Origin of the sequence: Pedobacter foliorum (assembly GCF_013266735.1) — a bacterium.
GTDB classification, from domain to species: Bacteria; Bacteroidota; Bacteroidia; order Sphingobacteriales; family Sphingobacteriaceae; genus Pedobacter; species Pedobacter foliorum.
In genome coordinates this window covers 1-45,045 of sequence record NZ_JABSNU010000024.1, presented here as the reverse complement: position 1 = coordinate 45,045, position 45,045 = coordinate 1, and the positions used below count along the sequence as shown (strand labels likewise).

Genomic DNA, 45,045 nt, shown 5'->3' with positions numbered 1-45,045 from the left:
GTTTAGTTCCATATTCATTGATAAATTCACCCATGGCTTTGGCCGCAAAATATTTTGGTCCTGTTGCACCGCTTTCTCTGATGGCCGCATTGTAGTCATAACTTGTGGTCATACCGCGTGCGCCCCAACCTTCAAAATGAGTACCCCCAAAAAACATATAGTAGTTGATTCCGGTACCTCCACCAAGCATGCTCATTAAACCAATTGCCTTAAAATGACGCGCATCAGAATAGTGTTCTTCACTCAGTGCTCCGGTTACCAAAGAAAACCAACCTCCCTGTAATTCCGTTACGAAGCCAGGAGCATCAATTTGTTTTTTGCGAAGATCATACATCCGGCGGGCACAACTTGGTGCATCACTTAAATTGGCCACGTAATAATTATCGCAATCGAATACCTGCGACAATTCAGGGTCTTTGCTGGCCCTGGTCTCGCTGGTAAGACAGGTAAACAAGGGTACATCAATGCCATTATTTTTATAAGAATGATACAAAGCTTTTAGGAAAATTTCTTTGTCTTTGGTACCATGTGCATCGTATTCATTTTCAATTTGAAACATAATGATGCCCTTTTGTCCCTTCTTCTTCCGGCTAATCTGTTCCGGGGCTAATACTTTAGAAACCGCATTGTACCAATGAACAGACCATTTGATATGTTCAGGATCGGCACTGCGTAACCACAAATCGCCTTTACCGGGACCAAACTTGGCCAGCCAGCGGGGATAACCTCCGCCCGACCACTCAGCACAAAGAAATGGTCCTGGACGTACAATGGTGTAAAACCCAAATTCATCCTGAGCCATCTTTAACCAGGCTTTCAGGTCTTTAAAATCGAATTTGGAATTATCGTTCAGTCCTGAGGGCATACTGCGTTCATGCCAGTTCCAGGGAATGTAAGTTTCTACGGTATTAAATCCCGCTTCCTTGATCTTTCTGAAACGATCACGCCATAGCTCCTGCGGACATCGAAAATAATGGAACGCGGCACTGTAGATAAAAACATCTTTGCCCTCGATGCTCATGCATGAGCCATCATACCGGATGCGATCTGGATGAGCAAATTGTTTTACCGGTAATGATGATGTTGTTAATTGCCGCGATTGAGCGTTTGTGTCGCTTACAAATAAAAACAGGAGTAAGCAGGCGTTTCGGAACATTTGTGTGTGTAAAGATTTTTTCAAGATTCTTTTATTTAGACTTCAATGTGTGGAAAAGTAAAAAGGGGGCTCTAACCAGCCCCCAAATTCAATTATTGTAATGGGTCAAAAGTTCCACCCCATTCTTTATTTTGCAGTAAAACATTTTTTGACTGAGAAATTTGAGATGGTGGGAGTGCATAAAACCAGTGATTCAAATCGAGGTTAAATTTATAGGTTCCATCGCCATCAAGATTATCAATATAGTTTGCGGTAAGCTTGGCACGTGCATCAGCACTAGTGATTTTTTCATACGGCAAAGGCAAGTTGTTCATGTCTTTTACTGTAATATACAAACCATGCCTTCCCATTTGGTTATTCAGGATATCATAACGTTTCCAGCGACGAAGGTCATTGAAGCGCTTATCTTCAAAAGCAAACTCAACAAAACGTTCATTAATGTAAGCTTCCCTTATATCAGTGATGGTTAATGCGGTAAGACCATAATTCCCTCCCACACCTGCAGTAATACCTGCTCGCTTTCTGATTCTTTTTAATACATCTAAAGCCTCTGATGATTTACCCAATTCATTGGCACATTCGCCATAATTCATCAGCAATTCGGCATAACGCATTTCTACCCAATCTGTTTGAGCCTTGAAACGATCCACTGTATTAACTGTGGTATCAATACCCTTACGTTGAAAGAATCCTGTACAGCCCATATTACCGCCGTAACCCGGATGAATAGTTTGAGCAATATTGGTATATTTATCTACTCCATCCTGACGCCAAACGCTCCAAAAACTCATCCCTTTAATATAACCTGGAGCTTGTTCCTCAGGTGTTGGCTGTGGTGTTCCACCGCAATAAATGGTAGAAAAAAAACGATCATCACGATTGGTATAAAAATCAGTCATGAATTGACTGTTGTAGGCTGGATTGTTCAGTTGATTCTTATCAAACTCCATAGGAGATCCATCTTTTTTAGGAAAAGCTAATAAGAGTGATAGCAAAGGCTGATTGGTGTTGTCGGCACCGGGACGAAGGAAACCAAAGTTATTAGAGTGTCCCGGATAAAAGAACTGATTTACCATGATCACTTCTTTATTTCGCTCATCAGTCCAGATGGTATGAAACCTTGGATGCAGGTCATGCCCCTGAGTTGCACCAAAATCAACTGCTGCTTTACAGGCATCATAGGCTGCCTGCCAGCGTGCAGGGTCATTAGTAGGATTAAACAATGGACTTGCGTAGTTAAGCAATACTCGTCCTTTCATGGCCATGGCTGCAACTTTGGTAATACGACCATAGTCTGCTGCGGCATTAGAATAAACACCCGGCAGTAACAAAATGGCACTATCTAAATCTTTAACAATCTGGGCAACACATTCTGAAGTTTTATTTCGGGGTTTGAATAAACCCGGTACATCATTAAAATCCTGTTTGTGTAAAATAATAGGAACTCCTCCCACCTGGTTTACCATACGCCAATAAGACCAGGCTCTCCAGAATTTCGCCTCACCAGTGTATTGTTTGTTTAGTTCATCTGGTAAAACAGTGGTAGGAACGGTTACCAATTCATCCAGAAAAAAGTTGGCTCTATCTATGATGTTGTAGTCAAGACCTGAATTGGTACCTGCTTCTGAAATAATACCACGCAAGTAATTCCCGAAATCTTTAGGAGCATTGATCGCTTCATCTGAACTGGCGCCGTTAAATGGCCATTCCGGCATTGATTTCCCATAGATACCATTAAGGTAAGCTTTGATCATATTGGCATCACCCCATACCATTTCCGGTCCTATTACCCCATTATTTGGGTAATCCAATCCTTTTTTGCAACCCCACATCAGCAATACTGCAGATAGGCCACTAAGGAAGAATTTTACATATTTATTATTGAGTTTCATGTTTCTTAAAGTTTTTTATGAATAATTTAAAGCGACAGATTAACACCGAAATTGAAAGACTTCATTAAAGGGTAGCTAAAGCCCCCACCTATTTCCGGGTCGTAATATTTCTTATTGAATCCACTAATGATAAACAAATTGGATCCGCTGCAATAAAACTTCAAGCCGCCAATCCCCATTTTATTGGTAATACTGGCAGGAAGAGAATACCCAACGTTCAACATGCGTAACCTTAAAAAGTCAGCTCTTTTTAACCAAAAAGTACTGGGAGTATTGGTTACCCAGCTGGTTCCATCATTTGCAGAATAACGTCTGGGTAATGAAGCGTTTGGATTTTCAGGTGTCCATGCATCATAAGCCCATGGTCTCCACATACGGTTCCATTCCACATTCCCATCTACCAGGCCATTCACCATTCTGTACGTGTTCAGGTTACCTGCAAAACTTGCATCAAGACTAATTCCTTTCCATTCAATCCCCAGGTTTAAACCTAGTGAAACAGGATTGGTATTTGTCTTAACAACGGTTTGATCCCAGTCATCAACAATACCGTCCGGTCTACCCTCTTTACCGCTCAAATCAGCATAGGTTAGCTGACCTAACTCTGGAGCCCTGCCCTGAAATTTATAATTCGGATTGGCAGCAACAAAAGCATCCAGATCAGCTTGTGTACGAAGCATGCCTGTATTGATAAAGGTAACTACCCTTGAACTTGATTGATTCAATTCATTTTGATATGGATAGGTAATGTTTTGGTCTTTAAAAATTGGAACTGCATTTGCATAACTGGCATTTACATTTGCATAGTAATTCAAATTACTGCTTTTGTTGCGATAACCAACGGTGAGTTCAACACCATTGGACCTATATTCACCATAGTTTGATGAAGGCAGTGATCGGCTAAAAGTTGGAGGTACCTGAGCAACTCTACCAATAAGAATGTCATAGGTCTTTGTTTTGAAATATTCTGCAGTGGCATTAAAATGGCGCAAGAAATTTACGTCAACACCAACATTATAAGTCCGCGTTTTTTCCCAGGTAATATCAGGATTAACCATTCCTCCATAACCAATACCAACATTATTGCTTGGTGTAGTTCCAAAATATGCAGAATTGTAGTTTTCGTACTTCTGTTGATATTGCCATGCATCAACATTATCCGCACTGGTTGTACCGACAGAAGCTCTTATTTTTAGCATATCAATTCCTTTTACGTTCTCGAAAAAGTTTTCACGAGAGACCACCCAACCCACTGAGCCTGATGGGAAGAATCCCCATCTGTTTTCGGGAGCGAATTTATAGGACCCATCATAGCGGAAAGTAAAACTGGCCAGGTATTTGGCACTGTAATCGTAGAATAGCTGGCCAACGTATGATTTTCGTCCGGTAGTCTGTTCTGTTTTCCCCCCAACAAAAGAATCCACACGGTCGCCACTGGTGGCCCACCATTGATCCGTATAGATTGTGGGAAACCTTTCACGGGTTCCATTTAAACCACCTCCTTTATTTTCTGCCTTTTCATAGGTAAGCCATCCCTGCACATGGTGCTTTTCTGCAAAAGTATGGTCATAGTTCAACTGAAAATTCAGCTGAGCCGCATCACCCCAGGTATATTCTTCGGAAAGATATTCTGAATTATGCCCCGACAGCTTGGTTGTTAGCATATCAGATTCTTTGGTACTGATCTGTTTTGGTGTGTCGAAGGTTTTCATCACCCACATATTATAGCGCTTAAAATAAGTCTTGCTACGATAATTATCGAATGCCCTGATGTACTGAGCAGAAGCGCTAAGGCCATCGATCAAAGGAATTTTATACGTCCCTTTTAAATTAATGACCGGTTTTAACGAGTTCTCCTTGGCATATCCTCCATCACCCCTCATTTCTGCTCCCTCATTGTTCCAGTCCCAGGCAATAGGATTGCCTGCATCTGTCCATACCGGATTATATGGCTGCCTTAATAATTCGGCACGGTATTCATCGTGTTCAGCTTTTCCAGGAGGTCTTTTGGTAACATTATTATTTGCGGAAACCCCGGCAAACAAGGTTAAATTTTTAGTGATATCGGCCGTAAGGTTAACGCGAAAATTGTATTTATCGAAAGATGTATTTTTCTGGAAAGCATTCTGTTTTACATAAGAACCACCTACAAAATAACTGAGTTTGTCTGTCCCCCCTGAGGCACTGAGGTTATGTGTAGTCGTAGAAGGATCCTGCCAGATATCTTCTATAACGTCATATCCCCAACCATTGTTGATATTTTTGAAATAATCAAAATCTGATTGGGTCCAACGATCAGCTGCAGTTGGATTAATGCGGTTATAGATTTCTCCGGTTTCAATTGCACTGGTTCTTTCTGCATTTTTCCCTCTTTTATCAAAGCCGGTATTAAATGAATAATTGATTTTAGCTTTCTGATTTCTTTCTCCTCGTCTGGTTGTAACCACGATTACACCTCCAGAAGCACGTGCACCATATGCAGCTGTAGCAGCAGCATCTTTTAAGGTCGTGATGTTGTCGACATCATTGGGACTCAAATTATTAAAATCAGCTGCATTATCGGTAACCAAACCATCAATAACAAACAAAACTTTTTGATCGTTAAAGGAAGACTTTTCTCGAATTTTAATTTCAGGAGCAGTTCCGGCACGACCTGCTGGGGTGTTTACCCTAACCCCTGCCATTTGTCCTGCCAGTAAGTTCCCCAAGGTTGTGGTTGGAATGGATCTTTTGGCTTCATCCATTTTCATAGTTACAACAGAGCTGGTAACTAAATCCTTTTGCTGTTTTCCGTAACCAATCACAACTTCTTCAAGTTCCTTGACCATTTGGTCCATTTCAATGTTAAGACGAGCTTTTGCCTCGACCACTATATCCTGAAATCCGATCATTTTAAACAACAACTTGCTGTTGGCAGGCACTTTAATTTCAAAATTACCATTGGCATCGGTAGTTGTTCCAAGCTTATTGTCTTCGACTGAGACCACATTAACACCAATTAGAGGTAATTTATTTGATTTTTCTGTTACCGTTCCTGTAACTGTAATTACTTCCTGTATGGTCTCAATCATCTTGGCCATAGGCTTAATAATAATGGTTTTCTCATCAATGGTGTAAGTCAGGTTCTTTCCATAAAGGATTTCCTCCATCACCTTATCTAAGGAAGCGTTGCTAAAGTTGGCTTGTATTGTATTATTGGCATTCAGTTTATCCGGCTTCCATAAAACATTATAACCTGTTTGTTTCCTGATTTCTTTAAATACAGTATTCAGGGTTACACTTCCCTTGTTAAGGGTTAACCGCTGCGCAAAGCCATTTGCGCTTACCTGCATTATTGCCGCTATTAGTATAACTGTAGCTAGTTTCATAACTAGTAAGATTTTATTTATGTACGGCCGGGGCCTGCATATAAATTTTGTAGAATTTTTATACATTTGAATGTTTAAGATTAAGCTTTAAGATGTTGTTTCTTGACAATTTTGGGCTACCTGAACAGTATTACCAGTATTCCGATTGCAGTCGGGTGCTGGTTTTTTTCTATTCCGGCTTTTTTGCCACTAAGGCTCTGTTTTTTCTTTCAGATTGTTCATAATTTTGTTGGTTTAATACTTGGTTATATTATATCATTTGTGTGTGTGGTTCACATTTAATTTTAAGCTTTTGTAAGCTTATTTTTTGCTAACCTTAATTATTCGATTCTCAATTGTAAATTGAACTCCTCCCATCAATTCCAATTTTTTCAATACATGCGAAACATTGACAAACTTTGATACTGAACCACTATACAATTCAGTTTTAAGGCTTTCATCGTTAAAAACAGCTTCAACATTGTACCACCTGGCAATCATGCGCATAATATGATCCAGGTTATCCTCATTGAACATAAACAAATCCTCTTTCCAGGCAATGGCCTGTTCTGCATCAACATTAGTTACATTGATGGTATTGGTTACTATTGCCTGTTGGCCGGGCTTTAACAGTTTGGACACCTTAGATTGAATTTGAGAGACTTTAACACTTCCTTCCAATAAGGTAGTTTTAATATTTTCATCGTCCTGATAGGAAGAAATATTGAAATGGGTGCCCAGTACTTCTACTTCCTGAGTATTGGTTTTAACCTTAAATGGCGTTGCGGCATTATGGGCTACTTCAAAATAAGCTTCACCTGTAAGCTCTACCTTACGCTCTTTTTTGTTAAACCCCAGCGGGTAGCGCAGCGATGATGCTGCATTTAACCATACGTTACTTCCATCCGGTAAACTGATCTGATACTGGCCACCTTTGGGCGTTGTGATAGTATTTAAGGGATTTGGAGCATCAGGGTCTTCATTTACCTTGGCAACCTCATAGACCAACTGACCATCTTTTGTTTTAGTAATTGTTACACCTGCCTGTTTGGCAATATCACCATTTGCGGCATTTTCCAGGACAACTTTACGTCCATCGGCAAGCGTAAGTACAGCCTTGTTTCCTCCAGGTTTAATGTCATTAACATATTGATGCTGCGCAACCTCTTGCATAGGAAGTTTATAACGATAAAAATAAAGAGCTGAGCCAAGGGCAATTAAAGCTACTGCCGCGGCAGCAATGCCTGGCCACAAGGAAATACGACGCGCGTGATTGTGATGGATAGGCAATGAACTAAAAATTTCATCCAATTGCTTTTCCTTATCCTCCTCAGCTATTTGAGAAAGATCTTTTATTTCATGTTGCAGGTACCAGGTTTCCAGTAAACCTTTTTCTTGTTCGGTACAGTTCCCTGCTATATATCTCTTTAATAAGTCCTTAGCGTCTTGTTCTTTCATAAATTCGAGGGCGGTTTATATCCAATTCAATACTAAGACAATTAAAGAGGGGGGTAACAGGTAGATGAATTGAAAAAAAAATAAAAATTTTTTTTTCCCTTAAAACCGCTTAAAACAGTAAAAAAAATAAGATAAACAGTATGCTCAATCTCACCTTAAGCGTTTTTATTGCATTGGTGATTTGTTTGGATACAGTTTGTTCTGAGATCTCCAGTTGATTGGCAATCTCTTTATGGGATAAGCCAGATTTCCTGCTCAACTCAAAAACTTCTCTCATCCTGGGTGGTAAGGCATCCATTTCCTTCTGTATCAGCAAGGCGAACTCTTTTTCCCGGATCAAATGATCCGCGATACAATGATCTTCGTTTATAAAGGTTTGGAGGGACTCTACATACTTTGATGCTACCTGTTTGTGCGCAGCTATATTGAAAATTCTATTTCTGAGTGCAGTATAAAGGTATCCTGACAAGTTGATGATTGTAGGTATTTCGGCCCTTTTCGTCCAAAGGTTTGCAAAAAGCTCCTGCAGCACATCTTTTACTTCTTCTAAATCACCCATTTTTTTATAGGCATGATTTTGCAGGAGCCTTTTGTATCTGTTGTAAATTTCTGTGTACGCAAGTTCATCACCCTCCTTAAGCAGGGAAATTAATTCTTGATCATTCAGATTGCAATACCTCAGCATGTTGGAAAATCCCTAACTGTTCTATCAAACAAAGCATATATTACGCGAAACCACATAGGGAGATGGACCTGATAATATGTGGTAGGCAATTTAAATTTGTTGTAAAAGAAATTATAAGCAGGCAAATTACTTATAACCATATTTTTAAACTATTCCAATATTGATCAATATTGATGTTTTTTTGACCACACAGGTTTAAACTGATAATTTTGCATCATTTAGAACACAGTTATAAATTTGTAAGGAATACCATGAGAAAATATCAAATGTTATTGTGAATGATCTAATTTTTACTGATTTTGACGGTCAATCTTCTGACTGAAATAAGGGTAAATAAAATTTTGGTTTCCCCGTTCACAGACATCCCTTAATGGTTCATTTAATATAAGGAGTAAAACCTCTGTTTTTTTTGCAGATTCTACTGTTTTCTTTGCCATTTGCTATGAATTCCTAGAGTAATGAGATTTTACTCTTTAGTGTAGACTCCGAAATTGCTGAATACCTCATTTCGAAATGCCTTGACTAGCTATTCTGCGAAAAACTAACCATTCAAAAAGGGCCTATAAAGCGTCAAAAAATCAGCCTTTCCAATAATTATAATAAATTCCAAAAGTGATCAAACCAGCACAAATCAAAGGGTCTGGAGTAACGGATTCTCCAGCACATCAGCACAACCCATGTTAATTCCTGTGCTATTTATGTAACAGTTACATAAAGCAAAGAGGATAGGCGGTTCGAATTTAATGCGGCTGCTATTAACAACTTATCTTAACCGGAGGTCGAACTAAAAAAACACAATTTACAAGCTTTAAAAGATGATTTAAACCAAAAATCCCTCTCTACTTTCGTAAAGAAGGATCTGTACCCTATGCCATATTGAGGACGAAACAATTTAAAGACGATTTAATCAAAATAGCCAAATTACCAATTCGTAAAGAAGTCATAGAACGTATTCAATCTAATAAGGCAGCTGCACTAACAATTTAAGCAGTCAATTATCGATTTCTTAAGAGTAAAAAAGGGCAAAATGAAAATAAATTCATTTTGCCCTCTCAATTCGGGCTGGCAGTATTGCATTCTCAACTTACAATACTTATTGATTATCAACTATAACCATCCTGAAATATAAGGGTATAAATTTGGGTCTGTATTATTTCAAATCAAAATGCATCAACTCATTTATTTTCTATTTTTCAATCGCAAAAAATGTAAAATAACTGCTCATTAATTACTACAAAAAAACAATATCACATCACAATTCAAAACAAAATTTAGGTTGTAATATTAGAATAATATTACAACCTAAATTTTAACTTTCTAAAGTTCGGTGTTACTGGAGGAAGAGCCACTATCTCTAAAATATACACTTAGGGTTCAATCAACAAAAATGAGGGAGAACTGAGTCAGCGGAATCTCCACTAACACATCATCAATCTATTTCTTATCCTTTTCTAGCTGCAATAATTTCTGCAGCTCTTTCAATTTTTCAGGAAACTTTTTAGCAAGATTATTTTTCTCTCCAATATCCTCTGCTAAATTGTACAATTGCGGTTCTGGAGAATTACCAGTTTCAGTGTCCGTTGACTTTCTATAAGAAACTCCAGCATTAGGTTCAATGTATTTCCAATCCCCTTTAACAAGCGCCAAACCTTCCGAATGCTCCACGTAGATTTTGCGGCCAGTTTTTGTAGATCCAGACAGCGTACTCCATAAATCCTGACTATCCTTTGCCTCACCAACAGGCACATTTTGTTTCAACAGATTAGAAAACGAAGCCAAAAGATCGATTTGCCCAATAAGTGCATTAGACACCTTACCTTTTGCAATGTTAGGTCCTGATATCATAAAAGGAATCCGAGTTCCGGCTTCAAAAACGCTACCTTTAGTGCCTCGCAAAACCCCCGCAGGCAGATGACCATTTCGTTGCGTTACTGCTCCGTCTTGATACCCATCATTCAATACCGGACCATTATCACTACTAAAAACAATAATCGTATTCTCTTTAATCCCCAGAGTCTCCACCTCATCCAGAATTTGCCCAACTGTCCAGTCTAATTGTAAAATTGCATCACCACGATAACCAAGCCCGCTCTTGCCCTTAAACATTGTAGCTGGCATTCTCGGAACATGAGGCTCTGTCACCGGAAAATATAGAAAAAATGCCCGATTAACATTTCGTTTCATATAGTTTTTAGCCACGGTTAAAAAGGTAGTAGAAATTTCCTCATCCACCCACCTTGCACTGTGTCCACCACTCATAAAACCAATCCTACCAATTCCATTTACAATCGTATTGTCATGACCATGATCAGGAGAAGCTTTCATCTTTAACAATTCGGGATTGTCTTTTCCGGTTGGATCATTGCCCACCTTATTTCTATAATCGACCTCAATAGGGTCATTAGGATCTAGAGCCACTACACGCTGATTTTCCATAAAAACGGTAGGCACCCTATCTGCTGTGGCCGGAAAAATGAATGAATAATCAAACCCTGTTTCATTGGGTCCAGGCGACACCCTGGTGCTCCAGTCTTTTTTCACTCCCTCACCTAAACCCAAATGCCATTTCCCAACAATAGCAGTAGTATAGCCTGCATTCTTGAACAGCTTAGGTAAGGTGATTTTATCCAAAGGGATAATCAGCGCTGCATCACCGGATAAGATTTCAGTCCCCTTAACCCGCCAAGGATAATTACCTGTCATCAAAGCATAACGAGAAGGTGTACATGTTGCCGAAGAGGAATGTGCATTTGTAAAACGAATGCCGCTCTTGGACAAACGATCCAAATTAGGGGTTTTAATTTTTGTAGCACCATATGCCCCAACATCACCATAACCCAAATCGTCAGCGTAAATAACAATCACATTAGGTTTGGATTCCCGTTTTTGCGCCAACACTAAGCCTGGCGCTAGTGCCATAAGAAAACAAATAACCTTAGCATTTAAAAATCTAATCATTACAATATATTCATCTAATATTTAAAACACACTTCATTGTATGCAGACTGAAACATCAATCTATCACTTCAATTTAGATCTGGCTAATTTCTTTAAAAGTTTTCGGCTGCACCCAAACTGCAGTTTTAATAATCAATTTTCCCTGATCATTTATAAACCTGGGCTGCCACAAGACTTTCTTTTTACCATTATTAGTTAGTCTGGATCTTTTATTCCCTACATGCTTTACCGTAATCAATGTCTTCAGCACAGGTACATCTTTAATCTCCGATATACTCTCTTTTTTACCTCGATACAAAGTCGTGATGCGATCAAATCTCGCATCTGCTTCTAAACCCATCAATCCTTCTACAAAACCTTTAACTACCCCATAGGACACCTCAGGATATTCCCTTCTTTTCGTTTCAGGATTGGTCAAATGAAGCATATAGTTGTAAGCCTTTTCGGCTTGTCCATTCTGATACATGATCAATGGAAAGTACGATAGATTTTCTACATTCCAATCCTTAGACAATAAGTGCTGTATGGTCTTTTCTTTTCTATCGCCGTCTTTCAATGCGTCAAACCACAGCAAAAAGGTTTCTCCTTCTTCCATTCCAAACTTGTGGTCAGTCGAATAATAGGTGTTATAAAGTGAAGCAGATTCGTTCCACCACAAATCATCTATGCTTTTCTGATATGCTGCAGCTTTTTTCCTGTACAATTTGGCTTCCTTAGCCTTACCTTTCACATCGAGTATCGAAGCGTACGACATCAGCCCTCTGTATATTGCTCCTATCAAATCTACTCCCATTTTAATATTAGGCACCCCTTCAGAATAAGAAGGTAAACCGCGACAGCGATGAAAGGAATCTTCATCATTAAAAGGCACAGGAGCATTTGGATGGGTCGGCCTGCTCAATAATGAATCAGCCTGCAATACCCAACTGTCAATAAATGAAGTAACAGACTTTTCATGAAAATTTTCAAAAGCAGCGCCTTTAATGTATTCTTCATCACCGGTCCACAGATACAATTTCCAGTTGGTAGTCAACACATCAAAGTTCGCATTCAGGTTATACCAGAACTCTTTATCATTACGGTAATCCTCAACCGCAGGTTTGCCCAAATGGTTAATTTCCCAGTAAGAACACCAGTCTTTTGATGCTGATATATTGCTCACAAATAGCCTAAGCATATTTTTGTTCTCCTTGTTCAATCCTAAAATCTCTCCCCCAATACTCTGATGTGCTACATCGCGCATGCAAAATGCTGATCTGGGGGGTAATGCCGATTCATACCATGGGCCCACCGGGTCACCTGGTTTTCCTTTATAGCTTAACGCCATTTCTTTCGCCCTGCCGAAGGCAGTCTGCAATGCAGCATCTGATGATGTAAAAGTTACTCCGCCATTTTGGGCATATGCGCTGCAGCAAAGGCAAAGTAATAAGTATACAAAAAGGTTTCTTTTCATGTGTTTAGTATAAGTTTATTTCTACTGCCTTTAGTCCGTCCCAGTTGATTTCCTGCTTTTTACTACCGGCTTGTTCTACAATAATTTTTAGTTTCTGACCAGCCCTAACCACCGTAATGTTAAAATCTTTATCAAAAGCCCTGATATGATTTAGCGACATTTCTTTCCAACCTGCAGGAAGATAAGGCAGCAATAAAAACGACTTAAAGCTTTTAGGCTGCATCCCAAACAATCCTTCTGTTATGGCCCTGCAATACAAACCGCTCTCTGCCGCTAAATGACGCTGGTCTCCCTCAGGCCAGGCCTCAACAGCATAAGGGACATGCTCACCAAGCAAACGTTTTGAGGTATAATATTTCAGGTATTTCAGCGTGGTATCGGTTATGCCTGCATTAAACAATCCCCGAACGGCATATAAAAGTGAGCGGTCCCAAAACGTCTTCGATCCCGATTCAGTAAGCATCCCATCTTTGGTCCACAAATGCTGTGATAGCAATGCTTTTGCAGTTTCTGCTTTTCTGGTGTATAGCCCCATTACTAATGGCATACCTATCCACGACCTTAGTTTATCATTTCCGTCAAAATAACGATAGGTATTATACCCCTGTACTTTTGCACCAAAATACTTCTCAATGGCTGTTCTCAGGGCAATAGCTTCCTTAGCTAATTTTTCTGACACAGCTTTTTCGCCCAGCGTAGCTGCAAGATCCGAGGCACTGATCAGTGCGCCATAAGCAAGTGTATTGGTCGACAAGTTTATTTTCCCTGCAGGAAACCTACCCTCCAACTCATCTGAATCGGATGCGATTACACCATCAGCACTTTTCTTCCTTCTCGAAAACTCCAGGCACCATTCTATTAGCGGCCACAATTTCCGTGCTTCGGAAGTATCAGCATAAGCAAGCGCAAATCTTGATGCACCATAGGCAATCATGGCCATATCTCCACGATCCCCCGCCCCATTCCACATTCCTTCTCCCTCTGCAATAATGGAACTGGGAATTGGTTCGTACTGGTCGTTCATGTATTTTGCAAACATCCTAAAGCTATTCATCGCACTTTCGTTTCCTGCAGCATAACCTAAAAACGGAAATAGCGGATTCATATATTCGGCCTGGTCATTTGCCCAGATTCCTGCATAATAAGAGCCACCACCCGGACTATGCATCAGCCCTCCTTTGGTATCAAAAATACTTTCTGTAGCCCTGATCTTCGCAAATGAGAACATCTGGTTCAGCGTATCATCCGGAGTTTTTAGCACCAGCGCTTGGGTAATTTCAGTGATGAATTTTTTGCGTTTTAAGGATTCATATTCCGAAGAGAAATCATAAGCCTGATCAGCGGTTTTTCTTGCGGAATGAACAATCGCATAGGACTGCTCTTCGCCCGGCTTTAAGGTGAATTTTCCCGATCCGTAGATTTTAGTATTTAACAGGTAAGTTCCATAAACCCCTTCGCTCTTCTTTGTACTATCTGTCCTGTCTAATTCTGGAATGGTAATCTCAACAGCTTTTGTTCCCTTGTTTTTAAAGATGCATTGCTCAATAAATGCGGGCTTATCAACCGATGGGAAAAGCTCGTGCGAAAAGCTTATCATTCCAATAGCCGACTTCACTTTTATAGCGCCATTAAATGAAATTGCATCAGGCTGCTCTTCTATTGCTTTCCCGTTTATGGATACTGACGGTATCGTCTGATCAAAATCCCTGATCAGACTTCCCCGTGTATCATTAGGGATTATACGCAGCATTGGGAACACCAGTTTCCTTTTTAATATGAAATTACTTTTATCATCTACACCGTAAGTAATTATTGCTGAAATCTGCTTTCCACTCATTTCAATCTGATCGGTATGGGCTGCGCCTTTTTTCACGGCCCATTCTATACCTCCGTTTTTCATCAAATACCATCGCAGGTTTTGTCCATTCGCATCAGTAACGCCATACAGCAGAAACAGGAAAAATAATAAACTTTTTATAGGGAAATATTTCATATTAAATTAGGTATTAAATAAACACTCGTCATCCTAAAACCAATCCTAAATTTATTTCAGAATGACGAATGTGTTGGTGTAATGTGCCTGTGTTCGCTACATAACGAACATGCATCTATCTTATAAATTTATTTGTAATCTGGATTCTGTATGATAGCTGGATTCTTTTGTATTTCGCTCCTTGGAATTGGATAATAATAAAAACTAGGAACCCAGGTACGCTCCTGAACCGTCATGATCTCATAAGTAAACGTACCATTGCTTTGCTTTTTAATAATTACACCTTTGGCATCTTCCGAACCCACCTCTGCAATTCCCCATCGCCTGATGTCAAAATAACGATGTCCTTCAAAGCACAATTCAATCCTGCGCTCATGTCTTATTTTTTCCATCAATGCTGTTCCGGCACCACTAGCCACAGGCAAGCCTGCTTTCTCCGTTCTTATTTTGTTCAGATAAGTCAGTGCCTCTCCGTCTTCACCCAGTGCTGAACAAGCCTCTGCATAGTTCAGGTAAATTTCCGACAATCTGAAAACCGCCCATTGGGTAGCATCATAATCCTGAACATTCCAGTCATGGGTCTCATCTACCATCTTCCTCACACAGTACCTTGTTTTCGAAGCATTCCATGGCGAATAAGGACTTTGCGGAGAATCATCGCCTCCTTCAAAAAAACCAGTCAATCTTCCCTTAAACTGCTGATTGTTTGCCAATATGGTCTCATAAAATCTAGGCTCCCTGTTCAAATAAGGATTTTTTGCCTGCTCAGGATTGCTCCAGCTGAACTTTGTACCATCGGCCATCTCAAAATCATCTACCATCTGCTGTACAACATTGTACGCACTGTAACCATTATAGCCATTCGGACTCAAATCTCTGCTTACCGTATTGTACCGATCAGCTTTCACCAAACCACTATATACCCTCCCAAAAATAATTTCCGGATTAAAGAAATCAAGAAAGGTTTTATTATAGGTACCGTTGGCTGCGTTGCCATACAAAGCATATTTTACCCCGGTAAAATCAATCACTGCTTTTGCGGCCAGTTTAGCATCTTCCCACAATTGTCTGTCATTGGTTTTATTAAAATAGGGACTTGCAGCGTACAACAATAATCTCGATTTTAAGGCGAGTGCTGCCCCTGCTGTTGCGCGTCCTTTATCAGGGTCGTTGGGATAAACCGCTGGCAATGTTTTTAACGCTTCAGCAATATCTGTAAGTATAAAGTCTTTAGTCTCTGTCCAGCTGGCTCTTTTTTCATCAAAGCTCCTGTCGTTCACATCATAAACTTTTGCAATAAGCGGTACCCCACCAAATCTTTTCAGCAGCTCAAAATAAGCCAGTGCTCTTAAAAAATGTACCTCCCCCTTCATAGTATTTACTGCTTCATCTGCGCCGGATAGCTTTTCAATATTTGTGAAGAAAATATTGCTGGAACGGATAGAGGCATACATTTTATTCCAATGGTTCAAAGAACCAGAGGTCTGGTTGTCCGGTGTGGCTTCTCCGCGCACGTACAGGTTTTCATTGGTCCAGTTAAAGTTCCCGTAAAGCTCATCGGTTTGCGCTGCCCAGCCAAAACCTCCGTTCTGGTAGGCCAGCACCGTTTCATTGTAAATGTTGTTCACAAAAACCTGGGTCAGTTTCGGATCCGACCAAACATCCTTTTCAGAATAAGAGTCCAGAGGTTGCAGGTCTAATGCCTTTTTGCATCCTCCAAATATCAACGCAGTGCAAACGAGTAAAGCAGCGCTGTTGATTTTAAAATTATTTATGTTCAATTTCATGATATGCTTTATAAGTTTTTAAAAAGTGATGTTTGCGCCAATATTGATCAAACGCTGTTGCGGATAGTATTGTCCTGAGTTGTTTGGCACTTCCGGATCAAATGACGGCCCGAACTTGTCGATAGAAAACAGATTTGTACCGCTGACATAAATTCTTGCACTCTGCATCTTTAACCTTTCGGATACCGATTTTGGCAAAGTATATCCCAACTCTACATTTTTGAGCCTTACAAATGAAGCATCTCTTAACCACTGATCTGATTCAAGTGTATTTACCCCAAAAGTTCTTCCGGTTGGACCGCTAAAGTTTCTTGGATATTTCGTGTCACCAGGTTTTTGCCATCTCTGGTCAAAAAACTCGGTCGCCATGTTTAATCCTGCAGGTGCCAGGTAGGATTTTGCCCTGGCCTGTCCCTGGAAGAAAACGGAGGCATCTATGTTTTTCCATGATCCTCCTAAAGCCAAGCCAAACATGAGCTCTGGCGTACGTACCAGTGGCGTCCTCACTTTATCAAGGTCATTTATAGCCCCATCATTGTTTACATCTTTATACCTGATATCGCCTATACCTGTTCCTGCTGGGTGTGGACTATTGTCAATTTCCTGCTGATTCTGATAGATACCATCTGACTGATACAGGAACCAGGAATCAATAGGGATACCTGTTTTACGCTGGTACGAAGGAATATTTGCTGCTTCATCCATAAAGATTACCTTATTTCTGGCAAATGTGATGTTACCCCTGATATTATAGGTAAAGGAATTGCCGATCCTGTTATTGTGCGTAGCTTCAAGTTCAATACCACGGCTCAATACTTTTCCTAGGTTTTCATTTGGCAGGGTCAGCCCGGTATAACCCGGAACTGATTCACTTCTAGTGATCAGGATGTTGGAACGCATAGACCTGAATACATCTACATTGACACCCAGTTTACCATTAAAAAACTGTGATTCTAAGCCAATATCGCTGGTAGTAGCCAGCTCCCAGGTAATGTTAGGATTAGGTGTTGGCCCAAGTATCAATGAGGAAACCTGTGAGGCCCCTGATCCCAGTGAATAACCATAACCTGTACCCAGCAAATACCTTTGAATGTAATTGAAGTCGCTCACCCTGTCGTTACCTGTTCTACCCCATGAGGCTCTCAGTTTCAACTCATTGATCACTTCCGATTTAAAGAAGTCTTCCTGAGAAATGCGCCATCCTGCAGAAACCCCGGGAAAAAAACCATAGCGTTTTCCTTGAGGAAAGTTTTGTGAACCATCGTAACGCATGGTATAATCAATCAGGTACTTACTTTTATAGTTGTATGATAAACGACTGATGTAATTGATACGGGCAGCTTTTGCAGCATCAGAAAAATTTTGCTGGCCAATAAGGCTCCCTGCTGACAATTGATCGAGGCTGTTGCTTAAAAAGTTTGATCTTGAGGCATTAAGGGTATCGGCATTTCCTTTGAAGCTTTCGAAGGCCACAAAGGCGTCAAACGTGTGGTCGCTAATGGTTTTAGAGTACCCCAGCCTTAAATTGAGCAATCGCTCCCGGAGGTCTCCTCTTTGTTCAATAAGCGATGGTGCTATTGATGAAGCTACCTTTACGTAATCTTTTGTAGCCGGGTCATACCTGTATGCCGGTGGAGGTGTTTTAGTAAAGGCCTTTATTTTAGATGCGGTTTTGTCATAGGCATAATAACCATCTACAAAAAGTCCTGGAGTAACCTTATCCAGCTTCCAGCTAAATGAGGCCTTGGTTTGCAGATAATCGGTCGTAAAACGCGAATATCCTGCCTCACCCGAGGTAATGTATGCCATACTGTTATCCGGCCCGCCACCAATACCTACACCCACAAGTCCGTTAGGATAAATTGGCGTCAGATAAGGGTAGGCTAGCCATAGTTCCCTAAAAACACCAGCTGCATCATAACCGTTTTTTGCCGCATTACGAAATTCATTGCGATAGGATACATCAATTCCTATTTTAAAATTATCGGTCACACTCACATCCACGTTTGCCCTCGCCTGATCTTGTTTGTAATAGGCGGCATCTCGTTTGTAAATCCCATCTTGTTTCTGATGCTGACCAGAGAAGAAATAACTTACCTTATCTGTTCCTCCGCTTAACGACATGATGTGATTTTGTTGTAATGCGCGTTTCTTCATTATGGCATCCCACCAGTTGCTGTTTGGATGCCCTAACGGATCAGAACCATCACGGAATTTTTCAATATCCTCCGGCTTCCAGGTAAGCTGCTGCCCTACCAGGGCATCATATTCGTTTGTTGCCTGTGCATACTGGTAGGAACTCAGCATCTGAGGAACTCGGGTTGGCTGGGTGCTGGTCCAATTGGTCCCAAGTGTAAGTACCGGCTTACCTGACTTACCTCTTTTTGTAGTGATCAGAATAACGCCATTAGCCGCTCTTGCACCATAAATAGCTGCGCTTGCATCTTTTATGATACTAAATGATTCGATATCGGCCGGATTTAACCTGGCGAAACCACCTGCCCTATCCGGAATCCCATCGATAACCACCAAAGCACCTGAATTACCAAGGGTACCTTTCCCACGAACAAATATATCCGCATTGTCATTACCCGGCTCACCGCTTCTGGCATTTACAATCAACCCTGGAACCTGACCCGCAATGGAGTTGGTCAGGTTGGTCGATGGTGATTTGGCTAATTCCGCACCACTAATGGTCGCGACAGCTCCGGTGAGGTTTGCACGTTTCTTGGTTCCGTAGCCCACAACCACGATTTCATTAAGTCCGGAGCCGACTGCCTCCGTAAGTTGCACTTCAATGTGCTTCCTGCCATTCAGGGCGATCTCCTGATCTGTAAATCCAATATAGCTAAAAATTAGTACCGCATTATCCGGGACACTCAGTTTAAATTTCCCGTCACCATCTGTTTTGGTACCTAGCTGGGTTCCCTTTACCCGTACCGTGGCATTTGGTAAGCCAATATTATTGTCCGTTACCTTTCCTGTGATCTGCTGTTGCGCAAATGCATGGACATAAAAAACAAAAAAGAGCAGTAATAGCATAAGCTTTTTCCGGAGTGAATCAGGATAGCCTACCTTTTGGATAGTAAGTTTCACGTTCATATTTGGTTTTATTTTTGGTTAGTAACAGTACAGTATATCTACTAGTCTAGTCTATACTGTTCTATCAATAAGTAAATATAAAGGAAGTTTTTTTATAATTGCAAATTTTAGTTTCATAACTACCTTAATTTGTGCTTAATGATTAATCAAAAAATTATTACCTTGTAAAAAAAAGATAAACAAGATTTTTTACACCTATAGACTAGTGTAGCCCAACCTACCAATATGATAACCATCTTTGAAAAAATACAGGAACTTGACGAAGTACCTTCTTATTCCAAACACGAGCAATTTGTACAGGGTATAATTAATGCTATCGACGAAAGAATCATTTCTAAGGGAGAGGCACTACCCTCTATAAACGTCCTGATCAAAAAGCTTGGCTTTGCAAGGGAAACGGTAATGAAAGGCTATCGAGAGCTCATCAGCCGTGGAATTGTAGAATCAAAAAACAGACTCGGATACTTTGTTGCAAATGACGACACGGAACAAACTTTAAAGGTGGCGCTGCTCATGTACCTGATCGACTCCTTTCAGGAACAATTTTACCGAAACTTCAGAAACGAACTGGGTCCAAATGTGCATATCGATGTTTTTTTTCACCATGGCAACATCACCATGTTCGAAACCATGCTGGATATGATTAAAGGTAAGTATGGTGTATACGTGATTTCTCCGATACCTCACCCCAAAACCAAACACCTGCTGGAGATGCTACCCAGCAATAAGTTCATCATGTTTGATCGCTACGAACCACTTAAAGGTGAGTTTAACTACATTACCCAGGAATTTGAACGGTCTACCTATGGGGTATTGGCAGAACTGGCAGAAACCATAAAGAAATTTGATGAAATGATCTTTTTCCATATACCCGGTTCGCTGGATCCGGTTGAGATCATTAAAGCATTTAAGAGATTCACTAAAGATTTCAAGGTCAACACGAGAATCTTAAACGAATATGAGCCCGGAAGCGTAGAAAAGGGAAAGGTTTATTTTACCCTAAACAACTCCGAAATATGGAAAATACTTAAAGATTGCGAAGCAAAACAATTACAGCCAGGCAAAGATATCGGCATCTTGTCGCATAACGATGAGGTGGTTAAAGAAATCATTGGTGGTGGCATCACCACCTACTCTGCCGATTTCTCTTTAATGGGCATAAAAGTGGCACAGGCGGTATTGAAAAAAGAAAAAGTACAGGAAACCATACCTACCGTACTGATCAGAAGAAAATCACTTTAACCTGCTCAGATGAATACAACGGCTTTTGTCACCTTTATTGCTGTTACCTTCCTTGTAGGAGTGATTTCCTGGTTCAAAACCAGAAAGCATAAAATTACGACCTCCGCAGGTCTTTTTCTGGCCAACCGCACCTTAAGTTTTACTGCTGTAGGCAGTGCCTTATTTTTCACGAACATCAGCGCCGCAGAATTTGTAGGGAGCAGCGAATCGGTTTACGTGAACAACATGACGGTAATGGCCTGGGGAATAAGCTCCGTATTTGCCATGCTGGTTGTTTCCGAATTTGTGATTCCCGTGTATTTAAAAGGCGCCATGTCCACCACTCCGGATTTTCTGGAGAACAGGTATGACGCTGGCACCAAGAAACTGGTTTCCTTCCTGTTTCTGATCAGCTACATGGTAAACCTGCTGCCTATAGTACTTTACAGTGGTGCAGTTGCCCTGAATGGCTTGTTTCATTTTTCTGATATATGGCACATCAGTTATGCAAGCAGCATCTGGATTCTGGTTTGGTGCATCGGTCTTGTAGGTAGTTTATATTCTATTTTGGGTGGGTTAAAGGCCATTGTGATCTCAGACCTTGTTTTGGGAATCTGTATGTTTACCGGGGCATTGTTACTGGCTTACTTCGGATTGAGTCATGTGGGCAATGGCAGCCTACAATTGGGCATCCACACCATCCTTACCTCAAAAACGGAACATTTTAATTCTATAGGTACATCTGCCGATGCTGTTCCCTTCTCTACAATTTTTACAGGAATGATCTTAATGAACCTTTTTTACTGGGGCACAGAACAGGTAATCGTTCAACAAGCACTTGCATCATCAGATCTAAAAACCAGTCAAAAAGGCATTGCGCTTGCCTGTGCAGGAAAGCTGCTTGGCCCATTACTCTTTATCTTACCTGGAATCATTGCTGTTCACCTGTATAGCAACATGCAAAACACCACCGAGGTGTTTTCAAGAGTCGTAAGCGATGTATCTCCTCCTATCTTAAGTGGTTTCATTGCAGCAGTTATTTTTGGCGCAGCAATCACTTCCTTTTCGCCGGGGCTTAACAGTGCCAGTACTTTGTTTATATTGAACCTCTACAAACCCTTCAAAGAAAAAAAAGGAATGGTTGTTACAGAAGCCAATATGCTCAAAAACTCAAAGAGATTTGAAATGTTTGCTTCCTTACTGGCGATGTTTATTGCGCCCCTGATCATTTTCTCTACCGACAGCTTTTATACCTTTATGCAGAAGATAAATGCAGCTTTCAGCATCCCTATCTTTACCATTATGTTTGTTGGCTTTGTCACAAAACGGGTACCTCCTATTGCCGCTAAAATTGGACTTGCATTTTGCTTTGCAGGTTACATCCTTACCCAAATTGTATTCGATACAGGTATCCATTTTCTACATGTCCTGGCCATTCTCTTTTTACTAACTACTGCTATTATGCTCATCATCGGAAAATTACTTCCTATGGAAACCGCTTATGTTGCTCAAAATAAACAAACAGTAGATTTAAAGCCATGGAAAAACCGGCATTGGATTAACGGACTTTTATTACTAGTTATGATCATTTTATTCGTGGTCTTTTCTAAAACAGGGATTGCAACATGAGTAAAAATAGGATAGCCTCCGGTTCTAGAATTCTATTAGAACCTACTTTGAGCGGTACGTGGAAATTTCGGGCTATAAAGCATCAAAAAATCTGCCTATTTAATAATTATAATAAATTACAAAAGTGATCAAAATAGCCCAAAATTAAATGGTCTGGGACAACGGATTCTCCAGTGCAGGTAAGAGACAATCCATGTTAATATCTGTTCTTTTTATATAACAGTTACATAAAGCAAATTCGACGCGTGGTTCGAATTTAGTACGGTTGCTATTAACAACTTACCTTAACCGAAGGTCGAACCAAAAAAACACAATTTGAGAGCTTTAAAAGATGATTTTAACCAAAAATCCCTCTCAACTTTCGTAAAGAGGGATCTGTACCCAGCGCCGGAGTCGAACCGGCACGGTTTCCCACAGGTGTTTGAGACCAGCGCGTCTACCAATTCCGCCAGCTGGGCGTTTGCTTATTAGCGGGATGCAAATGTATTAATTGAAAAACTAATTACCAAGACTTATTTAAATTATCTTTTTTAAGTCTTTTATCTACCAAAAAAGGGGCAAATGGCAATAAAGACGCAAACCCTATGAGTACCACCTTTTTAAGGTTCCATTTGTACTCTTGCCATGCCATAATTAAAATAACCATATAAAGCACAAATAAAACGCCATGAGCCCAACCTGTATATTTTACAGCCAAAGGCAAGTCGGCCCAGTACTTTAGGGGCATAGCAATAAATACCAAAAAGACGTATGAAAGTCCTTCTGCAACGGCAACTTTTCTAAAAATAGATAATGTGTTCATATGTGTGGATTTTCGGCAAAGGTATCCAAACAATCATTGTAAAAAAGTAGCATTTTACTTTTTTACAATGATTTAACAGCCAAGCCTATAAAGCAGATGCATTAGCAATACTTTCCCTAAGCCTTAGCAAGTATTTGTTACGGTAATAAAGATCTTTTACCGCGATAAGAGTTTTATTCTGTTCATCAGCGTCCTGAGCATCAAAAGAGGTCGTTAGCGAGATAATTTCCTCCGACAGGCCTTTCTCTACACCATTAACATCTTCTTTCAATCCTGCCAACCTTACAGGGTCAGGATCAAACTGTAGATCCATCAATGCCTCATTAATGTCCATCATATCCATTAAAAAGCTTTGCGGTAAAACATAGTTCTCCCCTTCTTTTAATAAGCCTTTCAATTCCAAAATATAATGCAACCTTTTCTGAGGATCACTTAGAACCTGATATGCTTTATTGTTTACTGTACTTAATTCCAATACTTCAGCCTGTTTCTCATCACTCTCATTGATATAAAAATCAGGATGATACTTCTTACTGAACTCATAAAACTTTTGTTTTACAAGAGCAGCATCAGGATTAAAACTTAATGGTAAGCCATAAAATGCAAAATAATCAGTCATAAGAACCTAATGCATTATGGCCTTAAATATGTCGTTACCGAGCACAAAGACCATTAATGATAATAAAAGAACAAAACCAACCATTTGAGCACGTTCCATAAATTTATCACCAAGTGGTTTTCCTTTAATCATCTCAACAACCAGGAAAACAACATGTCCACCATCCAAAGCAGGAATAGGCAACAAGTTCATAAATGCCAAAGCAATAGAAATAAAGCCTGTTGAGGCCCAGAATCTAGCCCAAACCCACTCTCCGCCATAAACTTTACGTGCGATCTCTACAGGGCCTGAAAATGCCTTGTTTGCCTGGATTTTACCAGTAAGCACTTTCCAAATTCCTTTACCATTATCACTAAAAACTTTCCAAGCTTGAGTAGCTCCAATTGGAAGCGAAGCAAAAAGACCGTAATTAATGGTTTCTTCTTTTATCTGGCTTGTAGGAATAAACGCAATACCCACAGTACCAGAAGTATCAACCGGAACTTTAACAGACAACTTCTCTGTACCTCTATCAATACCTAGATCTACCGTTTTACCTTTATATTTTGGAACAATTGATCTGAAATCAACATCATACTTCATAGGTATACCATTTACAGAAGTAATTTTATCACCTTTTTTTAAGCCTGCTTTCTCAGCCGTCTTTCCTGCCACGATACTATCTATTCTGGTACTTAAAAGAGGCATCCTGCTGATAAATGATTCAATTCCCATATCAGGCTCAGAAATTCTATTTAAGATATTCTCAGGCACTTTAATATCCAGCGTTCTGTCTCCACGGATAACAGTTAAGTTTGTGTTTCCAAGTAAAACTTTTGAACTAACCAATTCATCAAAGCGAATCACTTTATTGCCATTAATAGCAATTACCTTATCTCCTTTTTGAAGTCCGATTTCTTTACCGATACTGCCTGGGTTAATACCATTCTGTACAGCGCTGTTTGGAATAAATGTTTCACCGTATTTAAAGGTTAGCATCCAGAAAATCAAGATACCTACAACAACGTTTACAATAACACCACCCAGCATTACTATTAAGCGCTGCCAAGCTGGTTTAGACCTGAATTCCCAAGGTTGAGCAGGTTGATTCATTTGCTCGGTATCCATAGATTCATCTATCATACCCGCTATTTTAACATAGCCACCTAAAGGCAACCAGCCAATACCATACTCACAGTCGCCCTTTTTAAAACTAAATAGTTTAACGCCCCAGGCGTCAAAAAACAGGTAAAACTTCTCTACCTTAATTCCAAAAGCACGTGCTGCAAGAAAATGTCCTAATTCGTGTAAAATAACTAATATCGATAATCCCAGAAGTAACTGGGCCGCCATAATCAATCCGCTCATATATGATTTTAAATGTTTCTAAATTTGACTGTAAAAAACTTATTTTGTTACTAGCTCACCCGCAAATATACGTGTAAGCTCGTCGGTTTCTAAATAATTATTGAGTGTTGGCTTGGCTATAAAGCTGATATCAGACATACACTGCTCTATAATATCGCTCATTTCCAGGAAGCCAATCTGATTTTGTAAAAAGGCATTTACCACCACTTCATTGGCAGCATTAATAATACAAGGCATATTTCCAGCTCTGCGTAAAGCTTCAAATGCAAGATCAAGATTTCTAAAAGTACTTCTGTCAGCTTGTGAGAACGTTAGCTCAGGATAATCCATGAAATTGAAACGTTTAAAACTGCTACTTATTCTATCTGGATATGCAAAAGCGTAATGAATTGGCAATTTCATATCAGGCAAGCCCATCTGTGCTTTCATAGAGCCGTCATTAAATTGCACCAACGAATGTACAATAGATTGTGGGTGTACAATTACATCTATCTGTTCTACGTCCAGATCAAACAACCACTTTGCTTCAATAACCTCTAGCCCTTTATTCATTAGAGAAGCAGAATCAATAGTGATCTTTGCCCCCATTACCCAATTGGGATGTTTAAGCGCCTCTACTTTTGTAACATTGGCTAAAAAATCGCGCTCTTTACCTCTAAATGGCCCGCCCGAAGCAGTCAAGTAAATCTTTTCAATGGTATTGAAAGCCTCGCCTACCAGGCATTGGAAAATTGCCGAGTGCTCAGAATCCACAGGAATAATTTTTACGCCATGCTCTTTAGCCAGGTCAGTTATCAAATCGCCTGCAACTACCAGTGTTTCTTTATTGGCTAGCCCGATGTCCTTTTTAGCTTTTATAGCAGCAATAGTTGGCTTTAAACCAACAGAGCCCACTATCGCAGTAAGCACTAAATCTGTTTCTGCCAAACTCGCAGCTTCACACAACGCATCTTCACCGGCCAAAACTTTGATCCCTGTACTTGCCAAGGCTGCTTTTACTGACTGATATTTATTTTCATCGCCAATAACAACCATCAAAGGCTTAAACTTTAAAGCCTGGGCAATTAATAAATCAGCGTTTGATTGTGCTGTAAGCGACGTAACCTTATACAATCCAGGATTTGCCTCAATAACTTCTAAGGCCTGTGTTCCTATTGAACCAGTTGCGCCTAAAATGGATATGTTCTTCAATTTATAAAACTACTTAAATTATCTGCAATCTTTCTGTCGTTCGATAATCTTGGAACTTTATTCTGTCCGCCAAGCTTACCCTGACTACGCATAAAGTTCACAAAAGCATCCTTCTGTAAGGAGCGAATGATCAGAGGTTGCAGTATTTTCCCCTCAATGAGGTCAAAATAGTAAATATTCTTCTTTTGTAGTGCTTCGTCTACTTTTTTACTGAAAGCATCCAGATCCTTTGGGGGATTAGAAAACTCTACAAACCACTCATGATAAGGCAATTCACCCTGTGGAGTCTCTACCTGAGGGGCCACTGTAAATTCTGTAATACCAACACCTTCTTCATTAGCTACAGTAAGTAAAGCATGTTCTACCTCTTCGCCAATTACATGTTCGCCAAAAGCGGAGATAAAATGCTTAATACGTCCGGTAACCAATATTTTATATGGGTTCTTAGATACAAACTTAACGGTATCTCCAATGCTATACCCCCACAAACCAGCGTTTGTATTGAGTATCAAAGCGTAATTCTTTTCAAGCTCAACATCCTCCAGACTAACCCTTAAAGGATTGTCGTTGTAATACTCATCTGCCGGAATAAACTCATAGAATATACCTGCATTTGCCAATAACAATAAGCTTTTATCTTGCTGACTGTCCTGATAAGCGATAAATCCCTCTGATGCCGGATAAGTTTCAATGGTATCGATTTTCCTGCCTATGCTTTCTTCTATTTTAGCACGATAAGGTTCGTAATTAACTCCCCCATACACAAACAGGCTAAAATTCTTAAAGATGTCTTTAATCTTTTTACCTCCGGATTTTTGCGTAAGCCTGTCAAAATACATTTGTACCCACGGTGGTATCCCCGAAATCAGGGTCATATCTTCATTAAAGGTTTCCTCAACTATGGCATCAACCTTTTGCTCCCAATCATCAATACAGTTTGTAGCATAAGAAGGCAAGCGATTTTTCTGCAAATAAGCTGGAACCAAATGAGCTACAATACCAGAAAGTCTACCCACGTTAATACCGTTCTTTTTACTCAATACCGGGCTTCCCTGTAAAAAGATCATCTTACCATTAATAAAACTGGTGTTTCCCGTTTCATGAATATAGGTAAGTAAAGCATTACGGGCAGCCTTAACATGCTCGGGTACTGATTCTTTAGAAAGCGGAATATATTTAACGCCAGATGTAGTACCGGATGTTTTTGCAAAGTAAAGGGGTTTACCCTTCCACATTACATCAGGCTCACCTGCAACTACTCTTTCAATATAAGGTCTTAACTCTTCGTAATCTCTAACAGGCACTGCCTTTTTAAAATCCTCATAAGTTTTAACAGCAGCAAAACCATGATCTTTACCAAAGGCCGTATTTTTTGCAGAATCAATGAGTTGACTTAAAGTTTCCTTCTGTGCCCCCACTGCATTTTTTTTCCATTTATTGATGCCTTTTACAATAAAGGCCGCAAACGGTTTACTTAATGCCGCTTTTAATCCCATAAGTTCTGATTAAACTATGTTGTGTATAATATCAGGTTCAGCATCTCCTTTGTATTCACTCATCATTTTACGATAGGCAACAGTAAGTGCAACACTGGCAAGCGGAACAATAATAAAAGAGCTCAATACATTGACAAAAAAGGCAACTACTGGCCAATGAATATAGCCAAAGAAAAGATTCAACAAATGAAAACCAGCCAGCACAAGTAACAGCAGGAATATTTTTGTAAAATTACCTTTGGTAGTAGCCAGACTATATTTAATGGATGCAAAAGGCCCCATGTTTTTGTCTATGATAAAAAATGGGAAGAAAGAAATACGTACCCAAGTAATAAAGATGGCAACAATACCTACAGAAATTGCAACATTAGTGATGATTTCCATTCGAATTCCAGTATAAATAAATGGAAAAGCGATAAGAATTACCACAGAATAAACCCCTACAATACACAGCATAAAATATAGAGACCCAATAAGGAATCTAATAATCTGTTGTCTGGTCGGAATTGTACTCACAATACTTACGTCATTTTCTTCATCATCAAGCAAATGAAAGATATACCTGAACAATGATAGGTTTATTGTGAAATAAAACATGATGAAAGTGAATGACATCAACATGCGTAAAGCAACATTAACCTCACTCATGAAGAATGCCATTAAATTAGATGCGGCATAAGTAATAAACATCAAAAAACACAGTGTCGCAATAGAAAAGTAATTCCTTTTGGTCACTGTCCAGGCCTTGCTAATCACCTCATTTACAGCAAATGTACTCTCCTTTAAAAATTCTATCATTGTTGTTTAAATACTACTCTTTTAATAAAATCTTGTATAAAACCCAAACCGTAGGCCGTTAGCTGAATGAATGCGGCAATAATGCTCAAAAATGCAACTTTTAATGACTTATTAACCTGCCATGAGTGAAAAAATATCAACATAAAGTATACCAGCATTACAAAGTTACAAATGAATGCTAAAGGCCAATAAAATATATTAATAAGCACAGTAAATATCACACCACAGGTAAATGCTGCCGGGAAGAAATGTATCAATTTCAATTCGGAAGGGAAATGTTTATAAATATTTATCCTGGCCCTGCCAAAAAAATGCAATTGTTTATAAAACTGACTAAAACTTGTGCGTCTTTTGTGAAAAACTCGGGCTGCCGGAATCAATCCAATCTTAAAGCCATGTTCGTGAATACGGATACTATATTCAATATCCTCACCAAGCCTTGTTAAAATAAAACCACCAACCTTTTCCCACACCTCTCTGGATACCCCCATATTAAAGCTGCGCGGATGAAACTGTCCGATATGTTTTTTATTACCCCTTATTCCCCCGGTTGTAAATGGTGAAGTCATGGCATAACTGATAGCTTTTTGTACCGGAGTAAAACTTTGATGAGCGGCATCCGGACCACCGTAGGCATCCAGTTTATGTTCGTAAAGATAGTCCTTAACTATTTCGAGATAATCTTCAGGAATCAGACAATCAGAATCAAAAACAACAAAGTAATCGCCTTTGGCTCTTTCAAATCCATAATTTCGCGAAAAACCCTGTCCCTCATTAGGCTTAAAAAAATACTTTACATCAAGCGTATTGGCATATTTATCGACAATAGCTTTAGCATCATTTACAGAACCATCCTCAATTACCAGTACTTCAAACTGGGTATACGTTTGCTTGGTAAGTGTAGTTAGCAGTTCATCAATCTCCTGAGGGCGATTGTAAAGGGGGATTATAATCGAGAAAAACATTTGTTATAAAATCTCCTTTTCTATTAAATAGTGATTTCGCTCGGTAGCATTTCTGGTAACCAGTTCTGCAACAAATCCTGTTAAAAACAACTGAGACCCAAGTATTATAGCCACTAACGCAATATAAAACAAGGGCTGATCCGTTACATCTCTTTTATATGGGATAGCCATCGATATATGGTACAACTTAACACCTATAAGCCATAAAGCCATAAATGTTCCCAGTACAAAACTCAAAACCCCTAATGAACCGAAAAAGTGCATTGGACGTTTACCAAATTTACCGACAAAGAAGATAGACAACAGATCTAGAAACCCGTTAATAAAACGGCTCATTCCAAACTTAGTAACCCCATACTTACGGGCTCTATGTTCTACTACCTGTTCTCCGATATTCTTAAATCCTGCCCATTTTGCAATTACAGGAATATAACGGTGCATCTCTCCATAAACTTCAATGGTCTTTACCACATCGTTACGGTAAGCTTTTAAACCACAATTAAAATCATTTAATTGAATGCCCGACATCTTGCGAGTGGCGGCATTAAAGAGTTTAGTAGGTATCGTTTTGGTAATCGGATCGTAGCGTTTCTTTTTCCAGCCGGATATAATATCAAACTTCTCCTCTTTTATTCTACGGAAAAGTTCCGGTATTTCATCTGGGCTATCCTGTAAATCGGCATCCATAGTAATCACTACATCACCCTGTGCAGCCTCAAAAGCCACATTTAAAGCTGCGGACTTACCATAGTTTCTTCTGAACTTAATTCCCTTTACTGAACTATATTCCTGCTTTAAATTCTCGATGATACTCCAGGAAGTATCAGTACTTCCGTCGTCAACAAAAAGAACCTCATAACTAAAGTTATGCTCTTGCATTACTTTAGCAATCCATGAAGTTAACTCAGGTAACGATTCTTCTTCATTATATAGGGGGATTACAACAGAAATATCCATGTGTGATTACAACGCTTAAAACTGTGCAAACTTACTTAAAACTTAACAAATATGCATATGTGCAAAATTGTTAAGTTTTGTCACTATCTGAGGCTATTTTTATCTGTAACAATATTAGCCCTCACAAATAAAATACTTATAGAATTACTATGATTAATCCCATTTAATTATAAATTTGAATAGTTATAAATTAAATCACACAATGATAAACATGCGTAAATCAGTTATGCTTGCTACATTAATGATAGCAGGAATTAACATTGTTCAGGCACAAGATGCTAAGCCTGAAGACACCGAAGTATATACCCCGGTTCCTAAAGTAGTATCAGCAATGGAACTTAGTATAGCACCTCCTTCTGATGCTATCATACTTTTTGATGGTAAAAACCTTGATCAATGGGTAATGGTTGAAGACAGATCTAAACCTGCTGAATGGACTGTTGCCAACAAAGTATTTACTGTTAACAAAAAATCAGGAAACATAGAAACCAAACAATCATTTGGCAACTATCAGTTACACCTGGAATGGAAAGTGCCTGCAAACATTACTGGAAAAGGCCAAGGTAGAGGTAATAGCGGACTTTTCCTTGCTTCTATTGGTAAAGGTGATGCTGGTTACGAATTACAAATTCTTGACTCTTATAAAAACGACACTTATACAAACGGACAAGCTGCAAGTATTTACAAACAAGCTGTACCTCTTGCTAACCCAACCCGCAAACCGGGCGAGTGGAATACTTATGATGTAATCTGGACTGCTCCTACATTTAACGATGATAAAACTGTAAAAACTCCTGCAAGAGTTACTGTTCTATTTAACGGAGTGTTGGTTCAGGATAACACTACATTATTAGGCCCAACGCAATACATTGGAGCTCCAGCTTACAGACAAGCTCATGGTCCTTCACCAATTAAGTTACAATCTCATGGAGATCCTAGTGAACCATTGAGTTTCCGTAACATCTGGATCAGAAATCTGTAATTATAGATTTTTTAGGCTAAGGGGCTGTTAGAAGAATTTCGCATTCTTCTAACAGCCCCTTACTATTTATCTATTAGAAAAATAAATCCAATCCAGATTAAACAGATCATGCTTCTGATCTCCTGAGGCACTAAACACAAAATAAAGATCATGACTTCCCTTTGTTGCATTTATTGCGGCAGTCAACTCTTTCCAATCTGTCTTACCATCAGCCACTGCAGGCACAATAAACTTGCTAACTAACGGCCCATTCATACTATCCAATCTCAATTCAATATTTCCTCCGCCCCCAATGGCCTGTACATTATACTTAAGCTGTTTTATACCTGTCAGATCTATTTTATTAAACTTGATATAACTCTGATCTGCTATTCCAGTTGCATAAGCCATAAAAGCCGTAGTAATGGTAGCTATACGAACATTTCCTTTATCAAAATCCTCTGCCTGAACATAAGGATTGCGCAAAGAAATATAAGCTCTGCCATCTAAAGGCTCAATACCATTGGCTCCTTTATCCCTATACGAAGCATTCAGTAGATAGCTTCCTTCTTTTCCTTTTCCAAGATGGTCTTTTAAAGAGATACTATTTTTAAGAGGCAGTTTCCCCGACTTTTTAGAAAGCGAAAGAATATAGTTAACCATCTCCGCAGCATCATCCGGAGAAACCGCCGGGTGTGCCGACATAGCCCGTTCTCCCCAGTTTCCACTACCACCTTCTATAACCTTTTTAGCTAGCGTTTTCACTATATCTTTCTTGCCGGCATAACGCATCGATATCGACTTATAAGTAGGACCAACTGAAGCCTTATCCATAGAATGACATGCCTTGCAATCCAAATTAGCCAACATCCCCGACCCTTTAAGGTATTTATAAGCCCCGGGATATTGATTCCCGGCGAGGATAACCGCTACATCTTTTCCATGAGGTAAATAACCAAACGAGACCTTCACCTTATTCTGATCTATCACCTTATCCTCTACATCCTTAACCACAACCTGATAATCCAATAGCTCACCATCCCAATAAAAACTTCTATTTGAATTGCTTTTAATATCTACCAACGGCGGTGTATTCCCCACATGTATTTTGGAAATTGCGGTTCCTACTGCGCCTTTATTATCCTTAACATTTAGTTCAACGCTATAAATACCAGGTTTCTTAAAGGTGTACTTTATTTCTAATCCATTAATTGTTTTACCTGCTATCTTCCAGCTGAAATCAAGCTTATCGTCTTTATCAAAATCAACTGATTTATTACCCGACAGGCTAACCGATAAAGGCGCCGCACCATAAGGTTTATCAACTGCAATTTCCGCTATAGGTTTTCTATTTCCTTCCTGATATTCTATTTTTACGAGTTTTGCATCCGTGTTTTTAGAGAACCAATTAGTACCATATTCAAGCATATATATTGCACCATCCTTACTAAATTGCATATCTACAGGAGCAGAAAACTTAAGGTGTTTTAAAAATGGTTCCATCTGTTTATAGTTACCACTTTCATCAAAAGTAACCGCCATAATCCAGCCCCTAATCCAATCGTAAATAAATAATTTACCATTATAATATTCCGAAAGCTTATAGGGCGCATTTGGGAATAGATCACTATAATAAACCGGACCGGCAGCTGCAGTAGCACCGCCACTTCCTACCAGAGGAAAATGTTTAGAAGGCATTTTACCATACCAAATCATTGCAGCCTGAGCTGGAGGCAACTCCTTTTCACCGGTATTATTTGGTGAATTATTTAAAGGCTTCGCATGATTCTTTTTTTCTCCAGGCTGCTTAGTCGCATAATTATACAACGGCAATGCCTGATTGTTCCCTAAAAAATACGGCCAGCCAAAAAATCCCGGTTTCTTAGCCTGATTAATCTCATCAAAACTCATGTACTCGCCATCTTCACTTTCTACTTTTGTATCCGGACCAACATCCCCCCAATATACATAGCCATTTTTTTGATCGATGCTAAACCGATAAGGATTACGGGATCCCATCGTGTAAATTTCGGGCAAGCCTTTTGAACCATCTTTAGGGAAAAGATTCCCTTCAGGAATAGAATAACCGCCACCGTCTTTGGGAATAATACGAAGTATCTTTCCTCTTAAATCATTAGTACTAGCAGAAGTTGCCTGATCATCCGCCAATCCTCTTCCCGGTCTCTCATCCACAGGAGTATATCCTTCTGTTTCCTCTGCATTAGTATTATCACCTGTAGATAGATACAATACACCTTTCGAATCAAATGCAAGATAACCTGCAGAGTGGCAACAATATTTACGCTGAGTTGGGATTTCGAGCAATACCTGTTCTGATTTGTTAATTAGCTTATCCCCAACTAGCTGATACCGTGCTAATCTACTTTTTGATTCTTCTCCACCTACTGCAAAATAAAGGTACACCCAATGATTTTCAGCAAACTTAGGATCAAGGGCTAGTCCTAACAATCCATCCTCTATGCCACTAAAAACATTAATATTTGCTATAGTTTTAACTGCCTTTGTTTTACTATCATAAAGCTTTAGAGCCCCTTTACGCTCTACAAAAAGTACATTTAAGTTAGGAAGCACGGCCATTTCCATAGGTTCATCCAATCCTTCGGCTAATACAATGCGCGTATACCTGCTACTATCAGGAACTTTTGTATCGATCTTGCCTAATACTTGAAAACGATGATTCGTGTATGTATTTTTCCAGATCCAGGAGCTAAACACTATAATAAAAAATGCTGCACCTAATAACAGATAATTTGATTTCATTTTAACAATTAAACATTAGCCAATGAAACTGGTGAACCATTACGTTTTCTGCTTAGATCTGCAGCCTTTATAAAAGAAAAAATTTCCATAGTTTCCTTTTCAGAAACAGGAGGTTTACCCGTTTCAAAAAAACCGATGATCTCAGCTATTAGTGGAGAATAAGAATTAAATGGTCCCAATGGACTTATTCCACTTTCTCCAAAAGCAGTACCTGCAATATTTGAAGCCCCATTTCGTATTCCCCGTACACTTCCTACTCGCCCATCTTCCCATACACCTGTTACAAAATCGACACCATCGTTATAAACTCTGGTTACTGTTTTACAACCCGGCCCCATAACCGTAAATAACATTTCAATTCCATGTATAGCATACCAGGCCATATCCATGTGGTTCGATTCAATCTCTGCCGGAGTATAAACATCGGCTCCTAGTACCTTCCCAATACTTCCAGAAACAACCTTTTGCACATTACCATCAAAACGCAATGCCGAAGAACTAAAAACTGGAGCATCGTACTTTTTAGAAGCCGCAAAGATTTTCTTTACATCATCCAGTGTAGCTGCAATAGGCTTGTCGATAAACATCCTTTTGCCAGCCTGCATCACCGGTAAAGCTTGTTCAAAATGTGGCCTTCCGTCAATAGTTTCCAACAGAACAACATCAACCTTCCTAATCAACTCTTCAATCGAGTCTACTATTTCAACCCCATTTGCCTTAACAGCCTCAATGATGCCTGGTTTCATTTTTAATGCAGCAGGGATGTCCTTACTTCCGTGGGGATAAGCTGCTATTACTTTATAGCCCTTCATTTCCGGGCCACCTCCATTAATTGCTTTGGTAAAAACCTCGCTGTGCGAAGTATCTAATCCAATAATTCCAATACGTTTTCCTGTTTCCGTATGTAACGGCGCCTTGCCTAGCGAAGGCAAAGAATGAAGCAAACCTGCACCTAAACCTGCAAGCGCAGTGTTTACGATGAAAGATCTGCGATTAAAAGATCTCATATATATTTGGTTTTGTGTGTTTCAAGCAAGAGACTATACAAACAATTCGTTCTTCACATCGATTGTATTCCATAGTATCTCGAAACAGAAAAGAAACCTTACTGATTTGAGAGCCCGACATAAGTCGAGATAATTGAGAGCTTTAATTACTATTGTCTTTCAGAAATAAAAAGTTCTTTATTAACCGACAACAATCAACATAAGCAGCTGGAACACAGAAATTACTACCTCACTTTTTGAACAACCTCAAAACAATAATAAACAAAAAAAGACAATTATTAAATCCATTAATGGATTTAATAATTGTCTTTTTTAACAAGTCGCGTATTTTATATCGTTAAAATACTATTCTTCATAAAGAGGTTGTTCTTTTTTAATAACAGCCGCACCGATTAAGCTGATAATCAATCCGTATAGGTTATAACTCACAGCTGTTAGAAAAGCGATAGCAAGAGCCATATATGGCTTCATCATCTCTACACCTTTTAATTTCTTTTCATCATCACCAGCTTCTTTAACAGCTGCTGCCGTTAGATCATCCATAGTTTTCGTATCCAACACTTTATAATAAAGAATTGTTAATATGCCAATAAATAATCCGGAATATGCAGCTACTTTGAATCCTGAAGAAAAAGCTTTACCAAAAGTTATATAGCCCCCTAATTCCTTTTTGTAAGTAGTCTGCACAAATACAACTGCCATTATAAACGGAATATAAGATGCAAAAGAATAAATTATACTCTCCGCAGTGCTGATATTCGGGTCTTTCTGACTTATTCCCATCCACTTCATTACAAACATGAGTACCAAAAAATAAACAGAATATGCCGCTGCGCTTTTAAACGCTAACATATTGGGATTCTTTTTGGGTTCAACTACTAATTCTTCCATTCGAAAGTTTTAAATAAATGTTAATATATTAATTAATAATAAAAGCTAATGTCTAAGCTGTAGCTGCATTAAAGTTAGCGATTAAGGTATATACCGCAATATCAAACTCTTTGTTTGAACTATAGTCTTCGAGATCCTTAATTACCTTATCATTAGCTTTAGGCTGATGGAAGAAAACCATAAATGGAACAAAAAGATCTTGCATTTCGTCGCCAAGTTCAATCATGCCAACATGACCACAAATATCTTCAACACTTGATTCAATCAAATTCTGATTGCTGATCAGGTCTTCATAAATATGGAACTCATCCTGGAACTCATCCTCCTCAACCAATAAGAATTCCTTAAGGAAATCGCCTAGTTCAGGTTTTATGCGTTCATCATGACATTCATTAATATATAGCAATAAGTTTAATAATTCTGTACCTCTATCAATTGTTTCCTCTTCAATATCTGCCCATTCATCAGATTCCAGGTAATCTTCTTCCAATTTCTTGATATCATTAGAAAAGAAATTGATCATCAACAAATCAAAGAAAACTTCTCTAAGTTCTTCAAATGACGGATGTTCATCAAAAACCTCATCAAACTCTTCAACTTTCTCTAAAAAGCCAAGGTCTTTGCTAAATACTTCAACAAGGCTTTCCTCTAATTTAACCGAGTCATTACCAGATACTGCTGCGAATTTATCTAACGATGCAATTAGCGCAACTTTTACATGATTATCCATAAGATTGTAATTGTTTGTTATTATATACCAGTTGAACTTTACCGGTCAGTTTTTTATTTAATAATGGAGTGTTAGCAGATTTTGAATAGTTGTTATCTACGTTATACTCCCATTGCAATGCAGGATTATATACTGTAAAATTAGCTTCAGCACCTTCTGCAATTACAGGAACTGCAAGTCCTAACAACTTACGAGGGTTTACCGAAAGCTTTTCGGCTATCTGCGCCGCATCAAGACCCGCTTTAATAAGCAAAGGCAAAACAGTTTGCAGGGCGATAATACCATAAGATGCGATTTCAAATTCGACATCCTTAAACTCTATTTCGTGTGGGCGATGCTGAGATCCTACGGCATCAATAGTTCCTTCTTTTAAACCAGCAATCAATGCCTTAACATCCGATTTACCACGCAAAGGAGGTTTCACCTTATAGTTACTATCAAAATCATTCAGCAACTCTTCGGTAAACACCAAATGATGGGCGGCAACATCGCAAGTGATCTTAACACCATCTTTCTTCGCTTTCTTTATAAGCGCTACAGAACCTGCCGTAGAGATATTGCTGATATGTACAGGAGCATCATGGTAAGTAGCTAAAAAGATGTCTCTGCTAATGTGCATTTCTTCTGCCAATGCAGGTACACCCTTCATGCCTAGTAAAACACTGGTTTTACTCTCATTAATCTGCGATTTCCCTGCGATAGATTTATTCTCAGGATACACCATTAAAAGTCCGTTAAAACCTTGTGCGTATTGTAAAGCACGACTCATAAAGCCATCATCAACAATAGCCTTTCCACCATCAGAAAACGCTACTGCGCCGGCTTGCTTCATATCGTAAAGCTCAGCAAGCTCTTTACCTTCCATCCCCTGACTAACTGCTCCTATCGGCAACACATCTACCAGGTTGTTTTTAGCTCTGTTAATGATGTACTCAACCTCAGCCTTAGATTGTACTATAGGCTTAGTATTAGGTAAAACAGCTATGCCTGTAAACCCACCTGCTTCGGCGGCCGCAGTAGCAGTAGTTATATCTTCTTTGGTTTCGAAACCCGGATCACCAATTGAACAGTTTAAATCAAAGAAACCCGGAGAAAGAATAGATCCCTCGCCATCAAAAACTTGTTCGTTATTTGAAGCAGTCAGATTATTCCCTATAGCCGTTATCTTTCCTTGTTCTACACGAACATCACATTTCTTTTGATTGAACTGGCTGTTTGGATCGGCAATGGTTATGCCCGTGATTAGAAGGTTCATGATCTTTCTATGTTTTTTATGTTATTAAAGAATCTAATAAGTAGTATTTCACCGGCTAAAAAAACAATAGCTAAAATTAGGCAAAGTTTCCATAATTCGCTGCTGCTATTTTTAGTCTCGATATTTAATGATTGTGCGTCTTTTTTAGAATTAAATACAGCCACCTTTTGTTTACCAAACAAGCTGCTCAGCTCATTTTCTGTAGCGTAATGCATATCAGATTCTGTACGGTTATCGTTAAATGCGACAACAGCTAAAACAGAATCTGCCTTTTTCAATTCATAAAAGCCAGATTTCTTTACCTGATCTGCTACATACAGCAAAGTTTTTCCTGGAGTTTGTCGTACCTCCGGGATAACCTCAAAATTATCAGATACCAGTTTTAAAGACTGATTGGCCAAAAGGCTAATTTTTTCGCTTTCTATTAGGTTGTTCAAACCAATAGTATAATACAATGGCTGCTCTTTTGCACTTCCAAACGCAACTTTATACATTAATGGCACAAAAACAGGGTGCTTAGGCAGATTATTGTCCTTAATATCTAATGAGCTGGCCGAAAGATATATTTTCCCTGCTCCTACGGTATACTTTGCAAACAGTAGCTTATTTAAAGGCAATTGCAAAATATTCTCTTTTGCACTCGTATTCTGTTCTGCGTAGCTGAAATATCTGTTTACCAATGGAAGATCCATGTTTTGAGGAATCTGATCAAACACATCCTTAAAAACGGAGTTCTTTAAATCCATACTGCTTGCAACAGGTACTCCGGAATTTAGTTGTTGAACTCCCGGCAACGACAAGCCTGTTAAAAACGACGTGTAAACAGTGGCATTTGCATCAAGGTCTGGAAACACAACGACCGACCCACCATTTTGTACATATCCTTTTAACTGTTGAGCCAAACCTGATGATGGTTCCTTTAGTCCACTTAAAATGATTAAACTGTAGTCGGAAAAGCTGGAATACTTAATATTGGATTCCGACATTTCAGTTAGCTTAAAATAACTATCAGAGGCAAAAAGTGCTTTTATAAATTTATCAGAAGGATTACCTGCAATATTTAACACCTTCAGTTCATTACTTACTTTAAAACTAAAGTTCAGGTCATCATCAAACGTTAAAGGAAAATCTTTAATATTGATAACGCCCTTCTGCCAGCCATTCTGCAATCCGCTAAATGATAGTGTATCCTTAACAGATTTTCCGGCCTCTACATTTACACTACTAATGGCTTTTTGCTGTTTGTTTATGGTTAGTTTTAAAGATACGCCTGAGGCATCCTCTTCACCGTAATTTCTTAATTGAACAACAACCTTCTCGGCTTGCCCTGGTTGGTGTACCGGTGAAAGACTCCAAATGCTATCAACCGAGATATTCGGCAGGCTGTTGGCATTTAACTTAATAAAAGTATAATTGATATCCTTGTTAGCCTGCAAAGATTTATTGCCTGCAAAGGTGGTTTGAAAATCAGAAAGCAAATAGCAGATTTCGTTTCTATTGGCAGCAAAACTTGCTTGTTGGCGATTAAGTATCTGTTGTAGGGTTTTATTTGCTGCAGAGATCTTTATTTCATCCAGCAGCTGAATAAACTCATCCTTATTAACCAATCGCTGGTGCTTACCTTCAAAATCGTTAGTGATCAATTGAAACTGATCATTGATATCGTATGACCTGGCAATTTCCTTTGCCTTCCGTTTAGCCTCATCCAGTAAACTCCCCTCCTTGTTTACGGTTTCCATGCTATACGAATTGTCGATATAAATACTGATCACATTTCGTTGCGCCGGATTGTGTTTATTACCTGATGGGATAAATGGTCGGGCAAAAGCCAATACCAGAAATGCGATGGCCAATACACGACACAAAAGCACAAGTAGATTCTTAAGCTTTTCTCTCGAAGAATTTTGCTCTTTAGCTTCCTTTAAGAACTGTACATTACTAAAATATACTTTCTTAAATTTTCGGAAATTAAATAAATGAATTACAATAGGTATGGCTATTGCCAGCAGAGCGAAAAGAAAACCTGGGTATAGGAAATTCATTAAAAACCAAAGGTAGAACTTTTACATGAATTTTTTCATAGCATCCCATAAAGTTTCGTCTAAACCATAAACATCTGGTCGGAATTGAAGGGCACCATTTTGCGACCAGGCGGTTATGTAATTGATGATCAAGGGAACAGGCTTTTTAACACCAAACCACTTAGGTCTTAATTTAAAAATATTTACTGTATCCGTCTTTTTAGCCATTTTCTTCCTAAACACCTCCATTTTAGTGGTATCTATTGGTGGCAGGTTAACTTCCATCCTTAACTGATCATATTCGTACTTATCTTTCACCAAAGTTTCGGCAAATTGTAACGGATTTTCTACACGAACACAACCGTGGCTAATGGCACGGTTAGTTTTAGCAAATGCACTTTTATTATTGGTATCGTGCAAATAAATGCTCGATCCATTATCAAATATAAATTTAAACTTACCTAAAGCATTTCGCTCTCCCGAACCTTGCTTAAACTGGAAAGGCAGACTTTCTCTTGAATACTTACTCCATTGTATAGTATCAGGATCTTTCACCTCCTTACCCTTGTAATAAACTTTAATATTACTGTTCGAAAGATAATACGGGTCTCTAACTGCCTGCCAGTAAATCTCGCTTTGAGCAATGCTGGCCGGAATATTCCACACCGGATTTACCTGTATTGAATTTAGCTTACTATACAATAATGGCGTTTCATGGTTTTTCGGTTTATCATCCAGATTTCCTGATTTCAGGTATTGCTTAATTTTATCAGCGTACCCCTCTTCGCGTTTACCTCCAACACAAACCTTCATTTGTGTAAGTGTATCTTGATTCTTAAACCAGGTAAGTGAGAAGTCGGGAATGTTTACCTGCACATACTCGTCGCCAAGCTCCGGTAACTTCCAACGCAAACGCTCCATGTTTACCATAATGGTTTTTACCATATAGCTTTTGCTACCTGAATCTGCTTTATATTTTGAAAGCTTACTTTGAAATACTTTATAATCAGGAGAAGAGGGTTGAATACTTACTAGTAATTTCTGAATGTCTTTTGTTTGAATAACAGCAGTTACACTTAAACTATCAGGTCTTTTTACAGGCACATAATACCTGCTAAATAATTTCCTTGGGTTAACAACACCGTAATAAACAAAGTTATTGTATTTGATGAGGCCTTCAGCAGCATTTAGCTCAAGATCGGCAATAACAGGATATACTTCTTCGATAGACTTGAATTTATTGGCATGTAAGGTTGCCAATAGCGACTCTATTTGTTTATTTCTAAACAACGATGAACTGAACCCATGCTCCTCACTCCTATCTATATAATCTTTTAAACTATCCAATCCGCCATTCACAAAGAATTTAGTAACCAGTTCCGGCTTAAATTCATTCGAATAATAATAGTTTTTTAATGTATTAGGATTAGAAAATTTAGGGCTTAAGGAATCAAAGTGTTTCTTAAAAACAACATTATAAACCGCAGTATCGAATTTTTTGTACAGCTTATTTTTAAAGTGATCGGATAACACAGTACCAACTTCAGGTACATCTTTAAACCAATTACACGATGCAAGCATCGTTATTAAGACAATAGCTAGTAGTATAGTTTTTTTCAAAGCAAGTGAGTTAGCGGCAAATTTAGGCGTTTTTTTTATACTTAATCCTTACCTAAACAAATTAAGTGCCACTTAACTCAAAGCTACATATCCCTTACCCTCCAAACTTCCTTACTTTAAATATAAACGAAAGCATAAAATACCTTCCAAGTCTGTTCACTTGTCTATCAACAATTATGTTATCAAAAACGTCTCTCGAGATACCCGAGTTTTCATTAAACAAATCAAAACCATCCAATCTAAGCGTGCCCATATCCTTTTTAAGGAACTTATATTCCATAAACAGGCGAAGGATTGTAGGGTTCCTTACAAAAGAGTTATCAAAGCCCGAATTAATCTGCTTGCTAAAGTCGTAACCTACAGTTAGGTCTTTAAAAAAGTAGTTACGCCCCTCTAATCCATATTGAAAACGATTAGTTTGACGATCTACAAATGCCGACTGTGAATAGGTAGTTTTGTTTTGCGAATAAGATGCTTCAAGTCTTAGGTTAATTATATTTTCAAGATCAACCCTAAACCCAAGCTCCTGTCTCCACTCCGTATTTTTAGCCACATTCTTATTGTTATCAATAAAAGCCACATTGTTCCTTAATGCACCCCAGCCAGAATACTCTATGGTAAACTTGCGCTCAAGAATAGGCTTTGAATAATTATAATCTCCATTCAAATTATAAAACCCGTCAGTATTGGTATAACTGGTTACCTGATTTACAGTATTTGGAATAAGCACCTTTGTAGTTACAATTTTATCTCCTGTTTGGTTATACGAAATACCAGCCGACAACATATGCCCCTTGTTCCAATCCGACTGTTTATACCTTGCATTTATACTGTTAACAAACTCTGGTTTCAAATTAGGATTACCTATAATTACGTTTTGAAGGTTTGAGTTATCAGCTATTGGTTGTAATTGGAAAAACCCGGGTTGATTGCTCCGACCCCAGTAATTAAACTCAAATGATTCCTGATTCGAAAACTTATACACCATCCTTGCCGAAGGAATAATGTTAAACGTTTTTTGCATAGTGCTAACGTCTTTACTTAAATTTTGACCCCTCAAAACAGCAGGCTGACCGTTTACTCCTAAAGTATAATTGAGTTTATCTCCAATATAGCGATAGTTTACCCCTACCTTATTGGTAATAAACTGATAATTGTAATTATTACTTAAATCAGGATTAAACACTTCCTCACCTGAAACTACATCACGTGTATCTCTAATATTCGAAGTAGCAGACCTGCTAAAATTGTAGTTCAATTCAATAAATGTTTTATTCCATAAGGGCTCCATGTAAGAAAACCCAGAATAAAGACCAAGATTATTATTATTCTGATTGTTCAGTTGATTTTGCAATCTGGTTGAATCAACTCCACCTTCACTAATCAGATAATCATTAGATACATTGTTGAAATTATCACCATTCGAATAATTTCCACCACCCCAATAGCTAAAGTTCCTTCCCTTTTTTGCGAACTTGTGATTATAAAACAGGTTCACTTTTAAGAACAAGTTCGATGAAGTATTACTATTATTACTGTTCCTGTTGGTAACAAGATCGTTCTGTGTAATGGCAGAAAACCCAGTATTACTTCCTGCATTTGTATTGTAAGAAATCTGTGGGGTTGCCTTAAAGAAATTCATGGTATCAGGCTTATACTCTACATTACCATTAAAATCATGATTAAACCTCTTATTTAAATTATCGTTTCTTGAGTTTTCTAAACGAGTGTAGCTATCCAGAAAGTTCTGAGTATGCGCTGTACTGGATGTATTATTTTTAGAGTTATCAAAATTATAACTCGCATTAGCCGAAAGCTTAGGGCTCCACTCGTTTCTATAATTCAATCCAGCGGCATTTCTAGTCGTAATACCATCACCACCGCCTCTTTGGTTGGCATTGTTTACTGTACCATCAAAAGAGAGCTGGCGCTCACCCTTCATGCTGTTCCCTCTGAAACTGCTATTGTATCTATCTAAATTGCCTAAGCCTCCCTGAGCGCGGGCAAAGTATCCTTTTTTCTTATCTTCCTGTATGGTTAGGTTAAGTACCTTTTCAGGTTCACCGGTTTTTATCCCCGTTAATTTTGCCTGATCACCATAGTCATCAATAAACTGAAGGTTTTTAATGATATCTGCCGGTAGGTTTTTGATAGCCGTAGCTACATCCGTCCCAAAGAAATCTTTTCCATTCACCTTAATTTTGGTCACAGGTGTTCCTTGATTGGTTACATTACCATCCTTATCAACCTTTATTCCCGGTAGCTTTTTCAATATCTCATCTGCCGCGTCCCCTTCCCTAACCGGAAAAGAAGCCGCATTAAAACTTACCGTATCTTCAGTAATTTTTACTGGAGGCACGCCCGAAATAACTACTGCATCAAGGGTATTAGAAGTTGGCTTTAGCTTAATATTAGAAATATCCAGACTATTGCCCTGGGTAATGATGTATTGTTTGGTAAAGGTATCAAACCCGATAAAAGCTGCTGTTAGGGTAAATTGTTTTGCTTTAACTTTGGTAAAGACGAAGCTTCCGTCGGTATTAGCAGATATACCCAGACTATCTTTAACCCAGTTAATTCTAACAACGGCACCGGGCAATGGTAATCCTGCGGTATCTAATACGCTTCCCTTGACTGTGTAATTTTGCGCTTTGGCATTTAAAAACGCGCCTGCAAGCATTACAAATGCAAGAATTGATTTAGTAAAATGGTTCATTTGGTTGTTTGTGTTCCATAAAGGTACATTAAGCTTTACTAAAGCGTTTTAATAGTAATTAATATGTTACATGAAGGCAGTATTAACGTCATCCTGAATTTATTTCAGTTTATATGTTTGAAGTAGCAAATTTCAACGTGTAAATTTATTATAAAAACAGCCATGGGAAATGTAACTTTAGGCAAAAGCCTGGACTTCAGTGGGCAA

Annotated in this window: 29 protein-coding genes and 1 tRNA gene; 3 read left to right on the top strand and 27 right to left on the bottom strand. The window is 38.9% G+C overall.

Going from position 1 to position 45,045, the window contains the following annotated elements; genetic code table 11:
- The 10 genes from HQN83_RS24595 to HQN83_RS24550 form a co-directional block, all read right to left on the bottom strand.
- The coding region (locus HQN83_RS24595) for a beta-galactosidase (RefSeq protein ID WP_217277468.1) at window positions 1–1,180 on the bottom strand (1,180 nt) is incomplete at its 3' end.
- A 68-nt stretch (window positions 1,181–1,248) separates the two neighbouring features.
- Window positions 1,249–3,048, bottom strand: coding sequence for a RagB/SusD family nutrient uptake outer membrane protein (locus HQN83_RS24590; RefSeq protein ID WP_173094327.1), 1,800 nt, complete (start codon window positions 3,046–3,048; stop codon window positions 1,249–1,251).
- 26 nt (window positions 3,049–3,074) lie between these two features.
- The gene (locus HQN83_RS24585) at window positions 3,075–6,416 is read right to left on the bottom strand and encodes a SusC/RagA family TonB-linked outer membrane protein (RefSeq protein ID WP_173094325.1); all 3,342 of its coding nucleotides are present in this window, start codon (window positions 6,414–6,416) and stop codon (window positions 3,075–3,077) included.
- A gap of 300 nt (window positions 6,417–6,716) precedes the next feature.
- Window positions 6,717–7,853: a FecR family protein gene (locus tag HQN83_RS24580; RefSeq protein ID WP_173094323.1), complete on the bottom strand. Its 1,137-nt coding sequence runs from the start codon at window positions 7,851–7,853 to the stop codon at window positions 6,717–6,719.
- 109 nt (window positions 7,854–7,962) lie between these two features.
- Complete coding sequence (locus HQN83_RS24575) at window positions 7,963–8,538, bottom strand: RNA polymerase sigma factor (protein ID WP_173094321.1); 576 nt, start codon at window positions 8,536–8,538, stop codon at window positions 7,963–7,965.
- Between the two features lie 1,434 nt (window positions 8,539–9,972).
- On the bottom strand, window positions 9,973–11,457 hold the full coding sequence (locus tag HQN83_RS24570) for a sulfatase family protein (protein WP_173094319.1): 1,485 nt from the start codon (window positions 11,455–11,457) through the stop codon (window positions 9,973–9,975).
- Window positions 11,458–11,569: 112 nt separating this feature from the next.
- The gene (locus HQN83_RS24565; protein ID WP_173094317.1) at window positions 11,570–12,949 is read right to left on the bottom strand and encodes a hypothetical protein; all 1,380 of its coding nucleotides are present in this window, start codon (window positions 12,947–12,949) and stop codon (window positions 11,570–11,572) included.
- 4 nt (window positions 12,950–12,953) lie between these two features.
- Window positions 12,954–14,942 (bottom strand): glucosidase family protein, encoded by a 1,989-nt coding sequence (locus HQN83_RS24560; protein WP_173094315.1) that lies wholly within the window; start codon window positions 14,940–14,942, stop codon window positions 12,954–12,956.
- A gap of 128 nt (window positions 14,943–15,070) precedes the next feature.
- On the bottom strand, window positions 15,071–16,729 hold the full coding sequence (locus HQN83_RS24555) for a RagB/SusD family nutrient uptake outer membrane protein (RefSeq protein WP_173094313.1): 1,659 nt from the start codon (window positions 16,727–16,729) through the stop codon (window positions 15,071–15,073).
- Window positions 16,730–16,747: 18 nt separating this feature from the next.
- Window positions 16,748–19,831 carry a SusC/RagA family TonB-linked outer membrane protein gene (locus HQN83_RS24550; RefSeq protein ID WP_173094311.1) on the bottom strand — a complete coding sequence of 1,028 codons (3,084 nt, stop codon included), beginning with the start codon at window positions 19,829–19,831 and terminating at the stop codon, window positions 16,748–16,750.
- Between the two features lie 225 nt (window positions 19,832–20,056).
- Between HQN83_RS24550 and HQN83_RS24545 the strand changes: the two genes are divergently transcribed.
- Both HQN83_RS24545 and HQN83_RS24540 read left to right on the top strand, forming a co-directional pair.
- Window positions 20,057–21,073, top strand: coding sequence for a GntR family transcriptional regulator (locus HQN83_RS24545; protein ID WP_173094309.1), 1,017 nt, complete (start codon window positions 20,057–20,059; stop codon window positions 21,071–21,073).
- A gap of 9 nt (window positions 21,074–21,082) precedes the next feature.
- The gene (locus HQN83_RS24540) at window positions 21,083–22,681 is read left to right on the top strand and encodes a solute:sodium symporter family transporter (RefSeq protein ID WP_173094307.1); all 1,599 of its coding nucleotides are present in this window, start codon (window positions 21,083–21,085) and stop codon (window positions 22,679–22,681) included.
- A 378-nt stretch (window positions 22,682–23,059) separates the two neighbouring features.
- On the opposite strand, the gene HQN83_RS24535 is transcribed toward HQN83_RS24540, so the two are convergent.
- The 9 genes from HQN83_RS24535 to HQN83_RS24495 form a co-directional block, all read right to left on the bottom strand.
- Window positions 23,060–23,139 (bottom strand) — tRNA-Leu (locus HQN83_RS24535).
- A 44-nt stretch (window positions 23,140–23,183) separates the two neighbouring features.
- The gene (locus tag HQN83_RS24530; protein WP_173094305.1) at window positions 23,184–23,483 is read right to left on the bottom strand and encodes a DUF3817 domain-containing protein; all 300 of its coding nucleotides are present in this window, start codon (window positions 23,481–23,483) and stop codon (window positions 23,184–23,186) included.
- Window positions 23,484–23,568: 85 nt separating this feature from the next.
- Complete coding sequence (gene hscB / locus HQN83_RS24525) at window positions 23,569–24,102, bottom strand: Fe-S protein assembly co-chaperone HscB (RefSeq protein ID WP_173094304.1); 534 nt, start codon at window positions 24,100–24,102, stop codon at window positions 23,569–23,571.
- Between the two features lie 6 nt (window positions 24,103–24,108).
- The gene (gene rseP, locus HQN83_RS24520; RefSeq protein WP_173094302.1) at window positions 24,109–25,449 is read right to left on the bottom strand and encodes an RIP metalloprotease RseP; all 1,341 of its coding nucleotides are present in this window, start codon (window positions 25,447–25,449) and stop codon (window positions 24,109–24,111) included.
- Between the two features lie 39 nt (window positions 25,450–25,488).
- Window positions 25,489–26,640 carry a 1-deoxy-D-xylulose-5-phosphate reductoisomerase gene (locus HQN83_RS24515; protein WP_173094301.1) on the bottom strand — a complete coding sequence of 384 codons (1,152 nt, stop codon included), beginning with the start codon at window positions 26,638–26,640 and terminating at the stop codon, window positions 25,489–25,491.
- Entirely contained in the window at window positions 26,637–28,136 is a 1,500-nt protein-coding gene (locus HQN83_RS24510; RefSeq protein ID WP_173094299.1) for a GH3 auxin-responsive promoter family protein, read from the bottom strand. Before HQN83_RS24510 ends, HQN83_RS24515 begins: the two co-directional genes overlap by 4 nt.
- 9 nt (window positions 28,137–28,145) lie before the next feature.
- Complete coding sequence (locus tag HQN83_RS24505; protein ID WP_173094297.1) at window positions 28,146–28,934, bottom strand: hypothetical protein; 789 nt, start codon at window positions 28,932–28,934, stop codon at window positions 28,146–28,148.
- Complete coding sequence (locus HQN83_RS24500) at window positions 28,931–29,899, bottom strand: glycosyltransferase (protein WP_173094295.1); 969 nt, start codon at window positions 29,897–29,899, stop codon at window positions 28,931–28,933. Before HQN83_RS24500 ends, HQN83_RS24505 begins: the two co-directional genes overlap by 4 nt.
- Window positions 29,900–29,902: 3 nt before the next feature.
- Window positions 29,903–30,856 carry a glycosyltransferase family 2 protein gene (locus HQN83_RS24495; protein ID WP_173094293.1) on the bottom strand — a complete coding sequence of 318 codons (954 nt, stop codon included), beginning with the start codon at window positions 30,854–30,856 and terminating at the stop codon, window positions 29,903–29,905.
- Window positions 30,857–31,067: 211 nt separating this feature from the next.
- On the opposite strand from HQN83_RS24495, the gene HQN83_RS24490 reads away from it, so the two are divergent.
- A complete protein-coding gene (locus HQN83_RS24490) occupies window positions 31,068–31,838 on the top strand; it encodes a 3-keto-disaccharide hydrolase (protein ID WP_173094291.1) in 771 nt (256 codons plus the stop codon).
- A 66-nt stretch (window positions 31,839–31,904) separates the two neighbouring features.
- On the opposite strand, the gene HQN83_RS24485 is transcribed toward HQN83_RS24490, so the two are convergent.
- The 8 genes from HQN83_RS24485 to HQN83_RS24450 all read right to left on the bottom strand — a co-directional run bounded on the left by HQN83_RS24485 (window position 31,905) and on the right by HQN83_RS24450 (window position 44,838).
- Entirely contained in the window at window positions 31,905–34,598 is a 2,694-nt protein-coding gene (locus tag HQN83_RS24485; RefSeq protein ID WP_173094289.1) for a PQQ-dependent sugar dehydrogenase, read from the bottom strand.
- Window positions 34,599–34,606: 8 nt separating this feature from the next.
- On the bottom strand, window positions 34,607–35,605 hold the full coding sequence (locus tag HQN83_RS24480) for a Gfo/Idh/MocA family protein (protein ID WP_173094287.1): 999 nt from the start codon (window positions 35,603–35,605) through the stop codon (window positions 34,607–34,609).
- Window positions 35,606–35,950: 345 nt separating this feature from the next.
- A complete protein-coding gene (locus HQN83_RS24475; protein WP_173094285.1) occupies window positions 35,951–36,496 on the bottom strand; it encodes a DUF4199 domain-containing protein in 546 nt (181 codons plus the stop codon).
- 52 nt (window positions 36,497–36,548) lie between these two features.
- A complete protein-coding gene (locus HQN83_RS24470; protein ID WP_173094283.1) occupies window positions 36,549–37,226 on the bottom strand; it encodes a hypothetical protein in 678 nt (225 codons plus the stop codon).
- Entirely contained in the window at window positions 37,219–38,481 is a 1,263-nt protein-coding gene (locus HQN83_RS24465) for a dihydroorotase (RefSeq protein ID WP_173094281.1), read from the bottom strand. Before HQN83_RS24465 ends, HQN83_RS24470 begins: the two co-directional genes overlap by 8 nt.
- Window positions 38,478–40,523: a vWA domain-containing protein gene (locus tag HQN83_RS24460; RefSeq protein ID WP_173094279.1), complete on the bottom strand. Its 2,046-nt coding sequence runs from the start codon at window positions 40,521–40,523 to the stop codon at window positions 38,478–38,480. The genes HQN83_RS24465 and HQN83_RS24460 overlap by 4 nt, the downstream gene beginning before the upstream one ends.
- Window positions 40,524–40,544: 21 nt before the next feature.
- Window positions 40,545–42,122, bottom strand: coding sequence for a L,D-transpeptidase family protein (locus tag HQN83_RS24455; protein WP_246254582.1), 1,578 nt, complete (start codon window positions 42,120–42,122; stop codon window positions 40,545–40,547).
- Between the two features lie 94 nt (window positions 42,123–42,216).
- Entirely contained in the window at window positions 42,217–44,838 is a 2,622-nt protein-coding gene (locus HQN83_RS24450; protein WP_173094277.1) for a TonB-dependent receptor, read from the bottom strand.
- Window positions 44,839–45,045 lie beyond the last annotated feature (207 nt).

What these genes read in the sequence shown, in the direction of transcription:
- HQN83_RS24490 (WP_173094291.1), top strand. Translation starts at nt 31,068, where the DNA reads ATGCGTAAATCAGTTATGCTTGCTACATTAATGATAGCAGGAATTAAC.
- HQN83_RS24475 (WP_173094285.1), bottom strand. Translation starts at nt 36,496, where the DNA reads ATGGAAGAATTAGTAGTTGAACCCAAAAAGAATCCCAATATGTTAGCG.
- HQN83_RS24580 (WP_173094323.1), bottom strand. Translation starts at nt 7,853, where the DNA reads ATGAAAGAACAAGACGCTAAGGACTTATTAAAGAGATATATAGCAGGG.
- HQN83_RS24585 (WP_173094325.1), bottom strand. Translation starts at nt 6,416, where the DNA reads ATGAAACTAGCTACAGTTATACTAATAGCGGCAATAATGCAGGTAAGC.
- HQN83_RS24450 (WP_173094277.1), bottom strand. Translation starts at nt 44,838, where the DNA reads ATGAACCATTTTACTAAATCAATTCTTGCATTTGTAATGCTTGCAGGC.
- HQN83_RS24565 (WP_173094317.1), bottom strand. Translation starts at nt 12,949, where the DNA reads ATGAAAAGAAACCTTTTTGTATACTTATTACTTTGCCTTTGCTGCAGC.
- HQN83_RS24505 (WP_173094297.1), bottom strand. Translation starts at nt 28,934, where the DNA reads ATGATAGAATTTTTAAAGGAGAGTACATTTGCTGTAAATGAGGTGATT.
- HQN83_RS24470 (WP_173094283.1), bottom strand. Translation starts at nt 37,226, where the DNA reads ATGGATAATCATGTAAAAGTTGCGCTAATTGCATCGTTAGATAAATTC.
- HQN83_RS24540 (WP_173094307.1), top strand. Translation starts at nt 21,083, where the DNA reads ATGAATACAACGGCTTTTGTCACCTTTATTGCTGTTACCTTCCTTGTA.
- HQN83_RS24480 (WP_173094287.1), bottom strand. Translation starts at nt 35,605, where the DNA reads ATGAGATCTTTTAATCGCAGATCTTTCATCGTAAACACTGCGCTTGCA.
- HQN83_RS24575 (WP_173094321.1), bottom strand. Translation starts at nt 8,538, where the DNA reads ATGCTGAGGTATTGCAATCTGAATGATCAAGAATTAATTTCCCTGCTT.
- HQN83_RS24465 (WP_173094281.1), bottom strand. Translation starts at nt 38,481, where the DNA reads ATGAACCTTCTAATCACGGGCATAACCATTGCCGATCCAAACAGCCAG.
- HQN83_RS24530 (WP_173094305.1), bottom strand. Translation starts at nt 23,483, where the DNA reads ATGAACACATTATCTATTTTTAGAAAAGTTGCCGTTGCAGAAGGACTT.
- HQN83_RS24500 (WP_173094295.1), bottom strand. Translation starts at nt 29,899, where the DNA reads ATGTTTTTCTCGATTATAATCCCCCTTTACAATCGCCCTCAGGAGATT.
- HQN83_RS24570 (WP_173094319.1), bottom strand. Translation starts at nt 11,457, where the DNA reads ATGGCACTAGCGCCAGGCTTAGTGTTGGCGCAAAAACGGGAATCCAAA.
- HQN83_RS24590 (WP_173094327.1), bottom strand. Translation starts at nt 3,048, where the DNA reads ATGAAACTCAATAATAAATATGTAAAATTCTTCCTTAGTGGCCTATCT.
- HQN83_RS24550 (WP_173094311.1), bottom strand. Translation starts at nt 19,831, where the DNA reads ATGAACGTGAAACTTACTATCCAAAAGGTAGGCTATCCTGATTCACTC.
- HQN83_RS24545 (WP_173094309.1), top strand. Translation starts at nt 20,057, where the DNA reads ATGATAACCATCTTTGAAAAAATACAGGAACTTGACGAAGTACCTTCT.
- HQN83_RS24460 (WP_173094279.1), bottom strand. Translation starts at nt 40,523, where the DNA reads ATGAATTTCCTATACCCAGGTTTTCTTTTCGCTCTGCTGGCAATAGCC.
- HQN83_RS24485 (WP_173094289.1), bottom strand. Translation starts at nt 34,598, where the DNA reads ATGAAATCAAATTATCTGTTATTAGGTGCAGCATTTTTTATTATAGTG.
- hscB (WP_173094304.1), bottom strand. Translation starts at nt 24,102, where the DNA reads ATGACTGATTATTTTGCATTTTATGGCTTACCATTAAGTTTTAATCCT.
- HQN83_RS24560 (WP_173094315.1), bottom strand. Translation starts at nt 14,942, where the DNA reads ATGAAATATTTCCCTATAAAAAGTTTATTATTTTTCCTGTTTCTGCTG.
- HQN83_RS24510 (WP_173094299.1), bottom strand. Translation starts at nt 28,136, where the DNA reads ATGGGATTAAAAGCGGCATTAAGTAAACCGTTTGCGGCCTTTATTGTA.
- rseP (WP_173094302.1), bottom strand. Translation starts at nt 25,449, where the DNA reads ATGAGCGGATTGATTATGGCGGCCCAGTTACTTCTGGGATTATCGATA.
- HQN83_RS24555 (WP_173094313.1), bottom strand. Translation starts at nt 16,729, where the DNA reads ATGAAATTGAACATAAATAATTTTAAAATCAACAGCGCTGCTTTACTC.
- HQN83_RS24495 (WP_173094293.1), bottom strand. Translation starts at nt 30,856, where the DNA reads ATGGATATTTCTGTTGTAATCCCCCTATATAATGAAGAAGAATCGTTA.